Genomic DNA, 56,233 nt, shown 5'->3' with positions numbered 1-56,233 from the left:
ACCGCGACGCCAGATCAGGGAATGCGGGAATTCGTCTTGAGCGGCGTCAGGCCGTGAACCCGAAGAGGCGCTCCTGCTCGGCCCAGTCGAGCGGGATCAGGGTGCGCACGAAGCGCTCCAGGCAAAGGTCCGGCGGCTGGGTGCCGTCAAGGATTGCGGCCTGGATGCGGGGCGACAGGAAGGCCAGTTGCGCGCGCACCCGGATATAGGCGTCGGCGTGCTTTTCGCGACGGGCAATCACCGCGAAGGGCGTGCCCGAGCGCGCCTCCCCGACCCAGCGATGCGCCTTCGCCAGCATGCGCACGAGGCGTGCATCGGGCTGGCGGGCCCGCTCTCCTGCGACGATGCGGGTCTCCACGCCGCGGCGCCGGATCGTGAAGGGGGAACTGAGCTGAATGCATTCGGGATCAATGTCTTCCGGGGTGGTACCGAGAAATCGCGCGAACTTCTGCCGGTCGATCCCGAGGTGGATCCGGCCCGGTGATATCGTGCCTTCGCTGACCAGATCTGGGAGGGTCTCCGCATCGGTCTCGCGCAGGCGCGCCACGAGCTGATCTGCCGCCGCCCTCACGTCCCTGTGCCGGGCGACGTCCGGTTCGGCGAGCAACCGGTGGCTTTGGGCGCGGCTCTCGATGTGCCGGGCCAGCATGTCGGCGATTGTCGTCTCGAGGGCTTTCGCGGGGAGCCGCCAGCCGGCGGCGTCGGCCCTCTCCTCGCCGCGCGTCAGTCGCCGGGAGACATAGTAGCGCAGGCGGCGCCCCTTGCGGACCGTGTGGCTCGGCGTGAGCCGGTCGCCGGTCTCGTCGCGGGGCGATGTCAGAGGAAAATCGGTTGAGGCCTGGGGTGGCCGCGCCTAGCCTCGGCGGATGCCCAGCCCCTTCCGCTATTTCAAGACGTCGCCCGAGGTCATCCGCCTTGCGGTGATGATGTACGTCCGGTTTCCGCTCTCGCTCCGGAACGTCGAGGACCTGCTGCACGAGCGAGGCATCGATATCAGCCACGAGACGGTGCGGTTCTGGTGGAACCGGTTCGGGCCAATGTTCGCCGGCGAAATCCGACGGAAGCGGGCCCAGTTCCTGCGCGGATTCCGCCAATGGCGGTGGCACCTGGACGAGGTTTACGTGAAGATCGGCGGGGAGATGCACTATCTCTGGCGGGCCGTCGATCACGAGGGCGAGGTGCTCGAGGCCTATGTCACGAAGACCCGGGATCACAAGGCGGCTCTCCGGTTCCTGCGCAAGGCGATGAAGCGGTTTGGCCAGCCAGAGACGATCGTTACGGACAGGCTCCGCTCCTACGGCGCTGCCTTCAGGGATTTGGGAATCCAGCACCGGCAGGAAACCGGCCGGTGGCTGAACAACCAGGCTGAGAATTCACACCTGCCGTTCCGGCGACGAGAGCGGGCGATGTAGCGATTTCGCCGGATGCGAAGCCTGCAGAAATTCGTCGCCGTCCGCTCCTCGGTCGACAACCACTTCAACCTGGAGCGCCACCTAAACCAGAGACAGACTTTCAAGGAGAGCCGAACCGCTGCGCTCAACGCGTGGCGTCAACTCGGTGCGGCCTGAAAGGCACCTGCCCTGCGCGAACTGAGACTGGTTAGCTTTTGTCTGACACCACCGGTGCGCGTGCTTCCCGACTGGGAACTCCCCGCGCCGGAGATCTTTGCCGTCACGGCCTCGCGGCTGGGCATGGACGCAAAGGTCAAGGCGTTCCTCGACTACCTACATGCCGCACTCGAGTCCTGACATTCTTCGACAGGCGTAAAGAATGAAGTGACTGCCGGCCGGTTATTCCGGTCGCCCAGATTTCCGATCCTCTCAGGCAACGAAACCTGACCCCAGAGAGGATCCCATGACCCGCGTTCTCGTTCTCTACTATTCCAGCTACGGCCATGTCCGTGCCCTTGCACAGGCCGAGGCCGAAGGCGCCCGCAGCGTCCCCGGCACCCATGTCGACCTGCGGCGCGTACCCGAAACCGTTCCCGAGGGCATCCGGCTGAAGGCTGGTTTCGCCCCCGACGACACCCCCGTCGCGACGCCTGCCGACCTCGAGGCTTATGACGCCATCATCTTCGGCACGCCAACGCTCTTCGGCATGATGGCTGGGCAGATGAAATCCTTCCTCGACCAGGCGGGCGGCCTCTGGGCGCGGAATGCGCTGGTTGGCAAGGTCGCCGCCGTCTTCGCCTCCACCGGCTCGCAGCATGGCGGGCACGAGGCGACGCTGCTGTCGACCCAGATCCCGCTCCAACATTTCGGCATGCTGATCGTCGGCATGCCCTACACCTTCGCCGGTCAGACGACGGCCGAGGGCATCGTCGGCGGCGCGCCCTACGGCGCGGGCACCATCGCCGGGGCCGACGGCTCGCGCGCGCCCACCGAGACTGACCTCGCCGGTGCGCGTTTCCAGGGCGCGCATGTCGCGCGGATTGCCGCACGGCTTGCAGGGACCGCTCTGCACGAGGAGGCCGCGTGATGACCTCCCTTACCATCGACTTCTTTCACGATGTCGTCTGCTGCTGGTGTTTCAATATCTCGTCGCGGATGCGGAGCCTTGCCGCGGAGTTTGACCTCGACATCCGCCACCGCACCTTCGTCCTGCAGGCGAGCCCAGCCGAGATGGCCGCGCGCTGGGGCGCGCCCGAGGACGCCCGCGAGACCATTCTGGGGCATTGGACGGTCTGCCGCCAGGTCAGCGACCAGCCGGACCTCATCGAAATCGACGCCATGCGGGCCGCGCGCTTCGACTATCCCCACGGGATGAGCGCGGCGCTCGGATGCAAGGCGGCGGAGCGGCTCGGGGGCCAAACCGCCCACTGGGACATGTTCGACCGCCTGCAGCGCGCGCATCTGACCGAGGCGCAGAACGTCGCCGACCCGGCAACGGTGCTGCATGCCGCCCGGGATCTAGGCTTCGAGGCCGGGGCGTTTGCCGAGGCGTTCGGCGACCCGGCAACGGTAACCGCAGTGGCGACCGACCGGCAGGACGCCCGCGCGCTTCAGGTCCGTTCCATCCCGGCCCTCATCGTCCGGGAGACCGGTGCGCGCCTCGTCAACGGGCCGCGCGAGGACCTCGCCGCGCAGATCCGCACCGCTCTCCGCCTCGTCGCCTGAAAGGAAACTCCATGACGCTCCCGTTCCTCCGCACAGCTGCCCGGCACCGCCGCCTGATGCGCGACATCGGCCTCGATCCATGGCCCGAACGCCCGCGTTTGCCCTGCCACCAGCTCTGGTGAGCCAAAACATTCAAGGTCTATCATGCCCGATCATTCGCCAACCCTGCACATGCTGTGCGGAAAGATCGCCGCCGGGAAATCCACCCTGGCGGCCAGCCTTGCCAGTTCGCCCGACACCGTCCTCATGGCGTTGTCAGAGGAAACGCATCTGCTATCCTGACGATGGGTGAGTGGTGGGTTTCGGCGGCGCTCCGGAAGACAATTCTTTCGGCAGATCAGCGAGGTATTGGCCCCACGCTAGGCGCCAAGGCTCCAAGGGGCATTCTCGGTTCATTCCTCTGACAACGCCGGCAACACCCTTGCGTCAGCCCGAATGACCGTCGCGTCCGCGCATGTAGCGCCGCTCGGGACGGTACCGGGCGTGCAGCAGACCACGAGTCCAAGCGAAAAGCCGCCGCCATGCGCTTCTGATCATCTCTGCGTTCTTCTGCCCTGCTTACTGAGCGGCCCCATCAGATCACCCCGGCTGCATGGAGCCTTTCGATCTCGCCGGGCTCCAGTCCCAGCGCGTCGGCAAAGAAGCTGTCCGTATGCTGCCCCTTTGCGGGGCCGGGCGATCTCACCTCTCCAGGGGCGTCGCGGAACTTCGGCACGACACCCGGCATGGCAACGGGACCGAGCACGGGATCATCGACCTGGACAATAGACTCGCGCGCCTTCACGTGCGGTGAGGCGGCCAGATCAGCGATCGTGTTGATCGGCCCGCCTGATACGTCGTTTGCCTCGAGGATGCCGAGGATCTCGTCCAGCGTGCGCTCGATGAACCAGCCCTGCAGGATCGCGTCGAGCGCCTCCGCGTTCTGCACGCGCGCGGCGTTGGTCGCAAAGCGCGGATCCTCGATCAGGTCCGCCCGGCCGATGGTGCGGGCGAGCCGCTCGAACACGCTCTGCGCCGAGGCGCTCATCGAGAACCAGCGGTCGTCACGGGTGCGGTAGACATTGCTGGGCCCCGCGTACTGCGACCGGTTGCCCGAGCGCTGGCGAACGACGCCGAGCTGGTCGTACTCGATCGGCAGGAACTCGATCATCCGGAACAGGGATTCGAAGAGCGACAGGTCGATCACCTCTCCCGGCGCATCGGGAGTGTGCGCCCGCCGGTAGCAGGCCACCAGGATCCCGATGGCCCCGAACAGCCCCGTGACGCCGTCACCCACCGGGTAGCCGATATGAAGCGGCGCGCGGTCCGCGTCGCCGCACAGATTGGTGAAGCCGGAAAACGCCTCGAGCACCCGGGCGAACCCCGGCCGCTGAGACAGCGGACCCGTCTGGCCGTAACCAGTCACGCGCAGGATAATCAGGTGTGGGTTCAGCGCGTGAAGCGTCTCTGGGTCGAACCCGTAGCGCTCCAGCGTGCCGGGACGGAAGTTCTCGACCAGCACGTCGAACTGCGGAATGAGCCTGCGGAACAGCTCCTTCCCCTCGTCCTTGCGAATGTCGAGCGTGATGCCGCGCTTGTTGCGGTTCGTGACCTTCCACCACAGCGCCTCCCCGTCCTTGTGCGGGGCAAGGTCGCGCAAGGCGTCCTGACCGTCGGGCAACTCGATCTTCACGACGTCCGCCCCGAAGTCGGCCAGCAGCCCGCTCGCCATCGGAGCGGCGATCAATGTCGAGAGGTCGAGAATTTTGAGGCCTTCCAGCGGAGCCTTTCGGGTCATGGACATGACCTCCCTAGCGATTGATCTTTTCGAAATCGGCCCGAATGGCCTGCGCGGATGCGAACGCGATGCGCCCGCACATCTCCATGTGCGAATCCGTCGCCCGGGTGATCGGCACCGCGATGGTGATGGCCGCGATCACATTGCCCGCGCGGTCCCGGATCGGTGCCGCGGCGCCCGCGGCTTCCGACGCCCACTCGCCCCGGCCCATCGCCCAACCGCGTGCGCGCAGCGTGTCAATCCGCTCCTGCACCGCAGCCGGTGTCAGCCTGGTCCGCCCGGCGGCGTGCTCCGCCCCGACGTGGTCGAGCAGCGCCTGCCACTCACCTGCTGGCAGCGCGGAAATCAGGCACTGCCCCGCCGCGCCGAGATAGACCGGCCGCCTGTCGCCGATGTCGATGACGTAGCGGACAGGCTGGCGGCTGGGCGATGAATCGATCGCAACGCGATCCCACCCTTCGCGCACCATCAGGCAGGCACTTTCCCCGGTGGTCTCCCTTGCCTTCTCGAGATGCACACGGGCAACCTCGCGCAGCCCGTTGCGGCCCAGCAGCCCGCGAAACAGAGGCACGCAACCGAGCGACAAGGCATAGCGCCGGGTGTTCGGGTCGTGCACGAGCAACCCCTCGTGCACCAGCGTGCGGGCAAGCCGGAGCGCGTTGACCTTGTTGAGCCCGACCTTGACCGACAGGTCCTTCAGGCCGAGCTCGACCGTCCCGCCCTCGAAGGCGCGCAGCACGGCAATTGCCCGGCTCACGGTCTGGAGCACCGGACCCGTCGAACTCCCAGACTCCCTGGAACCGCCCGCTAGCATAATGACACTATTTGCAACTACGTTTCACTAATAAGTATGAGGGAGATGGCGTTTCTGTCAACCGCCCCGGGCCCGAAGGTCGCGCCAAGCCCCTGAGGACAGAAATGCCCAGGTTTCACCCGTCGATTGACTCACCGACCGCATCTGGTAAAGTTCATATAGTGCATAATATGTTTCACATAGTGTAACAAGACGTCACCTTGCAAGCTTAAGGCGTCGACACGACGGGAGGAGATGAACATGCGGCTCGTCACCTGGATCCGGGCAGGAGCGATGGCTGCCGGCCTGGTCGCCATCGCAACGGCGGCCCCGGCGCAGAACGCCTCGGTGGACCTCATCAGCGGCCCCTTCGGGACCGGGAGCTATGTTCTTGCCAACGCGCTGGAGCAGATCTCGAAGGCCAAGGCCACGGACGTCCAGATCAATTCGACCGAAACGCCGGGCCTGGTCTTCAACGCGAACAAGCTCAACAAGGAGCCGGACGCGAAGAAGAACACCATCATGGCGTTCACGGCCGGCATCAACTACCTGGCCACAAACGGGGAGCCCCCGTTCAAGGAAACGCTCCCCTCCGCGATGCTAATCGCCAACTACAATCTCGGGGTGGTGTGGCTCGCGACCTTCGACGAGACCCTGAAGACGCCGCAGGACCTCGTGGGCAAGCGCATCGCGCTGGGCCGCCCCCCGCAGATCCTCTGGACCATCGAGCCGCGCCTGATCATCCGGCACGGCTGGGGGCTGGAGGACAAGATCGACATTGAGACGCTCGGCACCAAGGAGGCGGCCGATGCGCTGCTGAACGGTCACGTCGATGCGGCCATCATCGGCGGATATGTCGACCCCGGCACGGGCAAGTTCCTGCCGAGCCCGCAGACGGTGGAGCTGCTCGCCTCGGGACGGACACTCCACCACATCCCGTGGGGCGAGAAGGCAGTCGCCGATACGATCGCGGCCGGCGTGTCGATCTCTCCCATCACCGTGAAGCCCGGCTCGGTCGACGGGCTCGACATCCCGGTACCAGCCTTCTTCGACGCCGTTGCCTGGATGGCCTATCCGGAGCTTGACGAGGAACTCGCCTACAAGGTCACGAAGACGATCATCGACAATGTGGGTTCCTTCGCCGAATACCATTCTCTCGGCAAGCTGATGTCGGCGGAGGCGCTCACCTCGGGCTGGAGCGCGGACCGCATCCATCCGGGCGCCCTGCGCGCCTATCGGGAGGCAGGTCTCGTCAAGTAGACGGGATAGCAGACCGGCCGGGGCGGACCCATGGGTCCGCCCTGTCTTCTTTCAAGCGCCGCCAAGCGCCGCTCAGCCCGGAGACAGCCGATGGATTCGGTGCCGCCCGCCACCCAGACACATACGCGCCGTATCGCCGACCTACTCACGGTCGCCGCCGGTTGCGGCATGGTGGCTTACCATATGGTTGTCAGCCAGGGCTTCTTCGTGACGACCTTCGTCCACCAGAGCGTGCATCTGGCATTCGCGATTTTCATCGTGCTCGTCTCGGGTTTCGGCGCCAGCGGGACGATTGCACGGATTGTGCAGACGACGATCGCAGCGGCAGGTCTCGGTGCAGCAACCTATGTCGCGATGAACATCGATCATCTCAACATGGTCCTCGGCTTTCCTGAACCGGTCGACATGGCCGCCGGCGTCATCCTGATGGTGGCAGTGATCGAGGCGACGCGGCGAAGCTGGGGGCTGATCCTTCCGATCGTTGCCGGCGTTTTCATCCTGTACTTCTTTCTGGGTCACCTTCTGCCCGGGCCGCTCTACCACCGCGAGTTCTCATTCGGCTACGTCATCTCCTATCTCTCGGTCGGCCTCACGGGCATCTACGGGACCTTCCTGTCGATCTCCGCCAACCAGATCTTTCTCTTCGTCGTGTTTGGCGCGCTGTTCGCCGTTCTTGGCATCGACGACTTCCTGAGCGAGGTGGGCAAAATCGTCGGCCGGCGGGTGCGCAGCGGACCTGCACAGACCGCGGTGGTCTCGAGTTCGCTCGTGGGCATGATCACGGGTGCATCGGTCGCGAACGTCGCGGTGACGGGCGCCTTCACCATCCCCTACATGAAGCGGTCCGGCTATTCGCCCGAGCTTGCCGGCGCCATCGAGGCGACCGCCTCGACCGGCGGCCAGCTCATGCCGCCGGTCATGGGCGCGGCCGCCTTCCTCATGGCCTTCTTCATAGGCGTACCTTACGTCGACGTGATGCTGCTCGGTATCCTGCCGGCTCTGCTCTTCTACCTCGGCGTGCTGGTCTCGGTGCACTTCGCATCCGTTCAGGAAGGAATCTTTGCGCCCACCGAGAAGCCGGACTACCGGCTGATCCTCAACCGCAGCCCGGCATTCGTCCTGCCGCTCGGCGTGATCATTACGCTGCTGCTGATGCGCTATTCGCCCGACGTCGCCGCGTTCTGGGCCATCGTGACCGCACTGGCGATCGGCCAGATGCGCAGGGACCGGCCCTCCCTTGCCGAGACGCTGCGCTGCCTGGCGCGCGGCGCGGTTGTCGGCTCGAAAATCGCCGTGTCCCTGGCCGTCGTCGGGCTAATCGCCCAGACGCTGATCTCCACCGGCCTGGGATCGAAGATCGCCGGCCTCGTGGAGACCTTTAGCGGTGGCAACCTGATAATTGCACTGCTGATTACCATGGTCGTGTCGATTATCCTCGGCTGCGGTGTGCCGCCGGCAGCGGCCTACAGCCTGGTCGCGATCACGGCGGCCCCGACGCTCGTCAAGATGGGTCTGTCGCCGATCTCGGCGCACTTCTTCGCCTTCTACTTCGCGATCATGTCCGCCGTGACCCCGCCCGTCGCACTCGGCACGCTGGCCGCTACGGCGCTGTCGGGTGGCCGCTACATGCTGAGCGCAGCGAAGGGGTTCAAATTGGCGCTGTCGGGCTTCATCATTCCTTTCTTCATGGTGTTCAACCCCGTCCTGCGGCTTGAGGTCGTGTCCTGGGATTGGGCGCTTGGGGCACTCGTCACCATGCCCATCGCGCTGATCGCACTTTCCGCAGCGATTTACGGGCATGCGCTGCGCCGACTGAGCAGCACCGAACGTCTTATCGCCGCAGTCGCAGCGATCTCGGCTTTTGCCTATCTAACACTGAGGCAGGTGGAGAGCATTCCGCTGGAATATCCACTGCTGGTCGTCTGCCTCGCTACCTTCACCTGGCTGGGCGCCGGCCAGTTGAAGAAGGGAGATGCGGTGCGGGCAAGGTAATGCCTTTGCAGGGGCTTGTCAGAGGAAAATCCGTTGAGCCCGCCGGGCGGCATCTCTGGCCTCCCCGGATGCCCAGCCCCTTTCGCTACTTCAAGACCTCGCCCGAGGTGATCCGCCTCGCGGTGATGATGTACGTCCGGTTCCCGCTGTCGCTCCGGAATGTCGAGGACCTGCTGCATGAGCGAGGGATCGACGTCAGCCACGAAACGGTGCGGTTCTGGTGGAACCGGTTCGGGCCGATGTTCGCCGGCGAAATCCGCAGAAAGCGGGCCCAGTTCCTCCGCGGGTTTCGCCAGTGGCGATGGCACCTGGACGAGGTGTACGTGAAGATCGGCGGGGAGATGCACTACCTTTGGCGCGCCGTCGATCACGAGGGCGAGGTGCTCGAGGCCTATGTCACGAAGACCCGGGATCGCAAGGCTGCTCTCAGGTTGCTGCGCAAGGCGATGAAGCGGTTCGGAAGGCCCGACGCGATCGTCACGGACAGGCTCAGATCCTATGGCGCAGCGCTAAAGGACCTCGGTGCACAAGGCCGCCAGGAAACGGGCCGGTGGCTCAACGACCGGGCCGAAAACTCACACCTGCCGTTCCGGCGACGAGAGCGGGCGATGCAGCGATTTCGCCGGATGCGAAGCCTGCAAAAATTCGTCGCCATCCACTCCTCGGTCCACAACCACTTCAACCTGGAGCGCCACCTCAACCAGAGACAAAATTTCAAGGAGAGCCGAACCGCCGCCCTCAACGCGTGGCGTCAGCTCGGCGCGGCCCCCCAAGTCGGATCCCTGAAACAAGACCTTATTTGTACGGATGATTCCTCTTATTGATCCTGTGGATCTTTCAAGTCTCGGATGAATTTTTACGCCTAATAATTCAGCTTTTATGCACAGCAATTGATCACATAACGTTGTGCTGAAGATTCCATTTGACACCGCAAGGCGGAAACGCACTAAGATGTTCGCACAAATTTTGAGGTGGGAAGAGGTGAGGCGAAGCGATTCCACCGCCGATCTGGTGGCGCTTAGCGCACCACTCAGAGTGCAACGCCAATGCCCGACATCAAGAAATCGCGTTTCCCAATCAACCACAGATCGAGATTGCCGGAATTAAAAAGCACAATTCCACAAATATAATGGCACCGGTCTAAATACACGGGGACCTTACTTAAAATGAAGCTACGCTCAGCCATTATCGCAACAACACTCATGGGACTTTCGTCCGCCGCATCCGCACAGGATTGGAATATGGCATCCGGTTACAGCGATGCCTTCTTTCTGACTAAGGTAATCAAATCCTTCATAAATGACGTGGAGGATACCACCGGCGGAGATCTGAAGATAACCCTTCACGACAATCAGAGCTTGGTGCGTCTTGGCGATATGAAACAAGCCGTGCAGACCGGCCAGGTTCAGATCGGCGAAATCCTGCTGAGCCAACTCGGAAACGAAAACCCACTCTACGAGCTCGACAACATTCCTTTCCTTGCCGCGAACTTCGACGAGGCTGAGAAGCTTTGGTCCGTCTTGAGGCCCAAGGTCGCAGATGCCCTGCTCGCCTCCGAGATGCGGCTTCTCTACATCGGACCCTGGCCCACGAGCGGCTTCTATTCCAATGAGCCAATCAACACTGTCGACCAACTGAAGGGCGCCAAGATCCGCGTCTACAATGACATCACGCGGCGGTTCTTCGTCGAGACCGGCTCCGAACCGACGATCGTACAATTCTCCGAGGTTCCTCAGGCCTTTGCCACCGGGCTGATCGACAGCATGTTCACCGCTCCCCAGCTCTGCCTTGCCTTGAAGTGCTGGGATTTCGTCAAGGCCTTCACTCACGTCGGCTCACACATTCCAACCAACGCGGTTGTGGTGAACGAAAGCGCGTTCCAAAGCCTCTCCAAAGAGCGGCAAGAGGCACTGCTCGCCGCGGGCGAACGGGCCGAAGCGGAAGCCTGGAAGGCTGCCCGGGCCGTACTCGCAGAACAGCTTGGAATGCTTGCGCAGAACGGGATGACCGTGAAGGAGGCAAACGCGACGCTGGTCAGCGACTTGCGAGAGGTTGGCGAAACAATCCTCAAAGTCTGGCTCGACAAGGCAGGGCCGGAGGGACAAGCCGTTGTGGAGGCCTATCGCGCGAAGTAGCGGTTGGCGCGGTCAAGAATTCCGACGGACCCGCGCGGCGGCTTGAACGGCGCCTCGAACTGGCAACGCCCATGCCGCCGTGCGTTCTGCTTCGCGTCCCCGGCCGACGGGCCGTTCGGGCCAAGCGCCCGGGTTCCGATTTTCTGAGCCTGGGTCGCAGTACAGGGGTGCTGGTGAATGCAGTTTGTCTATCTAGTATCGGCCCTTCTCGGAGGATGCTCCCTGATAGCTACTGCAGCCCTCGTGCTGGCTCAGATTTCGGCACGTTGGCTTGGTATTTTCCTTCCGGTCGCGTCAGACTTGGCTGGTTATTGCCTGGCGGCGACGATTTTCCTCACCATGCCCTATGCCTTCAGGGAAAACGCACACGTCAGGGTGAGTCTCCTCCTTGGTTTTTTGCCACCAAGAAAGGCTCTTCTTCTTAATGCTGGTTGTTTGATCCTCGGCATCATTCTGATGGTGTTTCTTTCCTATTACGCAGCCGGAACCGTCTGGGATTCTTATCGCTTCAACGATCGGGCCATGGGTATGATGGCAACGCCGCTGTGGATCCCGAAGCTGGCGATGGCTATCGGGTTCGGGCTGACAAGCCTCGCAATGCTCCACAGGCTGGCCGAGATCGTCACGGGATCCTCCCACCCTGCCGCGCCCCGGCAGAGTAACGGAGGTTAGCCGATGAGCGGGCCCATTTTGTCGGTGGGATTGCTGGGTCTGCTGTTTCTGCTGCTCGGACTGGGCGTGTGGGTTGCCTGGTCCCTGATAACGATCGGCGTTGTGTCTCTTGCAGCGTTCACCAACGTACCCACTGGCAAGGTCATGGCCACTGCACTGTGGAGCGCAAGCTCCCAGTGGGCGCTCGTGTCACTTCCGTTGTTCATATGGATGGGAGAGATCCTGTCGCGCACCCGTGTCATGGAGCTTCTGTTTTCTGCACTATCACCCCTTTTGCGCAATCTCCCCGGCGGCCTAATCCATACCAATATCGTTGGGAGCGGCGTCTTCGCTACGGTCAGCGGGTCTTCATCGGCCACGTGCGTTACGGTCGGCAAGCTGACCATTCCCGCGCTGCGGGAACGGGGATACGCCGACAGGGAAATCATCGGCACATTGACGTCAGCAAGCGCGCTGGGACTGATGATACCGCCCTCGATCGGGCTGATTGTCTACGGGGTAGTAGCCGAGGTTTCGATCGCACGGCTGTTCCTAGCCGGCTTTCTCCCGGGTTTCGTACTGATGCTCATGCTGATGGTCGTGGCGGGGTTCATGGACCCCGGCACCAAGACGACCGAGGAGCCCCGCATCGGCTGGGCAGAGATATTGCGCCGCGGAGCAGGCCTCTTCCCGATCCTCAGCCTGATCGTGATCGTTCTGGGTTCCATCTACGGCGGGTATGCAACTCCAACAGAAGCTGCGGCAGTCGGCGTTGCCGGCGCGCTTGTCATAGCCCTGATGCGCCGTGAACTGACCGCAGCCTCCTTCAAGGAAGGCGTACTCGGCGCAATCCGGACGACCTGCATGATCGGCTTCATCACGGTGTCCGCGGCCTTCCTGTCGACCGCGATGGGCTATACAGGCATTCCCCGCATGCTGGCAGAAAGCATCGCGTCCTTCGGCCTGTCGCAGATCGGCCTGATCGTCGTCCTGACACTGTTCTTTGTCGTGCTCGGCTGTTTTCTTGAGGGCATGTCGCTCATCGTGCTCACCGGCGCCATCCTCACGCCGATCGTGACGGAGGCAGGCATCGACCCGGTCTGGTTCGGCATTTATCTGATCGCGATAATCGAGATCTCGCTGATCACGCCTCCGGTAGGGTTGAACCTCTTCGTCATGCAGTCGCTGACCGGGCACGAGATCTCTTCCATCGTACGCGCGGTATTTCCCTATTTTCTCACCCTTCTGGCGTTCGTCACCCTGCTGGTGATGTTTCCGGAACTCGCCCTCTTCCTTCCCTCCCTCTCTGGCCATTAGGTTCCCAATGCCCAATCGGTTCAACGATTCATCCGTACCCGGCGCGCTCGACAAGGGGGCCATCGAGATCGCGCGCGGCGTTCGGGAGGGAAGCCTGAACCCGATCGAAGTGATCTCGGAGGTACGCCGACGCATCAGTTCACTCGACCCCCACATTGCCGCCTTCTGTGTGGTCGATACCGAGGGAGCATATGCCGCAGCGGAAGCGCTATCCGTCCGCAGGCGCCGAGGCGAGTTGCTTGGACCTCTGGCGGGCGTGCCGGTTGCCGTAAAGGACACGGTAATGGTGCGCGGGCTGCCTGCCGTACAAGGCTCCCCGATCTACAGGGATTTCGTTCCGGAAGAGGATGACATCGTTGTCGAGCGGCTGCGCGCTGCCGGAGCGATCATTGTCGGCAAGACGAATGTACCCGAACTGGCATACGCCGGAGTGGGGCACAATCCGGTCTTCCCAACCACCCGCAATCCTTGGAATCTCGACAGAACCTCCGGCGGATCGAGCGCCGGTTCGGCCGCGGCAGTGGCAGCAGGCATGGTACCTCTCGCGGTCGGCAGCGACGGCGGTGGGTCCATACGGATTCCGGCAGCCCTTTGCGGCCTCTTTGGAATGAAGCCGTCCTTTGGCCGGGTCCCTCTGTACCCAGGCTGCCGGGACGAACGCTTTCCCGGAATTTCCAGCTGGGAGACGATCGAGCACATCGGCCCCATTACGCGAAGCGTCGCTGACGGGGCATTGATGCTGTCGGTCATGGCCGGACCGGACGACCGCGATCGTCATTCGATCCCCGACGAAGGACTGAATTGGCAAGACGCAGCACGAACGCGAACCCTGGCCGGCAAGAAGATCGCCTATTCAGAGAATTGGGGCTTCCTGCCCGTTGATGACGACGTGCGGCGGCTCTTCCGCTCAGCAGTAGCGCAACTGGCAGACAGACTAGGCTGCCATGTCGAGGAAGCCTCACCAGGTTTTCGCGACATGCAGAACGCCTTTTGGGGACTGGTCGCACTTGATACGGATCTGCGCGGTTTCAGAAGGGTCTGCGCCGAACATCGTGACGAAATGTCCCCGCATCTGGTCGCCTTTCTGGAGCGCGACTGGACGGCGGAAGATCTGACCGACGCAGTGCGTGCCCGCAAGGAGATCGCGAATTGCATGTGGCGCTTCATGCGCCGCTTCGACCTCCTGGTGACGCCAACGTCATTGGTTCCCGCCTTCGGTCTCGGCATTCGTGGACCTGAGGAAATCAACGGCGTCCCGGTGCCCCCGATAAAGTGGACCGGCATGACCTTTCCTTTCAACATGACCGGCCAGCCGGCGGCAACGGTCCCGATTGGCTGCACCCCGGAGGGGCTGCCTGTGGGCCTGCAGATCGTGGGCCGTCACCTGGCAGACCTGGAGGTCGTTGCAGCAGCAGCTTCCATCGAGGGCGTCATGGAGTTCTCAAGTGCTCTGCCGCCACCCGTCAAAAAGATCCTGGAGTCGGAACAACGGAGCTGATCATGCCCCCTTCGAAATATCCGCGCGACCTGGTCGGCTATGGAGCCACTCCTCCGGAAACGGAGTGGCCCGGAGGAGCCCGACTGGCAGTACAGTTCGTCGTGAATTACGAGGAGGGTGGAGAGAACTGCATACTCCACGGGGATGCGGCATCCGAGGGCATCCTGACCGACATGCCCGGCCACCCCTCTCTCGGTGCGTGGGAGGGCCGCCGCAATCTCATGGTGGAGTCCATCTACGAGTACGGAAGCCGGGTCGGCCTGTGGCGGCTACTTGAGCTTTTCGGCTCGCGCGGCGCGCCGTTTACAGCCTTCGCCGTGGGAATGGCTTTGGAGCGCTATCCTGAAGCAGGCCGCGCCCTGGCTGAAGCCGGACACGAGGTCGCTTGCCATGGCTACCGCTGGATCGATTATTCCCAGGTGGACGAAGCGACAGAGCGCGATCACATCCGCCGTGCCGTGAAGGCCATCAAGGATACCACGGGAGAACGCCCTTTGGGCTGGTTCGCCGGCAGGATGAGCGACCACTCGAGACGCCTGATGATGGAAGAAGGCGGCTTCCTGTACGACTCCGACAGCTACGCCGACGACGTACCGTACTGGATCGTCGAGCAGGGCAAGCCATTGCTCATCGTACCCTATAGCCTCGACAACAATGACATGCGTTTCTCGAATATGAATGGCTTTGTGACCGGGCGCGAATTCTTCGATTACCTGAAGGATGCCTTCGACGTCCTGATGGAAGAAAGTCGAAGGACGCCACGGATGATGTCTATCGGCTTGCACCCACGCCTGATCGGCCGCCCCGGGAGATTGGCCGGGCTAGCACGCTTTTTGGATTATGCACTAGAGCATCCGGACGCCTGGGTTTGCCGCCGCATCGATATCGCGCGCCATTGGATGGAGACCCATCCCTTTTCACCAAAGGGATAAGGGAGATCGAGCCATGCCAACCCTCGAACACAACGGCGCAACGCTTCACTACCATCTGGTCGATGCGACCTATCCATGGATCGACAGTCCCGAGACCATCGTTTTCCATCACGGGTTGGGAACGACGTCGGCGACATGGGCCGAGTGGCTACCGCTGCTCGCTGGCCAGTATCGGCTCGTTGCATATGACATGCGGGGTTGCGGCAGATCGAGCGTACCCGAACCAGGCTTCCCCTGGAGCTACGAGCTGTTGATGGATGATCTGTTCGCGATCGCCGACGCGGTCGGCGCGGACAGGTTCCATTTCATTGGCGAGTCGTTGGGTGGCATCATCGGTTACAATTTGGGCATTCATCGTCCGGAACGTCTGCTTTCCATAGTGTCCGTGACCGCGTCCCATCAGGCCGGCTGGCTAAGGGGCGGCGTAGCCGACTGGCAAGCCCTGATCGATCAGGGTGGGATCAAGGCCTGGTCGGAGATGATGATGGAGGGCCGATTTCCGCCGGACGCGCTGTCCGCGGAGAAGAGCAGCTGGTATCACGAGCATCAGATGACGTCTGAGCCGCATGTGGTCCTCGAAGTCTCCGGGATCATACGCCAGATGGATTTGCGGCCTCATTTGCACACGATCCGGACACCGCTTCTCCTGCTGATCGGGGAGGCGAGCCCCTTCGTACCCGTTGAGGCGGTCATCGACATCCGGCAGCAGATTGGGCAGGCAGCCAGCCTTCATGTCATTTCGGGAGCACGCCACGGTGTCGTCTTCTCGCATCCCGGGGAGTGCGTAAACGCAGTTATTGGATTCATTAGGCGACAAGGTTGATATCAAAGGAAAACCACCGAGGAGGAGGTGGCGGCACAGGAAAGAAGCCGAGTCTCTAATAGGGTACCCGCTAGCCTCGGTGGATGCCCAGCCCCCTCCGCCGTTTCAAGACGTCCCCCGAGGTCATCCGCCTCGCGGTCATGATGTACGTCCGGTTTCCCCTGTCGCTCCGGAACGTCGAGGACCTGCTCCATGAGCGAGAAATCGACATCAGCCACGAAGCGGTGCGGTTCTGGTGGAACCGGTTCGGGTCGATGTTCGCTGGGCAGATCCGCAGGAAGCGGCCCCAGTTCCTGCAAGGGTTTCGCCAGTGGCGATGGCACCTGGACGAGGTCTACGTGAAGATCGGCGGCGAGATGCATTCCCTCTGGCGCGCCGTCGATCACGAGGGTGAAGTTCTCGAGGCCTATGTCACGAAAACCCGGGATCGCAAGGCAGCTTTGAGGTTGCTGCGGAAAGCCATGAAGCGGTTCGGCCAGCCAGAGAAGATAGTTACGGACAGGCTCAGATCCTATGGCGCGGCGTTTCGCGAACTGGGTGCTACGGGTGGTCTGAACCTCGTTTGATCCCTCATTTGCACGGTGAGTCTGAAGCACCCCGTGATTGCCTAACCTGCCACTGAGAAATTCCCCCAAGGGGAGTTAGAGTCCAAGCTGCATTGGAGTGCTCCCGAACGCGCGCCCGTCCGGGGCTAGAGTTTTCGGGCCATGGTCATCATCACGGGATGGCCGCAGGATGGCTCAAACGCGTGCCGAGTTTCAGAACATCTTCAGTGGATCGATGATCTCGTCTCGCAGGTCGACTTCAACATCCGGCGAAACGTAGAGTCGCGCGGAAAGTCGCTCCAGCGCGAGGAAGACGTCGCGGGAGATAGCTACCCCGTCCCGGTTCGCAGACATGAGCAAAACATCAGCGTCAGCGGGCTCGTGAGGCATAGCGTCACGCAAAGCGTCAGCGATTTCACCCGATGTCACGCAGGCGAGGAAGAGGCCCGCAGGTACCCTAGCGCGCCCCTGGTTTCTCAAAGCGCCCTTGATCGTTTCAAGGTCGAAGCGGCCGTTGAACAGCAAGGCCGCATCGGGTCCGGAGATTGGTGTCGGCTCTGTCAACGCCACCGATGTGCCTCGATCTTCCGCGAGCGTCAGAGAGCAAGTACTTCCGTCGCACGTGGCCACGAGAGCAATGAAACCCCGGCGCGCCGCTGCCGCGGCAAGGGCGGGACCGGCTGCGAGGCCGGCGACGCCAACATGTGCAATTGCCAGCCCGGACCCTGCCCCCGTGATCGCCCTTGCACAGGCGAGATCGAGAACCGCTGGGGCAGCAGCAAGTGCTGCACAGCCTCCAGAGAGCAGCGCCGGCCTGTTAGGTTCACTCTGGACCAGACGCAGCGGTTCTCCGAGGTTCGCATCTGCCGCCGACAGTTCGTCCACTAGCACGCCCGCCAACCTCGGCTGCCAGATCACTGCTTCCGTTGCGAGCACGGCGGCTTCTTCCGCTACGCCCAGGTCGAGCCCACCCGACTGCATGAGCCCCAGGAAGCCCCGCTCGAGCTCGATGGGGGTAATAATCAGCGTTTCTCTCCCTTCCGCGTCTTCTCCGTAAGGACATCTCCACTTGCCTTCGGCATCGAAACGTATTGCATCCCGGGCGATCACAGGTCGGGCGCCAGCACTCAGTTTTTGGGGCATTAACGGAAACGGCCAGCGATGACCCTGGTCATCCTCATCGGCCACCCGTTGGCGAAGATCGAGTTCAATCGGGGCACCCTGGAGAAATGTACCTCGTACGGATTTCGGGTGTGCCGCCTCAAACTGGTCAAGGCCAAACAGGGCGAGCACGAGGCGCACGGGCGGAAAGGGTGAGAGCGCCATCGCGGTCAGGTCAACCTCTAGTTCCGCGAAGGGCAAGTCGGCGAGCCCATGAACCCGGGCAGCGATGTGCCGAAGTTCCGGGTGATCGGCCAGGAAGTCCGCCAACGGCTTGTCCTGCGCCTTTTCAAGAGCTGCGTGGAGCGCCTGGATACGCGGCACGACGTCCATGGCAGTCTCAAACTCCGCCTCGGGCCGCCGCCCGATCAGGCCCCGCCGCAGGTCGCGCGGCGCTCCCGACGCACGGTACCAGAAGGCTGCACCACTCCCCTCCCGATCGGCGGCCGCAAGTGCCCATCCATACCGGTCTCGCACGACGGACAGAAGAGACCCCGTGGTGCCTCGCCAATCGGGGGCAAGTCGCTCGTCAATGGAGCGAATACGCGCGTGGCGATCCGCGACGCCGGGCAGTACGTCGAGAAAGATCGAATCCAGTAGTGCGCGAACACCCGGATGGAGGCCGTCCGCCATGCGCTCACGAAGCTCGCCCAGCGTCAGCGTCCTGTCCCCTCCTTCGTCTAGTCTGCTACGGGCAACGCCAAGTCCGGCAGCAAGCGTGGCATCCGTCGCGAATACACCATCGTCCGGCCTGTCCGTCTCGGCGAGGAAGGCCGCCGCCTTTCCGACGAGAGCCCGCGTTCGCTCCACAATCGCTGGCGTTACAGGCTGTGCGCAGATATCGGCGAGAGCGGCCCGGTCACTGGCTACCCACTCTCCCACGAGCCGCGGATGATTGACGAGAAAAGGCACTAATCCTGTGGCAGCGGCGTTACCGAGCCCCAGAAAGCGGCAGATCTCAGGTGCAAGCTGCACAGCGCCCGCCGATCGAGCCGCAGCCATCTCGTTCACGAGGTCGAACGAGAATTCCCGCAGCAGGAAGCCCGCCATAATCTGTGCATGATAGGGCGCCCCGAATGGATGGTCTGCCCCGTAGCCCGAGAAAGGACGCGTCCCCAGCTGACCATTGCCAATAAACGCGGTGGTCCGAACGATGTAGCCGACCCTGGCAAGTTCCCTCAAGTCCGGTTGCCGCCCGGCGGCGAGCGCATCAACCACGGCGTTGAAGAGCCGGCCGCTGCGGTTACCCCGCGCGTAGATGAGCGTGTCTATGTCGCCCCGCCCGGCGCGCTGGAGTGGAACCTGACGCCGGAGATACTCCTCGCGGTCGGGTGTCCACGAGCCCTCGCAGAGCACCGCCATGATATCCCAGCTCGCAGCGAAATTGCGATCCAGCTTCTGGCTTTCTGGCAAATCTTGCGAAATGACAAAGTAATGAAAGTCTTTACCGTCGCAGGAGAGGCGGTATAACGCTTCGCCACAACCGTTGGCATCAAGCTGCAGGTCTACTTTCTGCAACCGCCATCGCCTCTTCAGGAGCGCTTCAATTCCAGCTCGCGCAAAACCAAGTCGGGTCGAGACAGCCGTTGCCGCGTCAGATTCACTGAGCGGCGCGCCGCGTCCTCCAATGGTAGGAGTGAGGTGCTTAAGGGGTGTCACGGCACGGGCCTCCCATAACCTGACGGAAACCTATATCACTCACTGAAATCGATTTCAAAGCGACGGGTGAAATGTCCGACCAAAGCAAAAGAAAGAAGCTCAGCCGGCTCGTCCCGACCGTACGGGACGTTGCAAAAAGGGCAGGCGTTTCTCCCGCGACTGTCTCGCGCGCTCTGGGAGATAAGGCTGTTGTCTCGCCGGAGCTGCGCCAGCGTGTTCAGGATGCGGCGAATGCGCTCGGCTATCGCCCGAACGCCTTCGCCCGTGGCTTGCGGGAGGGACGCTCAAGGATCGTCGCCCTCTTGGTCGGTGACATCGAGCAGAGCCACTTTTCCTCGTTGACCAAGCACGTGCAGAAGGAACTGTCCGCAGTTGGGACCGACCTGCTGCTGCATGATCTAGAGCACCGCGAGGACCGGCTGATGCATATCCTTCGGCAGGCACCAGCGCTTCAACTGAACGGCATCGTTCTCGCATCGTCTGACACGATCTCCTCGGCAGCAGCGACCGAAATTGCAGCGGCGCGCAACGCCGGGATCCCGATTGTGGCAGCGGGGCAAGACCTCACGTGGGCCGGGGTGCCATCAGTAACCTACAATGAACGGGCAGCAGCCCGTCATTCGGTCGGGCAGCTCTTGGCTCTCGGCGGCGCGCCCTGCGCCTATGTTGGCCGCGTTCAGGGCTCCGCCGTCGGCACCGAGCGGCATCGTGGATACTGCGATGCGCACGAGGCTGCAGGGGCCCCGCGTGACGCGGCGCTAACATGGGATGTTGCTTATCGGTACTCCGCAGGCCGTGACGCGGTAAACCGTGCTCTCAGGGAAGGGATTGCCTTTCGCTCCATTCAGGCAGGAAGCGACGAACTCGCCATGGGAGCGCTGGCGGCCCTCACCGATCACGGCCTCAGAGTACCGCGGGATGTGCGGTTGGTCGGCTTCGGAAATGTCGAGATGAGCGCCCACCTGCGTCCGGCACTAACGACACTTTCCTCGCATGCCGAGGAGATGGCCCGCTGTATTCACCAGGCGCTAGACAGCCAATGGCAAGGGCAGGCACCGCAGGAGCTTGTGATGATCGAACGCGGCCTGGTCCAACGCCAGTCATCCTGAAACGCTATCCCACCGGGGGGAGAGTAGCCTGCATCGAAGGACGGCTGCTTATCGCCGCGAACCAGTCAGCAAGACGCGGCCGATCGTTGAGAAGGCGGTCGTCGGGAAGCCGTAGCAACAACCAGCCCAGGGCAGCACCGAGCGCTATCCCCGCAACATCGAAGGGTTCTGACCGGAGATGGGCAGCGTCGAACGCATCAAGACTGCGCATCACCTTCCGAAGTTGCTTTGCCTCAACCTGCGCTGAGCGCAAGGGCTCTGGCCGCATCCTCTCCAACCGAACCAGGATGCCGGCCTCGGTAGCGGCATCCGCCCGCGCCGCATCAGTCAACGCCTTCCACCTGTCCGTACTACCGGCTGGAAGCAGCCGATTCTGGCCGAACTCGGCGTCGAGATACGCGCAGATCACCCGGGAATCGGCAATTGCCGTTCCGTCCTCTGTCAGCAGAACTGGCAGCTTGCCAGCTGGGCTGACAGCCAGAAGTTCTTCCGGTTCGTCGGCGGTAACGGTCGGTTGCAAGGTTATTCGATCGGCGATCCCCAACTCATGTGCGGTGATCATCACCTTGCGCGCGAAGGGGGAAGTTGCGGACCAGAAGAGAGTCATCATTTGCAGCGGCTCCAGGATCATTTGCGGCGGGACGGCAAGACGAGGTCGAGCCCGACGACCCGCTGAACCGTCAGGATCGCAAGAAAGGAAAAGACGACGATTATTGCGGAAATCGCCAACATCCCGGGCTGGAAATCGAACTGCATGTCCTGAAAAATCTGGATGGGCAGCGTCGTCGTGGATGGGCCAACGAGAAAGAGCGAAACCGGCACATCCCCGAACGAGAAGATGAAAGCGTAGAACATCCCTGCCAACAGGCCGGGCCGCAACGCCGGCAGCGTCACATGCCAAAACGTTTCCCACTGCGTTGCACCGAGGCTCGCTGCCGCCTCTTCCAGTCCCTCGTCGAGGCGGGCCAGTACCGAGCCGATGGCGCCTACGCAATAGGGGATGGCCACAAAGCTGTGACCAACCACAAGGGCCGTCAGGTTGGTCAACGGGTTGAAGCCCGTAATCGCGATGACCTGGTAGGCAAAGTTCATCATTACCGCGCCTGTGACGACGAGGGGGATCTGCACCGGAATGCGGAAGAAAGACTCCAGAAATGCACGACCAATGATCCGTCCACGCACCAAAGCGAGCGCGATCATGAGACCGAGAACGGCAGAGCATACTGCCACCAATATCGCGACCAGCAGACTCACCACAAATCCGTCCATGTACTTCTGTGGAAGCGAGAGGTACCACTCCAGCGTTAGTTCGCGAGGCGGAAAGCGGATCGCGAAGCCCTCAGCCGTATCAAAGGACGCCCCGACGACGATAACGAACGGCGCCAGCAGAAATGCCATTGAGAAAAAGGCAACAAAGTGGGAAAGGCGCGGGATGCGGACGTGTCCCATCATCTCGCCTTCCTTCTACGGGAGGTCATCGAGAGAGCGACCGCCACGTTGAGGACAAACACGATCACAAGCATTGTGGTCGCGAGTGCCGCCCCCATCGCATATCGATTCCCCTGGATTATTTCTTGCTGGATCAGAACCGGCATCGTACGCACCCGCCCGCCTCCCAGCAGCAGCGCTGACGTGAATGCGCCGACATTCATGTTGAACGCGATGAGAGCCGTCGCGATGAGCCCGGGCCGCATGATCGGAAGGATCACGCGAAGGAAGATTGCCCCGCGCGTCGCCCCATGGATTGCCGCCGCCTCTTCAAGCCACAACGGAATGGTTTGGCACACAGCGAACAGCATCAGGATTGCGATCGGCAATGTGTAGTGCATCAGGCCAATCAGCACACCGATTTCATTGTTGATCATCGCGATGGGCCTGTCGGTGACGCCAAGCCCGGCAAGCGCCTCGTTGATGATCCCCGTCGAGCCCAGGATGATGTTGAGTCCGAGGATCTTGATGACGATGGTGACCAGCGATGTTGTCAACACGAGGCCGAGAAGCACGGATGCCGTCAATCCGCCAAGCCGGGCAAATGAGTACGCCGTCGGCATCGCAACGATCAGCACCGCGATGGTGGCGATAGCCGAAAGACGCAACGTCAGCCAGATGGAGCCCAGATAGAACGGATCGGTGAGGATGGTCGCATAGTTCGCGAAGGTTAGTTCGTCACCGACCGAGCCAAAGCCTGTGTCGCGATGAAGGCTCATCCAGATGAACGAAGCCTGTGGGACAACGAGCAGGATCAGGCTGACGAGCCCGGGGACCCACAGGAAGTGCTCCCAGCGCACCGCATGTCGGCTACGGGTCGGTAGGGCGGCCGAACTCATTTTCTGCGCCCAGCGCTATCTTCGGGGAACATGACGATGTCGGAATGCGCAAACGAAACAAAGACGCTATCCCCTACAGCGTGGTCGCCATCGCGGCTCTCCGAAAGCACGGCCTCTCCCCATGGCAGGGTCAGTTCATAGTGCACCACGTTTCCGAGAAAGCGCTTTCCCGTAACAGTTGCGGAGAGGCTTGTGTGGTCGGAACAGGCCTCCCCCGGCTCACGCGACAGGATTAGGTGCTCAGGCCGCAGATTGATCGTTACCTTCCCTCCCAAGGGGTGGTCATCCGGCAGGCCGATCACAAGAATCGTTCCGTCAGATGCACGGGCAATGAGTTGATCGCCCATACCAGCGACATCAGCCGGAATCTCATTCCGCTTTCCAATGAAACCGGCGACAAACGGACTCGCCGGTCGGCGGTAAAGATTGTCAGCGGTCCCGGCCTGGCGGATCTCCCCCTTGTCCATGAGGACGATACGATCGGCCAACGCCATCGCTTCCTGCTGGTCGTGCGTAACCAGAATTGTCGTTATCCCCAAAGTCTTCTTGATGCGAAGGATCTCTTCCTGAAGCTGCTCGCGGAGCTTGAGGTCAAGAGCGCCGAGTGGCTCGTCCATCAACAGGACGCTGGGCGTATGGGCAAGCGCCCGGGCCAGGGCAACGCGTTGCTGCTGCCCGCCGGAAAGCTCGTCAATGTGATAGTCCGCCTGAGACGAAAGGTGCACCAGGTCCAGAAGTTCCTCGACCCGAGCCTTGATCGTCTCGCGAGGGGCGCCACGGCGACGAAGCCCGAAGGCGATATTCTCGGCGACATTCATGTTCGGGAACAGGGCATAGTTCTGAAAGACCATGCCGATGTCACGCTTGCGTGGTGGCAGACGCGTTACGTCCTTGCCTCCGAGCAGAATCTGCCCTGCCGTCGGATCTACGAACCCCGCGATCATCCGAAGCGTCGTAGTCTTGCCACATCCAGAAGGGCCCAGGAGGACTATGAACTCGCCCTCGCTGATCTCGAGGTTCACATCCCTTACGGCGACGGAGCCGCCATAGGACTTGGATACCCCCCTCAGGGAAACACTGGACATCCCGTCTCCTGCACTGGCGCCGAAGATTAGGAATCGGCCGACACGTAGGCCGCGGCGGGGGCGAAGCAGACATCGTAGATGCGCAGCCAGTTGCCGCCCATGACCTTGTCGATCTCACCCTGCAAGAATCCTCTTTGCGACAGCCCCTTGGCAATGTTGCTTATCTGTGCTGGTGATCTGATCCAGTCGGACCACCCCTCGTGCGGTGCAATCTTCATTTGCTCAGCCGGAGCACTCTCCCGCGACCAGCGGGCAAAGCGCCACCACGTTCGCACGCTGTTCGGGTGACCGGGACAGTAGTCAAGGCCAATGCCGACGTGGTCGATGCCAATGCGGTCGACAGTCCAGGCGACCATCTCGGAAAAGCGCTCGAGCGTGGTTGCCGCACCTTCCGGCGTCATGTTGCGGTTCGGCGTAAGCCCGATCACGCCGCCGCGTGCACTGAGCGCCTTTATCGCCTCCGTTGTTTTCAGTCGGCCCGCCCCATAGACAGGCGAGCCAACGAATTCGCGCGGGTTCGCATGGGTGATCGCGACCGGCTTTTCCGACATCTCGATCGCATCCAGCGTCGTTCGCTCACCACAATGCGATAGGTCGATCATGATCCCGACGCGGTTCATCTCCTGAACAGCGAGTGCGCCGAAACGGGAGGAGATCCCCGCATCCTTTGCCTCCCAATAGCCGCAACCGATATAATTCTGCAGGTTGTAGGTCAGCTGCATGATGCACACGCCGAGCGCCCGGAAGTGCGTAAACAGCTCGATGTCGTGCTCAATCGGCGCGGTATTCTGGAAACTGAAGACGACAGCCGTGCGCCCAGACGCAGCGATGGAGCGAATCTCATCCACGGAGGTCGCAGGCGCAATAAGATCGCTGTTTTCCTCGAGAGCCCGACGCCATCTGCTCAGGACAGTGATCGCCTCGCGCGCATTTTCCCAGACGCAAATGCAGGTGTTCACGCAACCGATACCGCCATCGCGCCATTCCTCGAACCATCGCCGCTCAGGCGTAGGCATGGATAGTCCGTCGATGATGAGGGGGACTTCCTGTCGTGAGTGTCCATTGACCCGGGTCTGAGCCATGCTTTTCCTCGGTGTTCTTTTGATCCCGCAGGCAGGCAATGGCGGCCGGCGGCACCTGGCCGCCGGCCAAGTGCGTCCTTTAGCGGCTCATCTGCCGGTTCCATCGATCACGCCAGGCCGTCTGATCCAGCTTGGTCCAGTCGATACGGTAGGCATTCTCGATCTGCTCAGGCTTGAGCAGCATGACGGACGCCAGTTCCGGCTCGTTCATCATACGCGCACGCGCCTCCGGGTTGACGGGGACCTGGCCGACGACAGACCCGTGCCCGTACTGCGCCTCCGCTGTCAGTGCAGTGTTGATGAAGGCGTGTGCCGCTTCGGGTGAGGATGCGCCCTTCAAAATAGCAAACTTCAGCGGCCACAGCGCCGCGGTCTTTTCGCCGATCTTCGGGTAGGAAACCGCGACGGGTGCACCGGAACGCCTCAGGCGCAGAGCCCAACTCGATTGCCATGGCGCGGCCCAGATCTCACCGGAGCCGAACCTTGTAGCGAGGTCCGTCGAGCCTGAAAAGAAATAGGCGGGGTTCATCTTCTTAACGAGTTCGAGCGCGGGAGAGAGATCGCTCTCGTTGCCTCCCGCCAGTCCGACTATGGCGGCCCAGTGCGCACCGTTGGCGATGTCCGGAAACGCGACATGTCCCGCGAGGCGCTCGTCGATCAGATCGGCATGGCGCTGAGGCGGTTCGATACCCAACTCTGCGAACTTCTCCTTGTTGTAGACAATTCCGTCGACAGTGAACTGGGTAGCGACCGCGGTGGGCGTTCGCGCCCACCCTGGCAAATCCCGCGCAGCGGGCAACTGGTCATAGTCCAGCGGCATGAAGATATCGGAACCGTCGAGAACGGATGCCTGAGCTGGCGTGTATTCCATAACCTCGAACGCATTCAGACCCTGCCGGGAGGCAGCAATCTGCTTGGCGAGATTGTCGTCCGGGTTGCCGAGAACGAACTCGACGCCAATCGACGTGTCCGGAATCCGCTGAACTATGTTCTTTACATAGGAATCGCGCCAGCTGCCGCCCCATGAGGCCACACGAATAGTCTTCGTGTTCTGTGCAGCGAGCCGCCCAGCCAACCCAACCGCTGGAACCGCAGCGATACCGGCGATCAGGCCGCGCCTTGTGATATTCATCTGACAATCCTCCATTGGTTCGTTCTGGTTACTCCAACGCTCCATGAGCCGTCAGGATCAGGCCTCCCCGAAACCGACCATCGCCTTCACTTCGAGATACTCGCGAAGCCCGTGGACACCCCATTCGCGCCCGTTGCCGGATTGCTTGTAGCCCCCGAAAGGGGCGCTTCGATCCACGGGCGGGTAATTCATCTGGACGATCCCGGCCCTCATCTGCCTCGCGACACGTCGCACGGCGGTCATGTCCCGCCCCTGGACGAAGGCAGCGAGGCCATACGGGATGTCGTTGGCGATCCGTACCGCGTCGTTCTCGTCCTCGTAGGGAATAAGGCAAAGAACTGGCCCGAAGATTTCCTCTCGCGCGATCGCCATCGACGGGTCGACATCGCTGAATACCGTTGGCTGCACCACGAAGCCGCGCACGATCCCGTCCGGCCGGCCTGGACCGCCAGCGACAAGGCGCGCCCCGGAAGCAACGCCTGCCTCGATGTAAGCCTGCACCTTCGCGAATTGCGCTGCATTGGCGACCGGGCCGATAACGCTGCCGGGACTGTCCGCGGGACCTGCGAGGGTCTCACCCGCCACCCTTGCCGCGATAGCTTCGGCCTTCTCGAGCAAGGGCCGGGGCACAAGCATGCGCGTCGGTGCGATGCAAGATTGGCCGCTGTTGTTGAAACACCGGGCGACGCCTTTGCTGACCGCATCCTCGAGATCCGCGTCCGGCAGAATGATGTTGGGCGACTTGCCACCGAGCTCCAGCGTGACACGCTTCACTGTGTCGGCCGCGGCCTTCGAAATCTCGACGCCGGCCCGTGTCGAGCCAGTGAAAGAAATCATGTCGACCAAGGGGTGGACGGTCAGCGCAGAACCGGTTGTCAGGCCGTCCCCCTGGACAAGGTTGAAGGTACCAGAAGGCGCCCCGGCGTCCGCGATCACTTCCGCGATGATCGCGGCACTCCATGGGCTTATCTCGCTCGGTTTGAGGACCATGGTGCAGCCGGCAGCGAGGGCTGGCGCAACCTTGCACGCGACCTGATTGATCGGAAAGTTCCACGGCGTGATGAGGCCGCAAACACCGATCGGCTCGTGCGTCACCATCGTCGAGCCTTGTTGCTCGTCGAAGGCAAAGGACGCGAGTACCCGAGCGGCTTCCCGGAAGTGCGCGGGTCCACTCGGAAAATGTACGGCATCGGCAGCCTTTCGAGGCACGCCCATCTCGACCGACATGGCCTCGGAAATCTCGGTGCGCCGCGCCTCAAGTCCGGAGGCAATGGCCTCGAGCAGCCGAATACGCTCGCCAACCGGGGTCGCGGCAAATGCGGGGAACGCGGCCCTTGCCGCATTGACAGCATGATCGACATCGTTCGCCGTGCCCCGAGCCACCCTGGCGAAGACGGTCTCGGTTGAAGGGTCAATGGCCTCGATGACATCTCCACTGGAAGATGACCACGCACCATCGATGAAATGCTTATTGAGATCGAGCATTCAGAATGAAGACCTTTAAAACTGGAAAAGAAATCGTTTTCACACCCATCTAACAGCCTATTTTTAGGTGATGCAAGGGGGAGCGGATTCACATTCGAAATGTGTTTCACTTGGGTCGAGCGCGAAGGGATCGCAACCAACGGCAACCTCACGATAAAATCCGCGCTCTGGCGAACAGGCAGGTCACGACGACTTCCCTTTTCGCACGCCGTCCACATAAGGAGCCCCTAGAAAAGTATGAATCGACAGGCACTTATGAAATCGTTGTCATTTTTTCTTGATTCATTCATTTCAGGCAATCAATATGAAAACGTTGTCATTGAAAAACCCGCGGAAAACAAATGGTTTTCTGAGGTTTGTTGCGGCCGCGTGATGTCGTGTTCTCCATCATTCTTTGAAGGGGTCGAGGTCACTCGATGCAGACATTCGGCGTGCACATCGATGGCCGGACAAAAGCAGGTCGGGGACAGCCGGCTCCGATCATCAGCCCGATCGATGGAAACGAATGGGCAAGCGTAACCTCGTCTCTCGATGACCTAGCGGAGGCGATCTCGTCATCCGCCAGCGCCCGTAACAGCGGCGAGTGGACCGGGATGGATCCGTCGCAGCGTGCGCGCATCCTGCTGCGGTATGCGGATCTCATCGAGGAGCATGGAGAAACTTTCGCCGATCTCGAGGTTCAGGCATCGGGCAAGACGCGGCGGGTGACCCGGAACGAGGCAAAGGGCGCGGCTGGCCGCTACCGGTTCTACGCTGGGGCTGCTGACAAGATTTACGGCGCCCAGGCACAGCTTACGAAAACCGCTGAAGCCAAGGTTGTACATGAGCCGGTCGGTCTCGTCGCTGCCATCACGCCTTCCAACGGGCCACTGTCCCTTGGAGCGTGGAAAATGGCACCGGCCCTTGCGGCGGGCAATGTCGTTCTGGTCAAACCCCCGCTTGAGGCGCCGGGCTCGACCCTGCTGCTTGCGGAGTTGGCGGCCGAGGCCGGAATGCCAGCGGGAGTTCTCAATGTTGTCCCGGGTGGCGCGGATATCGGCGAAGCGCTTGCCACGTCGGAAGAGGTCGATTTTCTGACCTTCACGGGCAGTACGGCTGTCGCCAAGCACCTCGGCGCAGCCTTGCTCTCGCGGATGCGGCCTATCGTTTGCGAGGCAGGGGGCAAGTCCGCACAGATCATATTTGAGGACGCCGATCTCGACTCCGCCCTGATCCAGGCGCGACAGGGCGTGTTCTCGAATGCAGGACAATCCTGTGTCGCTGGGTCGCGCCTGCTCGTCCAGCGCCCTGTCTATGAAACATTTGTGGACCGCCTCACCGCATCGGCGAAAAAGTTACGGGTGGGCGATCCATTAGACGAGAGCACCCACATCGGCCCATTGTCGAGCGCCAGGGCGCTCGAACGGGTGCAGGCAATGGTCGATCGGGCCGTTGCCCAGGGCGCTGAACTCCTAACTGGCGGTGCGCCGCCGCAGGTGCCCAAGCCGATCGCTAAGGGATTCTATTTCGCGCCGACCGTCATCACGGGCGTGACGCCAGATTTTGAGATCTGGCAGGAGGAGGTGTTCGGCCCGGTGACCGTAGTCCACCCATTTGACGATGAGGACGAGGCCATCGCGCTTGCCAACGCCACCGACTACGGCCTCGCAGCCAGTGTCTGGACGCGCGACCTTGGCCGCATTCAGCGCGTCAGCGCCGCCCTCAAGACGGGAACGGTCTGGGTCAACACCTATCGCATCATGCACCACCGCGTGCCCTTCGGTGGTTACAAGGACTCGGGCATCGGCCGGGAGAACGGTCTCGAGGCGCTTTATGAGGTGCTCAACGTCAAGACCGTGGTCGTCGAGAGCGCGCCGGCCGTCGACGCGTTCGCCTTTTGAGGGGATGAGGATGTCGGAAGACGCCGCAGCACGTGATAACGGTTCGGTCGATAGATTCCAGATCATTTCAACCCGGGATCTGGAAAAGGTTTACTTCACGGCGCAGGGCATCGTGCGCGCCCTCGGGCCAGTCTCCATCTCGCTCCCCGCTGGGGAAACGCTCGGCATCGTCGGTCCTAGCGGATGCGGCAAGAGCACCTTCTTGCGCGTGGTGGCAGGCCTCGATACGGCGACACGCGGCAAGGTTGAGGTGGCGGGAAAGCCCGTGACGGCGCCGCTCACCGATGTCGGGATCGTGTTTCAGCGCGATCTGCTGCTGGACTGGCGATCGGTGATCGACAACGTGATGCTTCCGTCGGAGTTGCGCAAGACCGACAGGAAGGCGACGCTGCAGCGCGCCTACGAGCTTCTCGAGGAATTGGGTGTTGCCGATTTCGCCGAGCGCAATCCGTGGGAGCTGTCCGGCGGGATGCGCCAGCGCGTCTCCATCGCGCGGGCGTTGTTGCTGCGGCCGTCGATGCTTCTGCTCGACGAGCCTTTCAGCGCGCTAGACGCGCTGACGCGCGACCAGATGAACGTGATCCTCCAACGACTGCAAATGCATGAGCGGGTCACGACGCTCTTCATCACGCACAGCATTCCGGAGGCCGTCTTCCTTTCCGACCGCGTCATCGTGATGTCGAACCGGCCGGGTCAGGTGCTTGACGACATTAAGGTCGATCTGCCGAAGCCGCGAACGCTCAGCATTCGCGAAGAGCCTGCCTTCACGGAGATCACGCGGCGGATCCGGGAACACTTCGAGCGCGCGGGGGTGCTTGTCGGATGACCTACGAGATGAGAGCCGAGGATGAAGCGATCTTTCACGACCGGCTTCGCAAGGCGCGTCGCGATCGGTTGAGCCGGAACCTGTTTCTTCCGCTGCTGAGCGGCCTGCTGGGTCTGGGCTTTTGGGAAGTCGCGGTGATCTTGTTCGATTTCCCCGTCTACCTGCTCCCTGCGCCAACCGTTGTCGTCGAGGCAATGATCGAGAAGTGGTCCTTTCTGCAGAGCAATCTGATCTACACCGTCATTGCTTCCATCACGGGGTTCACGATCGCGCTCGTGGGAGGTGTCTTCCTTGGCGCGGCCATCACGGCCTCTGCAGTCGTCGACCGCATGGCCTATCCCTGGCTCGTGATTTCCCATGCGATCCCGAAGGTTGTGGTCGCCCCGCTCCTCTTGGTGTGGGTCGGCTTCGGGATAAAGAGCGGCATCATCTTCGTGGTAGTATTCACGTTCTTTCCGATCGTGGTGAACACCGTTACCGGCCTGAAATCGTCGGACCCCGATCTTCTTCAGCTGGTGCGTTCCATGGGAGCAACCCCGCGTCAGGCGCTGTGGAAGATACGGATACCAAACGCGCTTCCGCACATCTTCGCAGGCATCAAGATCTCGGCGACGCTGGCACCGGTTGGCGCGGTGATCGGCGAGTTCGTCGCCTCGAACGAAGGGCTTGGATACGTGCTTATCCAGGCCGTCGGAAATCTTGAGACGCCACTCGCCTTCGCGGCGGTCTTCATCATATCGGCCTTCGGAATCCTGATCTGGTACCTCGCCGAGATGATCGAGCGTCTTTCCATTCCCTGGCATGCAAGCCAGCGGGAAAGCCCTGGCGCGACATAGCGGGGCAAAGCAGTCCAACCGGACTCCAACGAGAGCAAGGAGGGTTTGTGTCATGGCAAGCAAAAAAGGGATCAGCGGTCTGGCCGCCGTACTGTCGGCTGTCGTCCTCGCGCCCGTCGCCGTCGGCGGATTCGCATCGATCGCTTCGGCGGAACCGTTGAAGGTCAGTCTCGACTGGGCATGGCGCCCCTATCATGCGCCGTTCATCCTCGCGGAGGGGAAGGGGTACTACAAGGACGCCGGCCTCGACGTGGAAATGGAGCAGGGCCGGGGGTCTAAGAACACGGCCCTGATGGTGTCCCAGGGTAATTACGACATCGGCCACCTGAACGTGACCAATGCTGCGCACGCGATCGCGAAGGGCGTGCCGCTCCACGTGGTCGGCGTCTATCAGCACAAGACAGCCGCGTCCTTCATCGGGCTGGCGGAGAAGGTCGACTTTTCCAATGGCGTGGAGTCGCTGAAGAAATACCGCATCGGCAGCACGCCGGGCGGGTCGGATCAGCTCAGCCTGTCGATCTTCAAGGCGGCCAACAATCTTTCCGACAGCGATCTGAACGTTGTTTCGCTGGACGGCAACACCAAGACGGCAGCGCTTCTGGCGGGCGAGATCGACGTGGTGAGCGGCGACAGCTATGCCTACAAGGCGATCGTCAAGGGCGCGGGCGGCAACCCCGTCGCGCTTCAACTCGCCGACTTCGGAGTGCCGCTCCTGGGCTTCGGCTTCGCCGTGAACAAGGAGTTCGAGAAGGACAACGGGGACAAGATCAGGACCTTCCTCGAGGTGACGAAGCGCGCCTTCGCAGAGGTCGCGGCCGATCCCGACGGCGCCTGCACCTATATCCGGACCCAGAAGGAGATCCCCGGCTCGCAGCAGCAGTGCGTCGACTATGTGACGAACCTGCTGGACCTGTCCCAGGATCCCAAGTCGGCGGATTGGGGGCACCAGACCCGTGAGGAGTGGGTGGCGCTCCTCGGCACGCTGGAGAAGGTCGGTGAGATCGACGGCGGATATGACGTCGACGCCTTCTTCACGAACGCCTACGTGCCGAACTGATCGGCCAGGTATCCGGCGCAGAGAGTGGTCGACATGAACAGACATAGCGACAGCGACGTCATCGTGGTCGGCGGCGGTCACAACGGACTGGTCTGCGCCGGATATCTCGCCCGGTCCGGCCTGCGCGTCACGGTTCTCGAAAGGCGCGCAAGGCTGGGCGGGCCCGCCGGCACCCAGGACTTCATGCCGGGATACCGTTCAACGATCACCAACTCTCCTGGGTCGTTGGAGCCAAAGGTTATTGCCGACCTCGAACTTGAGCGGTTCGGGTTGGAATTCGTACGGCCGAATCCGACCCTCGTTCACCCGCTTCCCGGAAACCGGCTGTTCCTGGGATGGCGCGAAAGTGAGAAGACCCAGGACCAGCTCGAGAGCTATGCAACCGGGGAGAGTGCCCGTTACCAAGGGCTTCTCGACTACGTTCAATGGTTCGCGAACCGCTTGGGAATTTCGCTGTTCGAGCCGCCGCCTTCGCTGAAGGAGTTGGTGCGTAATCTCGACAGCATCGAGGAGCAGGAGGCCTTCTCCCGCTTTTTCTTCGGAAGCGTGCGCTCGCTCTTTGACGAATTTGGCCTGGCAGAAGAAACCAAGGCCGTCATGGGACCGCTCGCGACGGTCAGCGGCATTGTCGGGCCATCGACTCCGGGCACGCCGTTCGGCCTGATGATGCGCCCGCTCTCACTTGCGTCTCTTGCAAGCGACAGCACGGACGATCCACGGCGAATGCCGCTACGCGGTTCAACCGGACTGCCGATTGGGGGTATGGGCGCGATCATCGATGCAATGGAGCGCTCATTGCTTGCGCGCGGCGTAGCGATCCACCGCGAGGCGAGCGTGAGCCGGATCGTGTGCGACCAGGACGGCGTGGAGAGCGTTCAACTCGATGATGGCACGGTCCACCGGGCGCCGATTGTCGTCTCTGCGATGAACCCCTACCTGACTGTGGCCGTTATCGACGGACCGGATCCCTTCTGGGCCGATCTCCGCGCCAAGATAGTCAGGAAGCCGCTCAAGGGGAAGGCCTTCAAGATTGTCCTCGGGCTCGGCGACATACCCCGCTATTCCGCCGCAAGGTCGGAGGAGGAGGCGCGCACACTGGCGTCTGCACAGTTTCGTATTGCACCGACACTCGACTACCTCGACGACAGTTATGCGGACATGCTTCGTGGCCGCGTGCCGGAAAACCCGATCGTGTGGGGACTTTGCCACTCGCTCACCTCGCCGATCTTGGCGCCGGAAGGCAAGCATGTCCTCAGCCTCAACATAGGAAACGCACCCTACACGCTACGCGAGGGGAACTGGGCAACCGAGAAGCACAAGCTGTTCGAGCGCGTCATTGCGAAAACAGCGGAATGGATCCCCAACCTCCCGGACATTATCGAGGACTACCACTACCTCGATCCGGGTGAATTCGAAGACGAATTCAGCCTCGTCGAAGCCAACATCACGCATGGTGATGTACTTCCCTACAAGCAGTTCTGGATGCGCCCGTTGCCCGGTTTGCATCGCTACCGGACGCCCGCCAGAGGGCTCTACCTCAGCGGCGCTGGGACATGGCCCGGCAATTTTGTCTCCGGGATACCGGGGCATAACACCGCGCAGGAAGTACTGCGCGACCTCGCCAGCGGGCATCTCAGTCTTGAGAAACCCCGAATTCATCATGCAGGAACAGCAGGAGAATAAAGCGGTGGCCGAATTTCTTGTGAACATCAAGTTCGTTTGGCCGGAGTCGGTCAGCGACGAGACCCGTGCCGAGCTTCGCGACAGGGAGCGCGCCTATGCGGCCGAACTCGTGAAGAAAGGACATCTCGTGCGCATGTGGCGGGTTCCGGGCCGCAAGGAAAACTGGGGGCTCTGGAGGGCAAAGGACGCAACCGAACTGCACGATGTCCTGACGAGCCTCCCGGTCTGGCCGTACATGGATCTGCAGGTGCATGCCGTTGCCAAGCATCCCGTGGATCCATTGCGTCACGAGGATCTTTGAGCGTCAGCGGCATGCGTGATTGCGACCATCGCGCAGGATGAGGGAGGCGGCATTGGCCACGGTGACCGATGTGGCACGACGGGCGAACGTCTCCGTGTCGACCGTCTCACGGGTTCTCAGCGGCAAGCAGACGGTTGCGCCGAAGACGCGGCAGCGGGTGATGAAGGCTGTCGAGGCCTTGGGCTATCAGCGCAACCAATTGGCGCAGAGCCTCAGGCTCGGCCGCAGCCAGACCGTAGGGTTCATCGTCGGGGATATCGAGCAGACGGTTTACCCCTTGCTGTCCAAGTACCTGCAGGCGGAACTCGAGGAGACGGGTTCCAATCTTCTCCTGTTCAACACGAGTCACAGGACCGATCGCCTCAAGTCCATGCTGAGCCACGCCCGTCAGCTACGGCTCAGTGCAGTCCTGATCGCCACGAGCGACGAACTCGATACCGAGATACTCTGCCGGTTTCGGGACGACGAGACCGAATATTCGTGCCCCATCGTGGTTCTTGGCCAGGACCTTAGTGCGCACGGGATCTGCTCCGTTTGGCACGATGACGAGGCCGGCTCGTATGCCGCAACCCGACACATGATCGCGACAGGATGCAAGCGGATTGGCTATATCGGTCGGATCCACGGATCGGCTATCGGGGCGATGCGCTCCAAGGGCTATATGCGGGCGATTCGCGAGGCGTTCGGTGAGGTAGAGCCCGACCGTATCTGGGACGCCTCCTACAGGTATCCGGCCGGCTATTCAACCTTATTGAAGTCGCTGGAGAAGGGCCAGCGTCTCGATGCGGTCATGGCCGGCAGCGACGAGATTGCACTCGGCGTCATGGCCGCGGCAATCGATAGCGGCATGATCATACCGCAAGACCTTTCGCTGGTCGGCTTCGGTGACGTCGAATGGGGTGCGCACGTGCGTCCCTCGCTGTCCACGCTGTCGAGCGACTTTCCCCGAATGGCCCGGGTGGTGAGCGAGATCATAGCGAAGCGCCACGCCGGAGACATGACGCCATCGGCAGTGCCAATCCCACGGAAGTTAATCCTCCGGCGATCCGTGCGCCAGTCGGCGCTCCAGGCTTACCTACGAGATGCCGGAAGAATTGAGCAGACGGCCGCGGACAATCCAGCGCCGTCACGGTACATTGAGCAGGAGCAGGACAATGCTGATTGACGGCCTTCAGTGCGGACATTTCGACAGGGGCAGCTTCGAGGCGCTCTCCCGCGGAAATGTGTCTTGCGTGACCGTGACGCTGGGTTTCTGGGAAGGAGCCATCGAGTCCCTTGATGCGATCACGCACTGGCGGGATCTCGTTGCCGAATGTGCGGATCTTGCCGAGATTGTGCGCACGCGGCAGGACATCGAAGACGCCAATGCCCGAGGCAAGGTCGCCGTGGTCCTCGGCTATCAGAATTCGAACCTGTTCGACGGCCGGATCCGCTTCGTGGAGCTGTTTCATGAACTGGGCGTCCGCGTAGTGCAACTGACATACAACAATCAGAATGAATACGGTGGCAGTTGTTATGAGCCGAACGACTCCGGCCTCTCGCGCGCCGGATTGAAGATGGTCCGCGAGATGAACCGGGTAGGGATGCTGATCGACCTGTCGCATGTGGGCGACCGCACCAGCGCGGACGCGATAAAGGCATCACACATGCCGGTAGCGATCACCCATGCAAACCCGCACGAAATCATCCCGCATCCTCGAAACAAGCAGCGTTATGTGCTCGACGCGCTGCGCGAGAACAATGGCATCATCGGCTGTGCGGCTTACCGCAACATCACCGGCGACGAGTATTGCAAGACAGCCGAAAAATGGTGCGAGATGGTGGCGCGCACCGTGGAAATCGTCGGTATCGATCACGTAGGCATAGGAACCGACCGTAGTCACAACACGACCGTCAAGGACCTGGACTGGATGCGGATGGGGCGCTGGTCGCGCGATATCGACTTCGGAGCAGGTTCCGCCAAGAAGCCCGGAAAAGTGCCGCCAGCCGACTGGTTTCAAGACGTCTCGGATCTCGGAAAGATTCCAGACGCTTTGCGGACCGTTGGGTTCAACGCAGAGGAGGCACGGAAGATCCTTCGCGACAACTGGCTGCGCATCTACGAGACGGTTTTCCCAGGGGAGCGCACCTCCACTGCCTAGTGGGGCGGCGTCAGAGGAAACTGATCGGTGTTGTCAGAGGAAATCCGTTGAGGCCGACAGGCGGTGTCCCTAGCCTCGGTGGATGCCCAGCCCCTTCCGCTATTTCAAGACATCGCCTGAGGTGATCCGCCTCGCCGTGATGATGTACCTCCGGTTCCCGCTCTCGCTGAGGAATGTCGAGGATCTGCTCCACGAGCGAGGCATCGACATCAGCCACGAAGCGGTGCGGTTCGGGTGGAACCGGTGCGGGCCGATGTTCGCCGGTGAGATCCGACGGAAGCGGGCCCAGTTCCTGGGTGGCTTCCGCCGGTGGCGATGGCACCTGGACGCGGTCTACCTGAAGATCGGCGGGGAGATGCATGACCTGTGGCGGGCCGTCGATCACGAGGGCGAGGTGCTGGAGGCCTATGTCACAAAAATCCGGGAACGCAAGGCGGCTCTCAGGTTCCTGCCCTGCGCAAACTGAGACCGGTTCGCTTTCGTCTGACAGCACCCTTTTGGGAGTTCGATAAAGTACTGCTCCTAAGCCAAGCGCCAAGACCCTTAGGGCCACTCTCGGTTCATTCCTTTAACAATACCGTCTGCCCACATCCGACTTCAATTGACAATGGCTGGAGAGCTTTCGGGCCTGGGCGCGATGCGCGCGCCCGGCGGGCACCCGCGCGGACGCAGCGGGGTTGAAGCGCATCCCGCCCGCGCCATGTCCACCATGAGCGAACCAAGGAGGGTCCGGACATGACGCCTGCCAGCCCCAGCATCTCCCGCCGGGGTTTCCTTGCCGCGGCGGCTGCATCGGCGATATGCCTGCCGCATGCGCCGGCGCGCGCGTCCGGGTCTGTGCTGCGCCGCCCGGTTCCGTCGAGCGGCGAGCTTCTTCCCGCGGTTGGCATGGGCACGTGGATCACCTTCAATGTCGGTGGCAGCGAAACGCTCCGGGAGGCGCGTGCGGAGGTCCTTCGGACATTCTTCGAACTGGGCGGTACGGTGATCGACAGTTCGCCGATGTACGGAAGTTCTGAGGACGTGCTGGGCTGGTGCCTGGAACGCATCGGCGCGCCCGGCGACCTCGTGTCGGCGACCAAGGTGTGGACACCGGCGGGCGGTACCGCCGACGGGCAGATTGGCGCGTCGGAGCGGCTCTGGCGTACCGGCCGCATCGACATCATGCAGGTGCACAACCTCGTCGACTGGGAGCGCCATCTCGATGCGCTGTTTGCGGCCAAGGCGGAAGGCCGTATCCGCTACGTCGGCGTGACGACATCGCACGGGCGGCGCCACCCGGAGCTGGAGCGGATCATGCAGGACCATCCCCTCGACTTCGTGCAACTGACCTACAACATCGTGGACCGCGAGGCCGAGGCCCGCCTCCTGCCACTTGCCGCCGAACGGGGAATCGGCGTGATCGTGAACCGGCCCTATCGGCAGAAGCAGCTGTTCCGCATGTACGAAGGCGCGCCCCTGCCCGGCTGGGCGCAGGAGGAGGCCGGCGCTGCGAACTGGGCCGAATTCTTCCTGAAGTTCATTCTCTCCCATCCCGCGGTCACCTCTGCAATCCCCGCGACCACGCGGGTCGCCCACATGCGGGAGAACATGGGCGCGTTGCACGGCCCCCTGCCGGACGCCCGCACGCGCCAGCGCATGGCGGCCCATGTCGCGGATCTCTGACCGCGCGGGGAGGGCCACGTGCTGAGCCTGCCCTATTCGAGCGAGGTCTATTTCGCGCTTATGGCGGACTATAACGCGCGCTGGCTTCCCGCGGTCGCGGCCGGCGCGGCACTGTCGCTCGCCGCGGTTGTTCTGGCCCTTTCCGGCGTGGGCGCTCGCAGCGGCGTTCGCGCGGTCTTCGGTCTGCTTGGCGCGGGCTGGGCATGGACGGGCGCCTTGCATCAGCTCGACCACATGGCTGAGCTCGATTTTCTCGCGCCGGTCTACGGCTGGGCCTTCCTGTTGCAGGCGGTCCTGCTTCTATGGCTTGGCGTCGCGCCCGGAGGGATGCGGTTCGGCCGACCGCGCGGGGTTGCGGGTTGGACGGGCGCCGGGCTGGCTGCTGCCGCGTTGCTCTATCCCGTCGCGGTCGCCGCCCAGGGTTACACGTGGCGGGAGGCGCCCCTTGCGGGTACGGCCTCCGACCCGACCGTTCTCCTGACCTGCGGCATCCTGTTGCTTGCCCGGCCCGGTCCGCCGCTCTGGCTGCTGCCGGTGCCGCTGGCCTGGGCGGGCGTTGCCGGCGTCGGAGGGTATCTTCTCTCATCGCCTCTTGACGGCGCGGTCGCGGCAGGCGTCACGCTGGCCTGCGCGCTCGTGGTTGCGGCAAGAACGCCCTGGTTCGCCGGCAGATCGCGCTCCTAGAGCCGCGCAGCTTGGGGACGATCGGCGCAGGGAGCCGTCGCGTCCCCTCTTGCATTCACTCTGCGTGCCGCACCCGGCGCCGTACCGCCGCGACGAACGCGCGAAAGAGACGCCGATGCGGCCGTTTGTAGATCAGGAACTCGGGATGCCACTGCACGCCGACGCGAAACGGGGCCTGGCTGTCTTCGATGGCCTGGATGACGCCGAACTGGTCGCGGCCCGTGACGGACAGCCCTTCGCCGAGCCTGTCGATCGCCTGACGGTGGAGGCTGTTGACCCGTACCCTCCTTTGCCGCATCGCCGCCAGCACGCGCGTGCCGTCGTTCAGCGTCACGGTCTTGCGTGGCAATGGCGTCCACATGCGCGGCATGTCGGCGAAGCGTTCGAAGATGTCCTGGTGGAGCGACCCGCCCGCATAGAGGTTGAGCATCTGCGCGCCCCGGCAGATGCCGAGCACCGGCATGTTGCGGTCCGTCATATGGCGGAGCAGCGCCAGTTCCATCGCGTCGCGCTCGGGATCGATGCGGACGTCGAGCACGGGCTCCGTTCCCTGCAATTCGAAGCCGATGTCGTCGCCGCCGCCGATGACAAGGCCGTCGAAGCGGCCGGGATCGAGATCGGCCACAGGCGCGACGAGACGCACCGCCCGCACGCCGGCCAGGCGCAGCGCCAGCCAGTAGAACCACCACATGTACCGGCCGCGTCCGCGCGAACTGGTCACGCCGACGACCGGCCGGCGCGTCAGGCCAGCAGCAGCCATTCGCTCGTCCTGATCGCCCAGTTCTCCTTGAACACGCGCGCGCGGCCTTCCAGATAGGCTGCGCCCATGCGGTCCAGCGTGTCGCGCCGCTCCGCCAGCCGCTCGACAAGACACCAGCGGTTCCATTCGAGCAGGATGCCCCAGCCCGGCTGGCCGAGGTTCGCATCGGGCAGCCGGTAGTGGAACGTCGGGCGCTTCTTGACGCGCTTGTCCTTTACCTGCCGGCGCACGCGGTCCTCGTCGAACCATGCAAGGAGCGGCAACAGGTCGAGTTCACGGTTCCGGGTCGGATTGGCCGCAAGGTAGTCCGTCGTGAAGGTTTCCATGTCCGGCCAGTAGTCCGGCGCTACGACCTTCTCGACATAGGCGCGCGGAAAGGGGTCCGCGAAGGCGATGATCCTGCGTGTCAGGTCGATCGACATGACCGCGCGAAGCCAGTCGGACATGAGGAGGTACGACTTGAATACGGCGACGATCCATTCGTCGCCGCCTTCCGCCACGTCGGGATTGAACTGCGCGCCGAACGCATAGAGCGGGCTTGCGCGCGTGCCCTCCGCCCCCGCCTCGGTGAGCGCGGGGACCAGCCTGGCGATCTCCGGCAGCGCCTCTATCCCGACGGGCGGGCAGACGATCTCGCACGGCATCACGAGGGAACTCACGTCCCCCACGAACCGGCGGATCGCCTCGCTGAAGCCCTCCAGCGAGGCGCCGAGGTCGAAGCCCGCCTCATCCGGCGACGTGGGACGGTGCGCATACTGCACATCGAGTTCCGACACGAAGTCGCCAAGTGCCGTCCCGGCGATGCGGTACCGGTGCGGGTCGCTCTCCTCGATGTCGCCGCCGAAGAGACGCTGCACATGACGCGCGCCCTCCCGCGCGGAGACCGCCGCAAACTCAAGCTCGACGCCCACGCGACGGGGCGTACCCTCCGGCGTCCGCATGCGGGGCGGGACGGCAGGCTCCGAAATGTCGATCAATGGCACATCCCTCGTTCGATCCTGCGCGTGCCGACCCTGGCGGCCCGGCGCGCGCCTCGCATCACGATCCATCGATCAGGAACGACACCTTGCCATTTATGCGATAATTCACGATCCGGTTGTTTTCGACGGTCGCCTCCATCTCCTTGATGTAGATGGACTTGATCCCGTGCACAGATTTGGATGCCTGGGTTACGGCCTGCTGTGCAGCTTCTTCCCAGCTCTTGTCCGATTGCGCCAGAACTTCGATCACTTTCAGGACAGCCATGACTGCCTCCTTTCGTGTTCAATATTTTCGGACATAGAAATGATATTGTCATCCAGCCGGAATGTCTTTGATTGCGATCAATTTCTGGTGCGGTTTTCGTGGCTCGCGGGAAGACCTGGCAGGTTCCCCCGTCGACCGGCCATCATCCCGTCACGGCGCTCGAGATACTGCGCGCAGTGTCTCGCGGTAGGGTGCGTCATTTGCTCCAGCGAGGCCGATTGCATGTCGGGCTGCGTCCTGCGCCTCGGTCCTCTTGCCCTGCGCGTGCAGCGCGTGGGCCAGATTGTTCCAGGCCGCCGGCGCATCCGGACGCACGGCGATGGCGCTGCGGAAGGCGCTCTCGGCGCGCTGCGGGTCCCCGGCCGCGTAGAGCGCGTTGCCTTGCCCCATCCGGGCGATGAAGCTATCGGGCCAGCGCGCCGCAATCGCGGCATAGGTCATTGCCGCCGCGCCGTGGCGGCCTGCGCGCTCCAGCCCGATCGCCGCCTCGATCGCCGTGCGTTCGCCGGCTGTCACCGGCAGGCGGCCTGCGGGCAGCACCGCCAGCGCCCAGTGATCGCCGCGCGCCCAGGTGCGCTCGAAGGTGTCGAGATCGCGCCGTGCGCCTGCCTCCAACCCGGTGTGCAGCAGGATCTCGCGCGCCGGCAGGTCGTAGCCGACCGCAACCGCGAAATGCCATTGCGGCGCAAGACCGATGCCAAGGTTCTGGAACACGATGACGGGATGGCCTGCGGCAACTTCCCCGAGCAGGCCTCTGAGGCTTCCGACGGGCACAGCGACGCGGCCATGACGGCGGGCGGCCGCGACGATGTCTGTGCGCAGCGTGCCCTCGCGCCCGGGCGTATAGACCTCGGACACCAGCGCCTCAGGTGTCGTGTCCTCGCCCGTCCAGACCAGCGCCATGGCAAGTGCCGCCGGTCCGCAGTAGTAGTCTTCCTGGGGGAAGAAGGGCACGCGCTCCAGTGCGACGCGGAGCGGCAGAGCATCCGGTGCGTCGAGCAGAGCCACGGTCTGCGGCGCGGTGCAGGCGGCGAGTGCAAGAAGCAGGCACCCGCAGAGCCCGCGCCGGGCGGAGCCGAAGGAGGACCGCCTCCACCCTATCGCGAACATCTCGTGAAGCTGAAGACGTTCGTCAGGCACAAGATATCGGTCACGAGCAGCACGAGGAAGATGAGCACGGCGGCACCGATGACGGGTCCGAGGCCCTGGCCGGCCTCCATTTCGTCCAGGCGCCCGGCGATCTGCGAAATCTCGGCGTCCGACAGGGCTTGCACCCGCTCGAGGGCGACACCGGGGTCGACGCCCAGCGTGACGAGCTCGGCCCGCACCTCCTGTCGTTCGAGCAGTGCGAGCACCCGCTCGCGGTCCTGCGCCGCTTGCGGGCCGGCGATGAGCGCCTCGGTCGAGACCATGGCCGCCTGCGCAGCGGTGAGCGGGCCGAGCACGACGAGCATGAGCAACGCGAGTGGCAAGGCGAGGGCGTGGCAGAGTTTTCGAAACATCCCATGGACTCCCGATCCGGTTTTCTCCAAGGAAACCACAGATGGGGACAAGGCAGAAGCCTTATGGCCCTGGCGGCGCTTCCCGCACCTGCTGGCGTTGCGGCCGTCCGCTACGGCTGCCCGGTCATGGCGACGCAGGCGCGGCAGCGGCGCGCAGGACGTCATCGTCCACGTCCGGACGCCCGGCGGCCCAGCTCGACCTGATTGCATCCACGACCCCGGCGACCGCCTCCGGCGGAGGCTCCTTCCTGCTCTGCGTCCGCAGGACCGGATCATAATGGAAGAGGTAGAGCCGCGCGGCGAAGTCCGGGAAGGGCAGCGAGGCCTCGCCGTGACGCTCGCCCATGCCTTGCGTCGAGACGACCAGGCCCGCGCCCCAGTCCTGCCCGCTGTCGTTGTTCGGGTTGTAGAAATAGACGCGCATCACACCCGCCTGATCCTCAGCGACGCGCAGGATCGAGATCGCGTGCCAGCCGACGAAGCGGGCAGAGGCGTCCGTGACCGCGATCCCCGCCGGCTGCGGATGAATGACGGGCTCCTGTCCGTTGTACTCAGGGTGATAGGTCCGGTAGAAGCGCCGGACGAAGCCGTGCACGTCCGCCAGTCCGCCCGAGGGCACATCGACGATGACGAGACATTCCCGGCCGACCCACCAGCCATGGAACTCCGGATTGATCCAGCGGTGCGGATCGTCGCCTCGGTCGGCACACCGTCGCCCCATCTCCGCATAGATCCGGTCGAGGTGGGGAACGAGGATCACAGAGACCGCGTCAGCGTCGAGCGGCGCGCCCGAAACCAGCCCCGCCGGCAGGTCCGCCGAGTTGATCGGGTGTCCCTCGAAATGCATCTGCAAGGTGTCGTACGTCGCGGCCTGGGCGACGAGGTGCAGCAGATAGTCCGGCGCGTTCAGCGCCCACATGGACAGCGCGCGCGCCGATTGGCAGGACGGATTGGCCCCCTGGCCGACGCCGAGCGGCTGCCCGAGAACCTGGAGGACACCGGCCAGCAGGAAGGTTTCGGGTGCGACCTGCGCGCCGAATGCCGCCTGCAGGTTCGCGCACGCGGCCGGGCAGAGTTTCAGCGCCATCTGGCGCTGCAGGGCCGGCGCGATCGGGGCGTGATGCAGGGTCCCGCGCTCGAGCAGCATGGCGAGGCCGTAGACGGACTGGGCGGTCCAGGGGGTCACCGCCTCGGCGATCAGGCCCTCGACCAGCGCGCCGTACTGCCGCCAGCACTCCAGCCCCGTCGATCCCAGTCCGAGCGCGTCGGGGACAAGCGCGCCGTTCTCCTGCTCGACCGCCCAGCGCAGGAAGGCCGCGTGGTAGTCCGACACCAGTCCTGTGTCGTGCATGGCGCGGGCAAAGCCCTGCGCCTCGTGCCGTAGCGCGGTGTCGTCCATGGCGCCAAGCCGCGCGCGGTAGGTCTCGAGCCCCGGGTCTTCCCGGCAGCCCGCCGTCGGTGCGAACAGCGCCGAGACGAGCCGGTCCGCGCCCAGCCGCGCCTCGCCGAGCTCGTTGCCGCGCTCGAGCGCACTGACGGCGATCTGGGCGATCATGTCCTTGACGAGACCCACCTGCACCGGGCGCTGACCGAGGATGCGCCAGATCTCCGCGACCAGCAGGCCCAGAACGTCCTGGAAGCCGATATGGGCCGCCAGATAGCGGAACAGGCAGTCGAGGGACGCCTCGCGCACGCTGTCTCGACGCCGCGCGGCCTCGTCGGTCTGTCCGAAGAACCGGTCCAGGTTCAGGGCGAGGACCTGCGTGAGAAAATGCCGCGCGTGGTCTGCGTGGATGCCGGAGTGTTCGGCGTCCCCGCGGGCGACCGCCAGCATCCTCAGCAGGCTTGCGACCTCCAGCATCACCGCTGCGGCATGGTCCGATTGCAGCGTGTACTTGACGATCCGCGGCTGCAGGGTGGCCGGCATGTCCCAGTCTGAGCCGGCGAACAGCCCGGCGGCGTCGAGCCGTGGCGCGAGTGCGTAGAGGGCATCGGGGCCGTCAGGCAGGGTCAGCATCCGGTAGGCGACGTCCAGCACCGGTTGCTGGAAGCGTTGCTTCGCGAACGGCCGGGCGGCTTCGAGTCGCGACAGGGCAACCTCCATCGTGGCCCGCAACTGATCCAGCCGTGCGCTGTCCCTCTCGCTCATGATCGCGCCACCGTTACGAACTCACACGTAGAAGTCGAGGTCTTCCTGGACCTTGAGGAGATCGCGCATCCGGTACGGATCCTCGCCGAAGAAGTAGACGAGCCCCCAGTGCGTCCCGAATGCGCTGCGCTTCGTGACCTTCTGCTCGAGCGGTTGGGCAAGCTCGTGAAACTCGAAATAGGGATCGTCCTGCGTCTCTTCCGGGATCTGCATCTCGCTGACCACGCGCCGGCGCGGGTAGGCGCCGAAACATCCCGCGTGTCCCTTGGCGTCCGTGACCGGCGTGGGGAAGAAGGCATCCATCTCCTCCTGCGTGGTCTTGGGATCGAAGGCCAGCACAATGCCCTGGTACCCGTTGAAGCCATATGCCCGCTCGATAAGTTCCAGCGCGTTGAACCCCGGAGGCCGATACGCCACCTCGCCGAAATACATCGTGCCATCCGAAGTCACAAAGTACTCGGGGTGAATGAATCCAAAATCAATATCGAACGCCTCGATGAGCTTTTCGATTTCCCTCGTGATCTTGCCGCGCCAGCTCTCCAGTTCAGGTGTGGCGGGCACGAAGACGGAATAGCCGAGTGTCACGTACTCCGAGATATTGAGAAACTGGATCTTCCGGTCCTTGATCCACGCTTCCACCGCAAACTCCCAGCCGTCGAGATGGCTTTCGAGAAGGGCGGGAAACTCGTCGTCGGAGATCGACTCGACATCGTCCACGGTCCTGATGATGCGGTGACCGAGGCAGCCTGCCTTGTCGAACGCCTTGAAATGGATCGGGTCGTTCGGGTCGCCATCCAGTTTCAGAAGCGTCTGGTTCACCCGCTTGAGGAAGCGCACCACGTCGGCGCGGCTGTCGGCTTCCTCGAAGATGCCGACCCGGATGCCGCTCAACTGGGCCCGTCGCTTCATAAGGGACTTGTCGCGGAACAGCATGGACTGGGCGAGGAGCCGCGGATTGTCGAGCAGGACCGAATTGATCGCGCCGGCCCACTCCACCGTCTCCTCGTAGAGCGGGATAGCGACGTCGCATCCCTCTTCCTTAAGCGTCTGGGCGATCTCGTGCGACCTTTCGTTCAGCCGGTCGAAATCCCAGGGGATGAACGGAATGCCGTTCGCACGGGCATACTCCTCCGCCCAGGTCGGCGCCACCACCACATAGCGGCGGTCGAAACGATCGATCGCGTCGATCGCGTTCAGGCTCCAGCCCAGAATCGCGATATAACCTTTGTCCGGGTTCTTTTCTGTCATGCCCCCTCCTTTGCCACGATGCGGTCATTCGCCGGACGGCGAAATCCGATCGGTTTGTCCTGGTTCGAAAGGGTAAACGCGCGCCGGGCCGAAAAGTTCACCCTGAAGCATCCGCCCGCTTGCAATGCTCGTCGGAGGCAGGGAACCCGCATGTGCCGGACGGCGTTGTGACAGGTCGGGCAGCCGGGTCTTGTCTCGGGAAAAGCGTTGAGCCCGCCGGGCGGTGTTCCTGTCCTCCCCGGATGCCCAGCCCCTTCCGCTATTTCAAGACGTCGCACGAGGTCATCCGCCTCGCGGTGATGATGTACGTCCGGTTTCCGCTTTCTCTGAGGAACGTCGCGGACCTGCTGCACGAAAAGGGCATCGACATCAGCCACGAAGCGGTGCGGTTCTGGTGGAACAGGTTCGGACCGATGTTTGCTGGCGACATCCGCAGGAAGCGGGTCGCCAGGAAACGGGCCGGTGGCTCAACAACAGGCCCGAACCGCCGCCCTCAACACGTGGCGTCAACTCGGTGCGGCCTGATAGCCCCCTGCCCTGCGCGAACTGAGACTGGTTAGCTTTCGTCTGACAGAACCCTCTGCCCTTGCCGGCGCCCCCGGCACATCGCGGAGCATCGCACCACTCAGTCGACATCCGGTCAAAATGGGCAACAGGCCGCACAGGGAAAAATACTGAGGACTTCTGTCGCTTTGAGGCTACAGTGAAGTCACAGTAAATCGCAGGAGTATCCAAGGGGGAGGGGGATATGCCTCAGAAGATTGTTGTCGGCTATGACGACAGCGCCAGCGCAAAATCTGCGCTGGAGTTCGCCGCAAGCCTTGCAAAGGCACAGGGCGGCGAGCTTGTTGTCGCTCACGTTCTCGAGTGGTCGCCCTATTCATTCCTCACACCGGAGGAATTGGAAGAGCGCCACAAGCGGCGGCAGGAGGAACTCAAGCGCGCCGAAACCGCGCTGCTGAAGCCCGCCGTCGAGGGATTGAGGGGAAGCGGCATCACCGTTTCCACGGCGCTGAAGTACGGCCATATCGCCGAGACGCTCTGTACGATCGCGAAAGAGGCCGGCGCCTCGCAGATCATCGTGGGCAGGACCGGGCATTCTGCCCTGTCTTCGCGGCTCTTCGGCTCCGTTGCGGGCAGCCTGGCGCAGGCTTCGCCGGTGCCCGTGACCATCGTGCCGTAACAAACGTCAGGGACAGTCATGAACCTACATGCGAAGGCGGCTCTTCTCGCCGCGCCCGCCCTGCTGGCTGCGACGGCACCGGCATTGGCTCAATCGATCGACGACCAGGTCAACGAACTCTTCGCCAGCTCGACCGGCTGGTTCGTCAGTTTCATCTTCAGTTCTTTCCCGGGGACATCGTTTCCATGGATCGTGGGGTGGCTGGTCGTCGCGGCCACCGTCTTCACCGTCTACTTCGGCTTCATACAGTTTCGCGCTTTCCCACATTCCATCGCCCTCGTCCGGGGCGACTATTCCGATCCCGAGGATGCCGGCGAGGTGAGTCATTTCCAGGCGCTGGCAACGGCCCTCTCCGGAACCGTCGGCCTCGGCAACATTGCAGGCGTTGCGGTTGCCGTCGGTATCGGCGGGCCGGGCGCCACGTTCTGGATGATCCTGGCCGGCCTCATGGGCATGGCCTCGAAATTCACGGAATGTACGCTGGGCGTCAAATACCGGAACGAATACGCAGACGGCACGGTATCCGGCGGCCCCATGTACTATCTCACCAAGGGTTTCGCGGAACGGGGGATCCCCGCGGGCAAGGTTCTTGCGGTGCTGTTCTCGATCTTCTGCATCCTGGGCGCACTGGGCGGCGGCAACATGTTCCAGGCCAACCAGGCGCACGCGCAGATCGCCAATGTCGTCGGTGACTATCCGGGGTGGATTACCGGGCTGGCCCTGGCCGCGATCGTCTTCGCGGTGATCGTCGGCGGACTCAAGTCCATCGCCCGGGTAACGGAGAAGGTCGTGCCGTTCATGGGCATCCTCTATGTCGTTGCGGCGCTCGTGATCATCCTGATGAATGCCGACAAGATCGGCTGGGCCGTGGGGCAGATCTTCGCGGGCGCCTTCACCGGGCTCGGGGTGGCCGGCGGCATGGTAGGCGCGCTGATCCAGGGGTTCCGCCGGGCGGCCTTCTCGAACGAGGCCGGCGTCGGTTCGGCCGCGATCGCCCACTCCGCCGTCCGGACCAAGGAGCCGATCACGGAGGGCTTCGTCTCCCTCCTGGAGCCGTTCATCGACACGGTCGTCATCTGCACCATGACGGCCCTGGTGATCATCATCACCGGCCAGCTCGTTTCCGACCCCGGCACGGGCCTCTACCTGCTCAACGAGGGCGGGACCACAATCCAGACGGTCGACGGCAACACGGGGGTTGCGCTGACGTCTGCCGCCTTCGCGTCGGCGTTCGGCTGGTTCCAGTACGTCCTGGTGATCGCGGTGATCCTGTTCGCCTTCTCCACGATGATCAGCTGGTCCTACTACGGCCTCAAGGCATGGACCTTCCTGTTCGGCGAGGGGCAGGCCAAGGAACTGGTGTTCAAGGTCATCTTCTGTGTCTTCGTGGTGATCGGCGCGGCAGCCAATCTCGGCCCGGTGATCGACTTCTCCGACGCCGCGATCTTCGCCATGGCGGTGGTCAACATCATCGGGCTTTACTTCCTGATGCCGATCGTGAAGCGGGAGCTCGACAGCTATCTCGCGCGTCTGCGGTCGGGCGAAATCCGGAAGTACAAATAGTCCGGGCCATCGAAGCCACAGGGCTTGCCGGCGGGAGCCGTTCCGATTTCCGGGACGGCTCCCGCCCCCTGCGGTGCGCCGAACCACCCCTCTCGGCACGCGGCGTCGGCCCGGCCCCGGGGGGCTTGAACCGGACGGCGAGCCCGCAGAAGGCCGCAACCGCCGCCCACGGGATCACTCCTCCACCCGCGTGAGCGCCAGGCCCATGCCGGTCAGCGTGTTGCCCTGCCGCGCAAAGACGATGCTTCCGTTCGGACCCTCCACGAAGATGTCGTCGGCGACCACCTCGTACGTGCCCCCGAACCGCATGCCCATCATCGCGAAGATCACCCGGCTCTCGTCGACGAACTCCAGCGACGATATGCCATTGCCGTCGCGGAACATATGGCCGACGAGATCGGGATCGCCGCCCGCTGCCACGATGCGCGCACGCCGGTCGGCCTCGCGGGCGGCAACCTCGGCGGACATGGCGTCCAGACGGGCACGCGCGGCGCCGACATAGCGGTCCCGCAGCCCCGCATCGACATGCGCGATGCGCTCGGCCCAGCCTGCCGCCGCTTCCGCCCGCGCCATGCCCCTCCGGTCCGGGGACAGGGCGTCCAGTTCCGCCTCGAACGCGGGAAACACCTCGCGGCCGAGGGCCGTGGCGATCGCTTCGGCCTCATCCCGGAACGTCTGCAGCGCATCCGGGCTCGCTGCCTGCTCCGTCTTCGAGAGCACGAGGCCGACGATGTGCAGCAGCTTCCCGAACCCGTCGAGATCGCGCGGCCCTTCGCGCAACTTCGGCACGACCTCCGCGAGGATGCCGTCTGCCAGCGCCTGCTTACGGCGTGTGCTGTGGGCCTCCACCTCCTGCAGCAGCGCGGGCGCGACATTGGCCGTGCGCACGGTTTCGACAACGGCATCGGCCTTGCCGAGCGAATCGAAATCGACGGGCAGGGCTTCGAGCCGGGCCTTCGCATCCGCCACGACGCTCCGCTGCCGCTCGCGCTCGCGCGCCGCGGCCGCCTCGGCAACGGCGGTCTCGATCTGCCCGCGCCGCGCCTCGGCGACGGCGCGATAGGCGTCGCGCGTGTCCGGCGCGATCCGGTCCCATCCGGCCACGCGGTTCTCCAGCGCCGCGAGGTCGCGCACGCCGCTCTCGTCCTCCGGCAAGGATGCAACACGATCTGCAAACTCGCCAAGTGCCGCCCTGGCCATGGCGTTGCGCCGGCCGTCGATGCCGTTGCGGAACCGCTGCGCGCGCTCCGTCCCGGCATGGCGGCCTGCCGCGCGCAGCGTTTCGCTCGCCAGCACATCGAGTTCGGCGATGCCTGCAAGCGTTGCGGGCAGCGCCACCGCCTGCCGCTCCGCGGCGTCGAGAAGCCCGAGCGCGATTTCCTGCTGCCGGGTCCGCGCATGAGATGTCAGGTTTGACAACCGCTCCGGATCGAGCGACCCGGACGCCACGGACGCGATGCTGTCGGCGCGATCGAGCGATCGTGCCTCTTGCGCCAGCGCATCGATGTCCGCACGCGCCTGCGCGAGGATGCCGTCGCGCAGCGCCTCGCGTTCCTCCTCGGCGACGCCATCGAGCGTGGCATAGTCCCCCGCGGCGAGGCCATCGCCATAAAGGGCCTGCGTTTCTCCCAGAACGGCCTCGATGCGGGCGAGGCCGGGCGCGCCGGGTGGGTGGCCTCTCAGCCGCGTCTCCGCCTCCTCCATGTAGGCATCGCGAAGGTCGCCATACCGCGCATCGAGCCGGGGCAGAGCGTCGGCGGCATACTCCTCCGGCGTCTGGCTGCGGGCCGACAGCACGACGCCGCGGGCGGCGCGCGCCTCCTGCCCCCGGATGCGCGAAATATCGCGCTCCGTCCCTTCCAGCGCGTCCCGGTTCCCCGCCTCGGCGCCCTTGAGGAGCGCCAGAACCCGAAGCAGCGCCGGCGAATCCGGCAGATCGAGCAGGCTGTCGAGCGACCTGTCGAGTTTCCGGTCGGCGCGCGCATTCTGCCGGATATGGGCCCTCAGATTGCCGGAGACGAAGGAGCGCGCGGCGTTGAACGCCTTCTGGACCTCGTACCTCTTCGCGCGCCGCGCCTCGTTCATGCATTTCCCCAGGAGGGACCGGACGGTCTTCACATCCTCCAGTGTCCAGTCGAGCACGGGCGCCCCGAACAGGGCCTGGACGTCGGGTGCGTCGAACTGCCGTGGCAGCCAGAAGCGCCGGTCCACGGGGCTGGGGTTCCAGCGGTCGTCGGGATCGATGCTGACGGCCCAGGGCTCGATCCCGGCGCAGTCCGGCGTCCTGACCCCGCCAAGCGCCTGTAGCGGGGCCGCCGCGGCGATCAGCGCGACTCCTCCGGCAATGGCGCGGCAAAGCGTTCGTTTGGCAGGCATGGCGGCGCCTCCTTCTGCATGCACGAGCGCATAGCCGGGGGCATGGCGGTCGAAGCGGCAGCGACTGGCGAAGCGCCCCGGCAGCGCGGGCAACACGGAGCCTGCGGGAGATCGGCTGGGCCGTCATACCGCATTTGTGGTATAGGTTTGCGTGGAGTGATGTCCTGGGCGGCGTAGGTTCGGGGGCGCCAGACCGGCGCCAGAGGATCCTGTGATGGCGGCTTCACCTCCTGCGGAGCTGATTGCGCGCATCTACGACACCGTGATCGACGAAGGCTGGTCAGCGCTCGCGGGCGACCTTGCGCGCACGTTTCACGGTGCCCAGGCCGCGCTCATCCACCAGGAGACGCGCACGGGAACGGCCACCGTGCGGGCGCATGCGGTTGCCGTGCCCGAGGACACGGTGCACGCCTACGAGGCGTACTACGCACCGCTGAGCCCCCTCTTCGCCTATTTCAAGTCGGTACCGCTCGGCCTCGCCTACACGGATGCCGACTATCCCGACCAGCAGGCCTACGAACGCAGCGAGATCTACAATGATTTCTACCTGCCGCTGGAGTCCGTCCACCTGCTCGGTATCGACCTGGAGCGCAGCGGCGACCGCTCCACCTACATGATCGTGCGCAGGGGCCGGCGGGCGGGGCATTTCACCCGCGCCGAGCGCGATCGTCTCGCCAGCCTCGGCCCCCATCTCGTCAAGGCACTGCGCCTGCACCGCATCATCGGACGCATGGCGCGGACCGAGGCCGTGCTGGATGCGCTGCTGGACAGGCTTGCAGGCGCGGTGATCCTGCTCGGCCATGACGGGCGCGTGCTGCGCGCGAACGCGGACGCCGCGGCGCTGCTCTCTGCCGGCGACGGCTTGCGCCTCAGCCACGGGCGCCTGCGATGCGACCGCCCGGTGGACACATCCAGGCTCGACGCGCTCCTGGCCGGTCAAGCCCGCCCCGGCCGCGGCCCGGACAGCGCCATCGTCTCCATCGCCCGCGACAGGACGGGCACACCCCTGCTGGCCGAGGCGCTGCCGCTGCCGCCGAGCATCGGGGAGGGCACGCGCCGTCCCGCTGTCCTGCTTCGCCTGTTCGAACCGCGCCCCGCCGCGCCCGACCCCGCCCTGATCGCCGCCTGCCTGGGCCTCACGCCGGCGGAGGCGCTGCTGACGGCAGCGCTCTGCCGTGGCGACAGCCCCGCCGCCCACGCCGGCAAAGCGGGCATCGCACTCCACACCGCGCGTACTCTGCTGAAGAACGCCATGGCGAAGACGGACACCCATCGGCAAGCGGAACTCGTCAGCCTTGCGCTTTCCCTCGCGCAGGGGATCCGTCGGACGTGAAGGCGTCTCGCACGCGACGCCCGTCCCTGGCCGCGAAACCTTCGCAGTGCACCGAAAGGCACATGTGCCGCGCCCCCTCAGATGCCTGCGAGCATGTCCCGCAACATCTCGCGGATCGTGTCGATGCGCCCCAGCGCCTCGCGCAGGTGATCGCGGTCGAGCCGCCCGAGCGCCGCGACGTCGACACGGTTGCCCGGACGGATGCCGGCCGCGATGTCGGCGATCTGCTGGGTGAGCACAAGGCGGAGGATGAGACCGTGCGCCTCGGCCATCATGGCGGCATCGGTCTCGCTGCGGCCTGACGCGCGGGCCGCCTGCAGGAACCGCTCGGGCGTCGAGAGCGCAGTAATCCCGTGGCGCATCGCGATCACGCGCGCGCCCGCCGTGATCGGCAGGAGCGCGCCCGACTTCAGGTCGACACGTCCGGCGTCGTCCTTGCGGATGCGCCCGAAGAAGCCGAGCGGGGCCGCGTGCGAGCCCGCCAGCTCTCCCATGGTGCGCAGCATGCCCGGCGAGGCGCGCGCGGTCTCGGTCGCGGACATGCGCAACGCCTCGGCCAGGGCGGCGCCATGCGCAGACACGTGCGCGGGCGCGAAGTCGTAGAAGATGTCGACGTTCAGCAGCGCCTGCGGTTCGGGCTTGTGCGACCAGGCCTCGAGTTGGGTGCGCCACTCCGACAGCCGCCGCCGCCAGGGCCGGTTGCGCGCCATGACGCCGCCCTTGCACAGCGGAATTCCCGCCTGGTCGAGGATCTCCGTGAAGCGCACGGCGAACCGTGTGAACCAGTCGCCGGGCGCGTCGAGATCGCCCGCATAGCTGTCGGCGACGACCAGCGCATTGTCCTGGTCGGGGGCGAGGAGGCTCTCCCCCCGCCCGCCGGAACCTAGCACGAGGAGCGCGTAGTCGGCAGGCGCCGGCCCCGCACCTTCCGCGACCAGTTCCGCCTCCGCGATCTCAGCGGCGCGGGCGGTCATCGCACGGCCCTCCGCCGCGATCACGGCGGCGACGGCGCGCGCCTCCAGCCCGTCGGCCAGCAGCCCCCCGGCAAGATCGGGAAGTGCCGCCTGGACCCGCGCAAGTTCTCCGGCCGTCCCGGCAACCGCGATCTCGTCGCCGACCGTGAGCGTGGCAAGCGCCCGTTCGCGCAGCAGCGTGCGCAGCGTGAACAGGCCCGTCACGCGCCCGCCGGCATCTGTGACGCCCATGTAGCGCAAATTGCGGCGCGCCATCAGCCCGAGCGCGCGGTAGAGGAATGTGTCCGCCGGGGCAGCGATCACGGGCGCGCTCATCACCTCGCCGACCGGGACGGAGGCCGCGGCCCCGCCCTCGAGCGCGAAGAGACGCAGGACATCCCGCTCGGTCACGATGCCGGTCTCATCCCCGGCATGGACGAACAGGCAGCCCACGCCCTTATCGTGCATCAGTGCAGCGGCATCGTGCAGCCGCGCGTCCGCCGCGACGGTGAGCACCGGATGCGTCATCACGTCCCCCAGCCGCTGGCGGTAGAGAAAGCTGTCGATGGCGCGCTGCCCCCCGGCTTCGAGCGCCGACTGCGCGAGGCTCGGCCGCTCTCCCGGCCGGTCGTACCAGCCCGCGTGCTCCTGGCGCGCGATCAGGTCGCCGGCGCGCCTGCTGACCGCCTCGGCCTCGCCCAGCGTGCGAACGCCCTGCGCCATGAGGGGCGGCAGCATGGCGGCATAGACGCGGGCCGTCGCCGTCGCGTCGCCCAGTGCGGTGTGCCGGCCCGAAATCGCGACGCCGTGGGCCAGCGCCAGGCTGTCGAGCGACGTGTCGACCAGTTCGCGGTCGAGGCCCGCCGCCATCAGCGCGATGTCGAGCGCCCGCGGTTCCTCCCACTGGATGCCGTGCCGCCGTGCCTCGTGCCGCAGGATGGCGAGGTCGAACTGGATCGAATGGCCGACCACGACGCTGTCGCCGATGAAGTCGCGCAAGTCCCGCACCGCGGAGGCGAAGCCCGGCTTTCCCGCCACGTCGGCGTCCGCCAGCCCATGGATGCGCGTTGCGATCTGCGGGATCGGCACGCCCGGGTCGAGCAAAAGCTCCAGCGCGTGGCCGTCGAGGATATCGGCGCCGCGCATCCGCAGCGCACCGATCTGGACGATCCGGTCCTGGCGCACGTCGAGGCCGGTCGTCTCGGTATCCATGACGACCACATCGAGCGCGATGAGCGGAGCCGCCGAGGATGCCCGCATCACGCGGCGTCCGTCATCCGCTGCGCAAGCAGGGCGGCCAGCGCGCGCATGTCGAGCGTGCGGCGCAGCTTCGCCTGGTACTCGATGAACCGGAAGGCGGTGTTGTTCACGACCATCATGCGGTCAGCCTCGCGCACGCTGTCCTCTATCGGTGCATGGTCCAGGAGACGCAGGGCGGTTGCAATCGAGATCGCGTCGGGCTTCAGCGGCGGGCGGGCGAGAAAGACCGCGAGGCGCGCGTCGAACTCCGAATAAAGGTCGTCCCAGCCCCGCCCGGCGCGATGCGGCGGCACGGCCTCGCTCTCCATCACCTCGCGATACAGGCGGGCGAGCCCGGCCGCGCGCAGGCGCGCATCCACAGGCAGCGACGGCCGCAGCTCCGCCTCGATCATCAGGATCAGGTCCTGCGCAGCGACGCCGAACGCCTCCCACTTGCAGACATCGAGCGCGAAGCCGAAGTCGGCGTCCTGGAAGAGCCGCGGACCCGCGAGCAGCGTGCGCGCGCGCAGGTACGAATAGCTCGCGCCCTGCGCGAGATAGGCCGCACCGGCGCGGATGGCCTCCACGGCAGACGGCCAGTCCGTTGCCCGCCGCGACGGCAGCAGCGACCCGATCAGATCCCGCATCGCATCCTCCCCGTCCGCGGAACACTGTGCCCCGTCCGGACACCCCAGTCGTAAGGCCTTACGACTTTTGACTATAATTGACAGGAATCGGGGATTGCGCAAATATGAACTGGCGCATTTCTGTTTACCCCGCGGCTCGAACGCGAATCTAGTAACCGGTCGACAAAACCGGACTTGCGCGCACAGTTAAAACTGGCGGGGGAGGAGATATTGGCGTGCCTCCAATATCTCCAAGCGCATCAAAAGGGGAGGGCTCAACTTGACAGAATTGCTACCGCCGGAACAGGCGGAGGCTCATTGGGGGAAGACGCGTAACCTCATGTGGGTGACGCTCGCCATTTGGGCTGTGTTCAGCTTCATCATCCATTTCTTCGTCACGTCTCTGAACAGCATTGTGATCTTCGGCTTTCCGCTGGGCTTCTACATGGCAGCCCAGGGCTCGCTCGTGGTCTTCGTCGTCCTCATCTTCTGGTTCTCCCACAGGCAGAACAAGATAGACGAGGAATTCGGCGTCGCTGAAGATTGAGGAGCAGAACGATGGCACTCTCGATGAAAGGCGACTTCACCGACAATCTCGGCAAGATCTATGGCATATATGTAGGCGGCTTTGCCGCCTTTGTGCTGTTGATGGCCATCCTTTCCATGGTCGGAATTCCCGACAGGTTCATCCTTTGGATGTACATGGCCGCGACAATTGGCATCTATGCCTTCATAGGCATCATGTCACGGACGGCACAGGTTGCCGAATACTACGTCGCCGGCCGCACCGTTCCTGCCGTCTACAACGGTATGGCGACGGGCGCGGACTGGATGTCGGGCGCGAGCTTCGTCGGCATGGCCGGCACGCTGTTCGTGCTGGGCTATGACGGGCTGGCGTTCGTGCTGGGCTGGACCGGCGGCTACGTGCTGGTGGCGGTGCTGCTCGCCCCCTACCTGCGCAAGTTCGGCGCCTACACGGTGCCAGACTTCCTCGGCACCCGGTACGGCGGCAATCTCGCGCGCCTGGTGGGCATCGTCGTCCTGTTCGCCTGCTCCTTCACCTACATCACGGCGCAGGTCTACGCCTCGGGCATCATCGCCTCG

At 63.9% G+C, this 56,233-nt stretch carries 51 protein-coding genes and 3 pseudogenes (1 of these 54 cut by a window edge); 33 read left to right on the top strand and 21 right to left on the bottom strand.

The window, feature by feature from the left end:
* Positions 1–46 precede the first annotated feature (46 nt).
* Entirely contained in the window at positions 47–649 is a 603-nt protein-coding gene (locus NJQ99_RS12190) for a hypothetical protein (protein ID WP_269333102.1), read from the bottom strand.
* Positions 650–866: 217 nt separating this feature from the next.
* Here NJQ99_RS12190 and NJQ99_RS12185 point away from each other — a divergent pair.
* The 5 genes and pseudogenes from NJQ99_RS12185 (at position 867) to NJQ99_RS12165 (ending at position 3,398) form a co-directional block, all read left to right on the top strand.
* A pseudogene (locus NJQ99_RS12185) lies at positions 867–1,568 on the top strand (IS6 family transposase).
* A gap of 54 nt (positions 1,569–1,622) precedes the next feature.
* The gene (locus NJQ99_RS12180) at positions 1,623–1,748 is read left to right on the top strand and encodes a hypothetical protein (protein WP_269333101.1); all 126 of its coding nucleotides are present in this window, start codon (positions 1,623–1,625) and stop codon (positions 1,746–1,748) included.
* A 106-nt stretch (positions 1,749–1,854) separates the two neighbouring features.
* Positions 1,855–2,478 (top strand): NAD(P)H:quinone oxidoreductase, encoded by a 624-nt coding sequence (gene wrbA / locus NJQ99_RS12175; protein ID WP_269333100.1) that lies wholly within the window; start codon positions 1,855–1,857, stop codon positions 2,476–2,478.
* On the top strand, positions 2,478–3,116 hold the full coding sequence (locus NJQ99_RS12170) for a DsbA family oxidoreductase (RefSeq protein WP_269333099.1): 639 nt from the start codon (positions 2,478–2,480) through the stop codon (positions 3,114–3,116). The genes wrbA and NJQ99_RS12170 overlap by 1 nt, the downstream gene beginning before the upstream one ends.
* A 144-nt stretch (positions 3,117–3,260) precedes the next feature.
* Positions 3,261–3,398: a hypothetical protein gene (locus tag NJQ99_RS12165; protein ID WP_331283328.1), complete on the top strand. Its 138-nt coding sequence runs from the start codon at positions 3,261–3,263 to the stop codon at positions 3,396–3,398.
* Between the two features lie 292 nt (positions 3,399–3,690).
* Here the strand turns inward: NJQ99_RS12165 and NJQ99_RS12160 are convergent, their stop codons facing one another.
* Both NJQ99_RS12160 and NJQ99_RS12155 read right to left on the bottom strand, forming a co-directional pair.
* A complete protein-coding gene (locus tag NJQ99_RS12160; RefSeq protein ID WP_269333098.1) occupies positions 3,691–4,893 on the bottom strand; it encodes a CaiB/BaiF CoA transferase family protein in 1,203 nt (400 codons plus the stop codon).
* 13 nt (positions 4,894–4,906) lie between these two features.
* Positions 4,907–5,662, bottom strand: a complete 756-nt coding sequence (locus NJQ99_RS12155) for an IclR family transcriptional regulator (RefSeq protein WP_269333097.1) — start codon at positions 5,660–5,662, stop codon at positions 4,907–4,909.
* Between the two features lie 285 nt (positions 5,663–5,947).
* Between NJQ99_RS12155 and NJQ99_RS12150 the strand changes: the two genes are divergently transcribed.
* The 10 genes and pseudogenes from NJQ99_RS12150 to NJQ99_RS12105 all read left to right on the top strand — a co-directional run.
* Entirely contained in the window at positions 5,948–6,946 is a 999-nt protein-coding gene (locus NJQ99_RS12150; RefSeq protein ID WP_269333096.1) for a TAXI family TRAP transporter solute-binding subunit, read from the top strand.
* Between the two features lie 90 nt (positions 6,947–7,036).
* On the top strand, positions 7,037–8,938 hold the full coding sequence (locus tag NJQ99_RS12145; protein WP_269333095.1) for a TRAP transporter permease: 1,902 nt from the start codon (positions 7,037–7,039) through the stop codon (positions 8,936–8,938).
* A 68-nt stretch (positions 8,939–9,006) separates the two neighbouring features.
* On the top strand, positions 9,007–9,762 hold the full coding sequence (locus NJQ99_RS12140; protein ID WP_269333094.1) for an IS6 family transposase: 756 nt from the start codon (positions 9,007–9,009) through the stop codon (positions 9,760–9,762).
* Positions 9,763–10,104: 342 nt separating this feature from the next.
* Positions 10,105–11,073, top strand: a complete 969-nt coding sequence (locus tag NJQ99_RS12135) for a TRAP transporter substrate-binding protein (RefSeq protein ID WP_269333093.1) — start codon at positions 10,105–10,107, stop codon at positions 11,071–11,073.
* A gap of 177 nt (positions 11,074–11,250) precedes the next feature.
* Entirely contained in the window at positions 11,251–11,745 is a 495-nt protein-coding gene (locus NJQ99_RS12130) for a TRAP transporter small permease (protein ID WP_269333092.1), read from the top strand.
* Between the two features lie 3 nt (positions 11,746–11,748).
* A complete protein-coding gene (locus tag NJQ99_RS12125; RefSeq protein WP_269333091.1) occupies positions 11,749–13,041 on the top strand; it encodes a TRAP transporter large permease in 1,293 nt (430 codons plus the stop codon).
* Positions 13,042–13,048: 7 nt separating this feature from the next.
* A complete protein-coding gene (locus NJQ99_RS12120) occupies positions 13,049–14,539 on the top strand; it encodes an amidase (RefSeq protein ID WP_269333090.1) in 1,491 nt (496 codons plus the stop codon).
* A 2-nt stretch (positions 14,540–14,541) separates the two neighbouring features.
* Complete coding sequence (puuE, locus tag NJQ99_RS12115; RefSeq protein WP_269333089.1) at positions 14,542–15,471, top strand: allantoinase PuuE; 930 nt, start codon at positions 14,542–14,544, stop codon at positions 15,469–15,471.
* Positions 15,472–15,484: 13 nt separating this feature from the next.
* Complete coding sequence (locus NJQ99_RS12110) at positions 15,485–16,294, top strand: alpha/beta fold hydrolase (RefSeq protein WP_269333088.1); 810 nt, start codon at positions 15,485–15,487, stop codon at positions 16,292–16,294.
* 83 nt (positions 16,295–16,377) lie between these two features.
* Positions 16,378–16,833: pseudogene (locus NJQ99_RS12105) on the top strand (IS6 family transposase); the annotation flags it as partial.
* A gap of 219 nt (positions 16,834–17,052) precedes the next feature.
* Here NJQ99_RS12105 and NJQ99_RS12100 read toward each other — a convergent pair.
* Entirely contained in the window at positions 17,053–19,518 is a 2,466-nt protein-coding gene (locus NJQ99_RS12100; RefSeq protein WP_269333087.1) for a hypothetical protein, read from the bottom strand.
* Between the two features lie 212 nt (positions 19,519–19,730).
* On the opposite strand from NJQ99_RS12100, the gene NJQ99_RS12095 reads away from it, so the two are divergent.
* Positions 19,731–20,768, top strand: a complete 1,038-nt coding sequence (locus tag NJQ99_RS12095) for a LacI family DNA-binding transcriptional regulator (protein WP_269333086.1) — start codon at positions 19,731–19,733, stop codon at positions 20,766–20,768.
* A 4-nt stretch (positions 20,769–20,772) separates the two neighbouring features.
* On the opposite strand, the gene NJQ99_RS12090 is transcribed toward NJQ99_RS12095, so the two are convergent.
* The 7 genes from NJQ99_RS12090 to NJQ99_RS12060 form a co-directional block, all read right to left on the bottom strand.
* On the bottom strand, positions 20,773–21,378 hold the full coding sequence (locus NJQ99_RS12090) for a glutathione S-transferase family protein (protein WP_269333085.1): 606 nt from the start codon (positions 21,376–21,378) through the stop codon (positions 20,773–20,775).
* A 17-nt stretch (positions 21,379–21,395) separates the two neighbouring features.
* Entirely contained in the window at positions 21,396–22,220 is an 825-nt protein-coding gene (locus NJQ99_RS12085; RefSeq protein WP_269333084.1) for an ABC transporter permease, read from the bottom strand.
* Complete coding sequence (locus NJQ99_RS12080; protein ID WP_269333083.1) at positions 22,217–23,095, bottom strand: ABC transporter permease; 879 nt, start codon at positions 23,093–23,095, stop codon at positions 22,217–22,219. Before NJQ99_RS12080 ends, NJQ99_RS12085 begins: the two co-directional genes overlap by 4 nt.
* Positions 23,092–24,180 carry an ABC transporter ATP-binding protein gene (locus tag NJQ99_RS12075; protein WP_269333082.1) on the bottom strand — a complete coding sequence of 363 codons (1,089 nt, stop codon included), beginning with the start codon at positions 24,178–24,180 and terminating at the stop codon, positions 23,092–23,094. The genes NJQ99_RS12080 and NJQ99_RS12075 overlap by 4 nt, the downstream gene beginning before the upstream one ends.
* A 26-nt stretch (positions 24,181–24,206) precedes the next feature.
* Positions 24,207–25,262 carry a dipeptidase gene (locus NJQ99_RS12070; RefSeq protein ID WP_269333081.1) on the bottom strand — a complete coding sequence of 352 codons (1,056 nt, stop codon included), beginning with the start codon at positions 25,260–25,262 and terminating at the stop codon, positions 24,207–24,209.
* Between the two features lie 79 nt (positions 25,263–25,341).
* Positions 25,342–26,394, bottom strand: a complete 1,053-nt coding sequence (locus NJQ99_RS12065) for an ABC transporter substrate-binding protein (protein WP_269333080.1) — start codon at positions 26,392–26,394, stop codon at positions 25,342–25,344.
* 57 nt (positions 26,395–26,451) lie between these two features.
* On the bottom strand, positions 26,452–27,879 hold the full coding sequence (locus NJQ99_RS12060; protein ID WP_269333079.1) for an aldehyde dehydrogenase family protein: 1,428 nt from the start codon (positions 27,877–27,879) through the stop codon (positions 26,452–26,454).
* Positions 27,880–28,295: 416 nt separating this feature from the next.
* Here NJQ99_RS12060 and NJQ99_RS12055 point away from each other — a divergent pair, with 416 nt between their 5' ends.
* The 11 genes and pseudogenes from NJQ99_RS12055 (at position 28,296) to NJQ99_RS12005 (ending at position 38,952) form a co-directional block, all read left to right on the top strand.
* Positions 28,296–29,759: an aldehyde dehydrogenase family protein gene (locus NJQ99_RS12055; RefSeq protein WP_269333078.1), complete on the top strand. Its 1,464-nt coding sequence runs from the start codon at positions 28,296–28,298 to the stop codon at positions 29,757–29,759.
* A 10-nt stretch (positions 29,760–29,769) separates the two neighbouring features.
* Positions 29,770–30,585, top strand: coding sequence for an ABC transporter ATP-binding protein (locus NJQ99_RS12050; RefSeq protein ID WP_269333077.1), 816 nt, complete (start codon positions 29,770–29,772; stop codon positions 30,583–30,585).
* Positions 30,582–31,421, top strand: a complete 840-nt coding sequence (locus NJQ99_RS12045; RefSeq protein ID WP_269333076.1) for an ABC transporter permease — start codon at positions 30,582–30,584, stop codon at positions 31,419–31,421. The genes NJQ99_RS12050 and NJQ99_RS12045 overlap by 4 nt, the downstream gene beginning before the upstream one ends.
* A 52-nt stretch (positions 31,422–31,473) precedes the next feature.
* Positions 31,474–32,478, top strand: coding sequence for an ABC transporter substrate-binding protein (locus NJQ99_RS12040; protein ID WP_269333075.1), 1,005 nt, complete (start codon positions 31,474–31,476; stop codon positions 32,476–32,478).
* A gap of 33 nt (positions 32,479–32,511) precedes the next feature.
* On the top strand, positions 32,512–34,161 hold the full coding sequence (locus tag NJQ99_RS12035; RefSeq protein WP_269333074.1) for a phytoene desaturase family protein: 1,650 nt from the start codon (positions 32,512–32,514) through the stop codon (positions 34,159–34,161).
* Entirely contained in the window at positions 34,139–34,462 is a 324-nt protein-coding gene (locus NJQ99_RS12030; RefSeq protein WP_269333073.1) for a muconolactone Delta-isomerase, read from the top strand. Before NJQ99_RS12035 ends, NJQ99_RS12030 begins: the two co-directional genes overlap by 23 nt.
* A gap of 37 nt (positions 34,463–34,499) precedes the next feature.
* On the top strand, positions 34,500–35,627 hold the full coding sequence (locus tag NJQ99_RS12025) for a LacI family DNA-binding transcriptional regulator (protein WP_269333072.1): 1,128 nt from the start codon (positions 34,500–34,502) through the stop codon (positions 35,625–35,627).
* The gene (locus NJQ99_RS12020) at positions 35,617–36,603 is read left to right on the top strand and encodes a dipeptidase (protein ID WP_269333071.1); all 987 of its coding nucleotides are present in this window, start codon (positions 35,617–35,619) and stop codon (positions 36,601–36,603) included. Before NJQ99_RS12025 ends, NJQ99_RS12020 begins: the two co-directional genes overlap by 11 nt.
* An 82-nt stretch (positions 36,604–36,685) precedes the next feature.
* Positions 36,686–37,054 (top strand): annotated as a pseudogene (locus tag NJQ99_RS12015) (IS6 family transposase); the annotation flags it as partial.
* A 284-nt stretch (positions 37,055–37,338) separates the two neighbouring features.
* A complete protein-coding gene (locus NJQ99_RS12010) occupies positions 37,339–38,268 on the top strand; it encodes an aldo/keto reductase (protein WP_269333070.1) in 930 nt (309 codons plus the stop codon).
* An 18-nt stretch (positions 38,269–38,286) separates the two neighbouring features.
* Positions 38,287–38,952: a DUF6064 family protein gene (locus NJQ99_RS12005; protein ID WP_269333069.1), complete on the top strand. Its 666-nt coding sequence runs from the start codon at positions 38,287–38,289 to the stop codon at positions 38,950–38,952.
* Positions 38,953–39,007: 55 nt separating this feature from the next.
* On the opposite strand, the gene NJQ99_RS12000 is transcribed toward NJQ99_RS12005, so the two are convergent.
* The 7 genes from NJQ99_RS12000 to NJQ99_RS11970 form a co-directional block, all read right to left on the bottom strand.
* Positions 39,008–39,712 carry a gamma-glutamyl-gamma-aminobutyrate hydrolase family protein gene (locus tag NJQ99_RS12000; protein WP_269333068.1) on the bottom strand — a complete coding sequence of 235 codons (705 nt, stop codon included), beginning with the start codon at positions 39,710–39,712 and terminating at the stop codon, positions 39,008–39,010.
* Positions 39,694–40,689 carry an amidoligase family protein gene (locus NJQ99_RS11995; RefSeq protein WP_269333067.1) on the bottom strand — a complete coding sequence of 332 codons (996 nt, stop codon included), beginning with the start codon at positions 40,687–40,689 and terminating at the stop codon, positions 39,694–39,696. The genes NJQ99_RS12000 and NJQ99_RS11995 overlap by 19 nt, the downstream gene beginning before the upstream one ends.
* A gap of 61 nt (positions 40,690–40,750) precedes the next feature.
* Positions 40,751–40,957, bottom strand: coding sequence for a dodecin family protein (locus tag NJQ99_RS11990; protein WP_269333066.1), 207 nt, complete (start codon positions 40,955–40,957; stop codon positions 40,751–40,753).
* A gap of 150 nt (positions 40,958–41,107) precedes the next feature.
* Positions 41,108–42,097, bottom strand: coding sequence for a PA2778 family cysteine peptidase (locus tag NJQ99_RS11985; protein WP_269333065.1), 990 nt, complete (start codon positions 42,095–42,097; stop codon positions 41,108–41,110).
* Positions 42,055–42,459 carry a PA2779 family protein gene (locus NJQ99_RS11980; protein WP_269333064.1) on the bottom strand — a complete coding sequence of 135 codons (405 nt, stop codon included), beginning with the start codon at positions 42,457–42,459 and terminating at the stop codon, positions 42,055–42,057. Before NJQ99_RS11980 ends, NJQ99_RS11985 begins: the two co-directional genes overlap by 43 nt.
* Positions 42,460–42,583: 124 nt before the next feature.
* The gene (locus tag NJQ99_RS11975) at positions 42,584–44,608 is read right to left on the bottom strand and encodes a hypothetical protein (protein WP_269333063.1); all 2,025 of its coding nucleotides are present in this window, start codon (positions 44,606–44,608) and stop codon (positions 42,584–42,586) included.
* Between the two features lie 21 nt (positions 44,609–44,629).
* Positions 44,630–45,856: an ATP-grasp domain-containing protein gene (locus tag NJQ99_RS11970; RefSeq protein ID WP_269333062.1), complete on the bottom strand. Its 1,227-nt coding sequence runs from the start codon at positions 45,854–45,856 to the stop codon at positions 44,630–44,632.
* 223 nt (positions 45,857–46,079) lie between these two features.
* On the opposite strand from NJQ99_RS11970, the gene NJQ99_RS16395 reads away from it, so the two are divergent.
* The 3 genes from NJQ99_RS16395 to NJQ99_RS11955 all read left to right on the top strand — a co-directional run bounded on the left by NJQ99_RS16395 (position 46,080) and on the right by NJQ99_RS11955 (position 48,602).
* Complete coding sequence (locus tag NJQ99_RS16395; RefSeq protein ID WP_407933363.1) at positions 46,080–46,406, top strand: DUF2486 family protein; 327 nt, start codon at positions 46,080–46,082, stop codon at positions 46,404–46,406.
* A 198-nt stretch (positions 46,407–46,604) separates the two neighbouring features.
* A complete protein-coding gene (locus NJQ99_RS11960; RefSeq protein ID WP_269333061.1) occupies positions 46,605–47,039 on the top strand; it encodes a universal stress protein in 435 nt (144 codons plus the stop codon).
* A gap of 18 nt (positions 47,040–47,057) precedes the next feature.
* Positions 47,058–48,602 (top strand): alanine/glycine:cation symporter family protein, encoded by a 1,545-nt coding sequence (locus NJQ99_RS11955; RefSeq protein ID WP_269333060.1) that lies wholly within the window; start codon positions 47,058–47,060, stop codon positions 48,600–48,602.
* Positions 48,603–48,776: 174 nt separating this feature from the next.
* Here NJQ99_RS11955 and NJQ99_RS11950 read toward each other — a convergent pair whose 3' ends face one another.
* Positions 48,777–50,978 (bottom strand): coiled-coil domain-containing protein, encoded by a 2,202-nt coding sequence (locus tag NJQ99_RS11950; RefSeq protein WP_269333059.1) that lies wholly within the window; start codon positions 50,976–50,978, stop codon positions 48,777–48,779.
* Between the two features lie 214 nt (positions 50,979–51,192).
* Between NJQ99_RS11950 and NJQ99_RS11945 the strand changes: the two genes are divergently transcribed.
* Positions 51,193–52,311, top strand: a complete 1,119-nt coding sequence (locus tag NJQ99_RS11945; RefSeq protein ID WP_269333058.1) for a helix-turn-helix transcriptional regulator — start codon at positions 51,193–51,195, stop codon at positions 52,309–52,311.
* 77 nt (positions 52,312–52,388) lie between these two features.
* On the opposite strand, the gene NJQ99_RS11940 is transcribed toward NJQ99_RS11945, so the two are convergent.
* Both NJQ99_RS11940 and NJQ99_RS11935 read right to left on the bottom strand, forming a co-directional pair.
* A complete protein-coding gene (locus tag NJQ99_RS11940; protein ID WP_269333057.1) occupies positions 52,389–54,524 on the bottom strand; it encodes a DUF294 nucleotidyltransferase-like domain-containing protein in 2,136 nt (711 codons plus the stop codon).
* Positions 54,524–55,150: an esterase gene (locus tag NJQ99_RS11935; RefSeq protein WP_269333056.1), complete on the bottom strand. Its 627-nt coding sequence runs from the start codon at positions 55,148–55,150 to the stop codon at positions 54,524–54,526. Before NJQ99_RS11935 ends, NJQ99_RS11940 begins: the two co-directional genes overlap by 1 nt.
* Positions 55,151–55,409: 259 nt before the next feature.
* Between NJQ99_RS11935 and NJQ99_RS11930 the strand changes: the two genes are divergently transcribed.
* Positions 55,410–55,676 (top strand): DUF4212 domain-containing protein, encoded by a 267-nt coding sequence (locus NJQ99_RS11930; RefSeq protein ID WP_331283325.1) that lies wholly within the window; start codon positions 55,410–55,412, stop codon positions 55,674–55,676.
* 11 nt (positions 55,677–55,687) lie between these two features.
* Positions 55,688–56,233: the 5' portion of a sodium:solute symporter family protein gene (locus NJQ99_RS11925; protein WP_269333055.1), read on the top strand. 1,305 nt of this gene lie beyond the right edge of the window; the window shows 546 of its 1,851 coding nt (coding positions 1–546); the start codon lies at positions 55,688–55,690; its stop codon lies off the right edge, out of view.

It is taken from the genome of Futiania mangrovi (assembly GCF_024158125.1).
Lineage (GTDB): Bacteria > Pseudomonadota > Alphaproteobacteria > Futianiales > Futianiaceae > Futiania > Futiania mangrovi.
The sequence above is the reverse complement of the archived record's forward strand: the minus strand, read 5'-3'. Positions and strand labels throughout refer to the sequence as shown.

What these genes read in the sequence shown, in the direction of transcription:
- NJQ99_RS12135 (WP_269333093.1), top strand. Translation starts at nt 10,105, where the DNA reads ATGAAGCTACGCTCAGCCATTATCGCAACAACACTCATGGGACTTTCG.
- NJQ99_RS12035 (WP_269333074.1), top strand. Translation starts at nt 32,512, where the DNA reads ATGAACAGACATAGCGACAGCGACGTCATCGTGGTCGGCGGCGGTCAC.
- NJQ99_RS12090 (WP_269333085.1), bottom strand. Translation starts at nt 21,378, where the DNA reads ATGATGACTCTCTTCTGGTCCGCAACTTCCCCCTTCGCGCGCAAGGTG.
- NJQ99_RS12120 (WP_269333090.1), top strand. Translation starts at nt 13,049, where the DNA reads ATGCCCAATCGGTTCAACGATTCATCCGTACCCGGCGCGCTCGACAAG.
- NJQ99_RS12070 (WP_269333081.1), bottom strand. Translation starts at nt 25,262, where the DNA reads ATGGCTCAGACCCGGGTCAATGGACACTCACGACAGGAAGTCCCCCTC.
- NJQ99_RS12125 (WP_269333091.1), top strand. Translation starts at nt 11,749, where the DNA reads ATGAGCGGGCCCATTTTGTCGGTGGGATTGCTGGGTCTGCTGTTTCTG.
- NJQ99_RS11940 (WP_269333057.1), bottom strand. Translation starts at nt 54,524, where the DNA reads ATGCGGGCATCCTCGGCGGCTCCGCTCATCGCGCTCGATGTGGTCGTC.
- NJQ99_RS11950 (WP_269333059.1), bottom strand. Translation starts at nt 50,978, where the DNA reads ATGCCTGCCAAACGAACGCTTTGCCGCGCCATTGCCGGAGGAGTCGCG.
- NJQ99_RS11935 (WP_269333056.1), bottom strand. Translation starts at nt 55,150, where the DNA reads ATGCGGGATCTGATCGGGTCGCTGCTGCCGTCGCGGCGGGCAACGGAC.
- NJQ99_RS12150 (WP_269333096.1), top strand. Translation starts at nt 5,948, where the DNA reads ATGCGGCTCGTCACCTGGATCCGGGCAGGAGCGATGGCTGCCGGCCTG.
- NJQ99_RS12060 (WP_269333079.1), bottom strand. Translation starts at nt 27,879, where the DNA reads ATGCTCGATCTCAATAAGCATTTCATCGATGGTGCGTGGTCATCTTCC.
- NJQ99_RS12065 (WP_269333080.1), bottom strand. Translation starts at nt 26,394, where the DNA reads ATGAATATCACAAGGCGCGGCCTGATCGCCGGTATCGCTGCGGTTCCA.
- puuE (WP_269333089.1), top strand. Translation starts at nt 14,542, where the DNA reads ATGCCCCCTTCGAAATATCCGCGCGACCTGGTCGGCTATGGAGCCACT.
- NJQ99_RS12110 (WP_269333088.1), top strand. Translation starts at nt 15,485, where the DNA reads ATGCCAACCCTCGAACACAACGGCGCAACGCTTCACTACCATCTGGTC.
- NJQ99_RS12140 (WP_269333094.1), top strand. Translation starts at nt 9,007, where the DNA reads ATGCCCAGCCCCTTTCGCTACTTCAAGACCTCGCCCGAGGTGATCCGC.
- NJQ99_RS11980 (WP_269333064.1), bottom strand. Translation starts at nt 42,459, where the DNA reads ATGTTTCGAAAACTCTGCCACGCCCTCGCCTTGCCACTCGCGTTGCTC.
- NJQ99_RS12085 (WP_269333084.1), bottom strand. Translation starts at nt 22,220, where the DNA reads ATGATGGGACACGTCCGCATCCCGCGCCTTTCCCACTTTGTTGCCTTT.
- NJQ99_RS12190 (WP_269333102.1), bottom strand. Translation starts at nt 649, where the DNA reads ATGCTGGCCCGGCACATCGAGAGCCGCGCCCAAAGCCACCGGTTGCTC.
- NJQ99_RS11945 (WP_269333058.1), top strand. Translation starts at nt 51,193, where the DNA reads ATGGCGGCTTCACCTCCTGCGGAGCTGATTGCGCGCATCTACGACACC.
- NJQ99_RS11975 (WP_269333063.1), bottom strand. Translation starts at nt 44,608, where the DNA reads ATGAGCGAGAGGGACAGCGCACGGCTGGATCAGTTGCGGGCCACGATG.
- NJQ99_RS12030 (WP_269333073.1), top strand. Translation starts at nt 34,139, where the DNA reads ATGCAGGAACAGCAGGAGAATAAAGCGGTGGCCGAATTTCTTGTGAAC.
- NJQ99_RS12095 (WP_269333086.1), top strand. Translation starts at nt 19,731, where the DNA reads ATGTCCGACCAAAGCAAAAGAAAGAAGCTCAGCCGGCTCGTCCCGACC.
- NJQ99_RS12165 (WP_331283328.1), top strand. Translation starts at nt 3,261, where the DNA reads ATGCCCGATCATTCGCCAACCCTGCACATGCTGTGCGGAAAGATCGCC.
- NJQ99_RS12050 (WP_269333077.1), top strand. Translation starts at nt 29,770, where the DNA reads ATGTCGGAAGACGCCGCAGCACGTGATAACGGTTCGGTCGATAGATTC.
- NJQ99_RS11990 (WP_269333066.1), bottom strand. Translation starts at nt 40,957, where the DNA reads ATGGCTGTCCTGAAAGTGATCGAAGTTCTGGCGCAATCGGACAAGAGC.
- NJQ99_RS11955 (WP_269333060.1), top strand. Translation starts at nt 47,058, where the DNA reads ATGAACCTACATGCGAAGGCGGCTCTTCTCGCCGCGCCCGCCCTGCTG.
- wrbA (WP_269333100.1), top strand. Translation starts at nt 1,855, where the DNA reads ATGACCCGCGTTCTCGTTCTCTACTATTCCAGCTACGGCCATGTCCGT.
- NJQ99_RS12020 (WP_269333071.1), top strand. Translation starts at nt 35,617, where the DNA reads ATGCTGATTGACGGCCTTCAGTGCGGACATTTCGACAGGGGCAGCTTC.
- NJQ99_RS11960 (WP_269333061.1), top strand. Translation starts at nt 46,605, where the DNA reads ATGCCTCAGAAGATTGTTGTCGGCTATGACGACAGCGCCAGCGCAAAA.
- NJQ99_RS12170 (WP_269333099.1), top strand. Translation starts at nt 2,478, where the DNA reads ATGACCTCCCTTACCATCGACTTCTTTCACGATGTCGTCTGCTGCTGG.
- NJQ99_RS12145 (WP_269333095.1), top strand. Translation starts at nt 7,037, where the DNA reads ATGGATTCGGTGCCGCCCGCCACCCAGACACATACGCGCCGTATCGCC.
- NJQ99_RS12055 (WP_269333078.1), top strand. Translation starts at nt 28,296, where the DNA reads ATGCAGACATTCGGCGTGCACATCGATGGCCGGACAAAAGCAGGTCGG.
- NJQ99_RS12040 (WP_269333075.1), top strand. Translation starts at nt 31,474, where the DNA reads ATGGCAAGCAAAAAAGGGATCAGCGGTCTGGCCGCCGTACTGTCGGCT.
- NJQ99_RS12130 (WP_269333092.1), top strand. Translation starts at nt 11,251, where the DNA reads ATGCAGTTTGTCTATCTAGTATCGGCCCTTCTCGGAGGATGCTCCCTG.
- NJQ99_RS12075 (WP_269333082.1), bottom strand. Translation starts at nt 24,180, where the DNA reads ATGTCCAGTGTTTCCCTGAGGGGGGTATCCAAGTCCTATGGCGGCTCC.
- NJQ99_RS12000 (WP_269333068.1), bottom strand. Translation starts at nt 39,712, where the DNA reads ATGGCTGCTGCTGGCCTGACGCGCCGGCCGGTCGTCGGCGTGACCAGT.
- NJQ99_RS11970 (WP_269333062.1), bottom strand. Translation starts at nt 45,856, where the DNA reads ATGACAGAAAAGAACCCGGACAAAGGTTATATCGCGATTCTGGGCTGG.
- NJQ99_RS12025 (WP_269333072.1), top strand. Translation starts at nt 34,500, where the DNA reads ATGAGGGAGGCGGCATTGGCCACGGTGACCGATGTGGCACGACGGGCG.
- NJQ99_RS12010 (WP_269333070.1), top strand. Translation starts at nt 37,339, where the DNA reads ATGACGCCTGCCAGCCCCAGCATCTCCCGCCGGGGTTTCCTTGCCGCG.
- NJQ99_RS12160 (WP_269333098.1), bottom strand. Translation starts at nt 4,893, where the DNA reads ATGACCCGAAAGGCTCCGCTGGAAGGCCTCAAAATTCTCGACCTCTCG.
- NJQ99_RS12045 (WP_269333076.1), top strand. Translation starts at nt 30,582, where the DNA reads ATGACCTACGAGATGAGAGCCGAGGATGAAGCGATCTTTCACGACCGG.
- NJQ99_RS12080 (WP_269333083.1), bottom strand. Translation starts at nt 23,095, where the DNA reads ATGAGTTCGGCCGCCCTACCGACCCGTAGCCGACATGCGGTGCGCTGG.